We start from the raw sequence: 57,671 nt of genomic DNA on the forward strand, positions 1-57,671 counted from the left end.
ATTCACTGAAGGACAAACTATCCCAGGATGGACTTCCTTAATGATTTCTGTATGGTTCATCGGAGGAGCCGTACTGACTTCGGTAGGTATTATAGGAGAATACATCGGTAAAATCTATAAGGAAGTGAAACAACGTCCACGCTATCTGATAGAAGAATGTACTGCCGGAAAATAAATCCAACTACCAAATCAACTATCCATAACATACACAAATTACAACAAAACATAAAATATCACTCAAAAACTCAACTTAACATCAAACAACCAACAATTTACACTATCTTTGCAAACGCAATAAAAAACAGTTTATTACCTGCATGAAAGAATTCTTCCAAATGATGCGGCGCTTTGTTTCGCCATATAAGAAATATGTTGTCGGAGCAATAGGCCTCAACATCTTGTCGGCCATATTCAATGTTTTCTCCTTTTCTTTATTGATTCCTATCCTGAACATTCTATTCAAAACAGGTGACTCAGAAAAGGTATATCAATTTATAGAATGGGGGAATGGCGACTTTAAGGACGTAGCAATCAACAATTTCTATTACTATGTTTCACGCTTGATCGAAACATTCGGACCTGCTACTACTCTATTATGGCTAGGCTTGTTCCTCGCAGGAATGACTTTACTTAAAACCGCTTGTTATTTCGGCTCGACCGCCATCATGGTACCACTACGTACAGGCGTGGTACGTGACATCCGTATCATGGTCTATACCAAAGTAATGCATCTCCCGCTCAGCTTCCTTTCAGAAGAAAGAAAAGGAGATATCATTGCCCGTATGAGCGGTGATGTGGGTGAAATAGAAAACTCCATTACCAGTTCACTCGACATGCTTCTAAAAAACCCTATCCTGATAATATCTTATTTTGCTACGCTGATAATAACCAGTTGGCAGCTGACCTTGTTTACTATTATCGTACTTCCTGGTATGGGTTGGATTATGGGGCGGGTAGGACGTAAACTGAAACGCCAGTCACTCGAGGCCCAAAACAAATGGAGTGAAACCATGTCTCAGTTGGAAGAAACTTTGGGCGGAATGCGCATTATCAAAGCGTTCATAGCAGAAGAAAAAATGATAAACCGCTTTGTAAAATGCAGCAACGAATTCCGTGATGCCACAAATCGGGTAGCTATGCGGCAGAGTCTGGCACATCCGATGAGCGAATTTCTGGGTACATTGCTCATCGTGCTGGTTCTCTGGTTCGGCGGTTCACTCATTCTGAGCTCCCATTCTACCATCAATGCATCTACCTTCATATTCTATATGGTCATATTGTACAGTATCATCAATCCGTTGAAAGACTTTTCCAAAGCCAGTTACAATATTCCTAAAGGACTGGCTTCTATGGAACGTGTAGACAAGATACTGAAGGCTCCCAACAACATAGTTGAACTCCCTAATGCGGAACATATATCCGAACTGAAGGAAGGATTGGAATTCAGAAATGTATCTTTCAGTTACGGCACGCACGAAGTTTTACATGACGTCAGCCTGTATGTACATAAAGGAGAAACCATTGCCTTGGTAGGACAAAGCGGATCCGGGAAGTCAACATTGGTAGATCTGGTTCCCCGTTTCCATGATGTAGGCGGAGGGGAAATCCTGCTGGATGGCAAGAATATAAAGAATTTCCTTGTAAAAGATTTGCGTGGACTGATAGGAAATGTAAACCAGGAAGCTATCCTGTTCAACGACAGTTTCTTCAACAACATCGCTTTTGGGGTTGAAAACGCAACAATGGAACAGGTAGTGGAAGCAGCCAAAATAGCTAATGCACACGACTTCATAATGGAAACAGAAAAGGGTTATGACACCAATATAGGTGACCGGGGATGCCGACTTTCTGGAGGTCAGCGCCAACGTATATCTATTGCCCGTGCCATACTGAAAAATCCAGCTATTCTGATTCTGGATGAAGCTACATCAGCACTCGACACAGAAAGCGAACGCCTGGTACAGGAAGCATTGGAACGTCTGATGAAAACACGCACTACCATTGCCATCGCCCATCGTCTATCAACCATAAAGAACGCCGACCGTATCTACGTATTATACGAAGGGCGTATCGTGGAATGTGGCAAACATGAAGAACTTCTGCAGAAAAACGGGTACTACAAACGTTTGAATGATATGCAAGCCTTATAACAGACAACAAACATTCACTTTTATACATAAAATCAACTAAAATTACAGAGTAACCATACTTCCTTGTTTTACTGAAAAACACAAAAAAACATAATTGGAGAAAATTCTGGCCTTGTTGCATGCAGTAAATCAAAAATCAATGCATTTGATATACAAAATGATTTCTGGATATAAAAAATAACAAGATTACCCGACATAAAATAAACCATATAGGAGAATGATGAGCAGCAATAGTCTTATGGTCAGCATAATAGTACCTAACTATAATTATGCAAATTATTTAGACCAACGTATTAATAGTATCCTGAACCAGACATATCAGAGCTACGAAATTATTATTCTTGATGATGCTTCTACAGATGATAGCCTCAAGGTAATCGAACGTTACCGGAATCATCCCAAAGTCTCCCATGTAGTTATAAATGAAGAAAATACCGGAAAACCTTTCATGCAATGGATGAAAGGAATCACATTGGCACGCGGAGAATGGATATGGATTGCAGAAGCAGACGATCTGGCACTTCCACAATTTCTGGAAACATGCATGAAATACATTCAGATGGATCAGCATGCATCCGTCTGCTATGTAGACAATCTCTACATCGATCAAAATGACCGGCCTTTACCTTTCAAATACCAGCAATACTCCTCTAAGGCAACCATATACCATGGGCCACAATTTGCACAAAATTGTCTATATTGGGAAAATATCATCGCCAATGCCAGTGGAGTAGTTTTCCGTAAACAATTTGCATTGAACATTAAGAATCAGGTATTTTATAAAATGCGCTATTGCGGAGATTGGATGTTCTGGTTTGAAATGGCACTCCAAGGTAATGTCATTAGTATCCATGAAAAACTCAACCATTTCCGCCAACACCTCTCACAAACGACCAAAGGAAAAAATAACGGCCAAAATTTCGTGGAAAGTTTGAAAATTATCCAATATATTGAAACGATTTTTCCACAAATCAACAACTACAAACGAAAACAATGTTATGGAAGAATGAGCCGCTATATCCGCCATATCAAGAACCAACATGTAAAAGAAAACTTAAAAGAAGTATATAGACAGGAATTACATTCATCATTATTATTCAACTATTATTTCTTCAAACTACACAGGCATTTTCGTTTTATCCCCTGGATAATGACGGAAGAGAAAGATCATGAGAAAGCTGTAGTCACCCATATCATTTAGAAAAAAAGCCAACCGGTTAATAATAAATCGGTTGGCTTTTTCTCATTATAAATAATCACTTTTTCCGATCTCTTTTCATTGTAACCAGAAAAGGACAGAGATATTGTAAATACTGATTCCAATGCAAGACAGACAAGTCAGACTTATCTCCACCTAACTTTTCTTTCAAATAAAGAAACAGTTCATTCCGCTTCTGGATATTCCCAACTTTCTTTATCTTCCGATACAACATTCCCCGGGCTAACTTTCGTTTATATTTCCCAATAATGATATCACTCTGCTCTATTGATGATACGACATCAATATCCTCCCGAATCCGATTACCTGTAGATATCCCTTCAACACTGACCTTGGCTTCATGCTGACGGAAATGATTCAATGTTTTACGGACTTCTACAACACATCCCTGTTTTGCCATTTCAAACCAGAACATCCAGTCACCACTATAACGCATGGTCAGAAAAATTGAATTCTGCAGATTTAATGCCTGTTCCCGTTTAAATAATACACCACTGGCATTCATGATACAACAATGCCAATAAAGTTTATGTCTAATGTATTCACGGCCAGAAAAAGTAACCGTTTTCATATTATTTTTTCCCCAATAATCTACATTCTGCCTTATAACATTTCCATTCCCATCTATATAATCAGATCCCACCATGCATATGGAAACATCTTGATAACTATGTACCGCTCTCAGACAATCTTCCAGAAACGTCGGCTCAGAGACATCATCAGCCTCGGCTATCCAAACCCATTCTCCTTCAGCCAACAATATTCCTTTCATCCATTGTTGGAAAGGACTTCCTGTATTTCTTTCATTGACAACAACGTGAGAAACATGCTTATCATTTTTATATTTCTGCAGAATATCAATACTGTTATCCGTTGAAGCGTCATCTAAAAGAATCAATTCAAAATCCTGGTAAGATTGGTTCAAAACAGTCTGTATACGTTGGTCCAGATATCGACCGTAATTATAATTAGGGATTACAACACTTACAACTGGCTTCATAATACTTTTGATTTACAATACCATTTAAAGACCCAATATATGGATATCCAGATATTTCTCTTTTTTCAAATGCAACGTATAGGGCAACATATGCAGAAATCTATGTATACGTGCACCATAATGATTCAACACATGTTCATCCTTCCATGGAGTAAGTTTCTGATAATAGAGATATAAATTTCTCAGCGGATGCATACAATGATATTGCCACGGTTTTCGTGCCGAATAATGCAAAATGGCCGGATGCTTTAATGTTTCGATATAAGGAGGACACCAATGGGCGGTCATTCCCTTTGGTATACGATAAGCTCCTTCCTGGACATTCCACTTCATATCAACCAATACTTTCTGATCATAGAACAACCCGTTCAACAAGTCCTGATCATTATACAGAATCTTATCCGGATGAGCTTGATAAAAAGCCTTGCATCGTTCTTCCAGATGATATTGGCGCCAATAAGCAAGATTCAACAACAGCACTCCTCCATTAAAATAATTATAGGAAATATCATATTCCAAACGTCTGCAATGCCTAACATTTATCTGGTAACTATCCGGAATAGCAGCTAACACTTTATTTTCTATATCAGTATTCCACAATTCATCAAGAGGTTGCAAAACCAAAATATCACAATCCAAATATAAAACTTTAGATATTGAATCAGGTAAGATGGAGGCCAAAAGGCAACGGTAAAAAACGACCTCGGAAAGACGTTTTTTCTCCCAACGAATGGTATAACCGGCCATCTTTACTGCAGGAACCTGATAAAAGAAAATACATGAACCGTAATTTTGAACTAATCCTGATAATATTTTACGGTCTTCTTCCAATAAATCATTGGCTATAATATGAAAGGTAAGATCCGCCGGATTATCATTCTCCATGACCGAAACCATAGTCACAGCACAAAAACGGACAAATTTTCTATCAATAGTAAAAGCTATGTGCTTCATATCATTACACTTTTAAGGTTTGGAAAAAAACGGGTATAGTATTGTCTTCCCTGATATATCCGTCTTCCTGCAGACGATCAATGACATTCAACCCAATTACTCTATCATATTCCTCATTGAGTTTTCCTTCCTTGTACAGACGATAAAAATAACGCCAATGCCGACCTCCATGGCGCCCTTTATGTTGTTCCAGCTGCTTGCCTCCGTTTATCATCTTCTCAATAAACTGCTTTCTTCCCCGCACATTGTAATGATAGATCCGGACAGAGCTTTCTGCCACACGCTGAGGAAACATCTTTACCTTATGATTCCCCATGGAAATCTGGATATAGCCGTCAGCCCTATGAATAACCTTCCAATTCTGACGCTCAAACAAAGAATAAACAGACAAGTCATATTTTTCGGGATCAGGAACATACCTTACCACACGAGTCCATTCCCAAAACGGTTTTTCCTCTTCAGGATATACGCTGTTTATTCTGCAATTCAATACATTAGCGGAGGTTGCAGAAAGCTCATCCTTTAAATTACCAGAAGGTGCATACCATAATTCATCGGCATCTGCATTGATGATCCAATCTGCGTGATAAACCGTTTTAGCCTTCCATATCATCCGGTCTACCCATGATTTCTGTTCATAATTTTCGGCTGTTTCCCTAATGATTTCCAGAATCCATCCTTTCTGCCGATACTGTTCAAGAATGTCCATGGTACGGTCAGTAGAATTATTGTCGGTCACAATAAAGCCATCTACCCCCATTGCCTTATGAAACAAAAGATTTTCTTCCAGCATGGCTTCTTCATTTTTAACCAATAGAGTCATAACCAGACGAGGATCAGAGGTCTTCCGCAATGTATGGAAAACATCACGCAAGGCGTATCCTATCTTTTTCAACATATACAGCATCATAGGCATATTATTTTATAGGTACCATAATCCATTCTTTGGGTACAATTGTATTGCCTGGTTGGGTAGAGGTCCACTGCTCCGGAGCTATCACAATCTTATCCGGGTCCGGATTCAACCAAGCCCCCCACCAACTGAAAGTACTGTTGCAGATAATATGATGACGGCAACGACTCATCAGCATCATATCCTGCCAACTATCTTCCCCTTTATTCCAATCAACATATACAGCACGCCTTAACGGCAAATTCTGCTTCACCCATTCCAAATCTTCCGAAAAGACATAATAAACAGGATCTTTTACCCGTTCTTCCATAGCCGACAAAGCATTCTTATAATAAGGCAACTGACAAATACATCCGATAGCCTCCCAGTGTTTCGGCAACAGGTAATCACCGCGACGGATATGAATTGAAACAGGAACACCATCGGAAGCAAAGTCTCCCAGAATCTGCCTGGTCTTTTCATTCACCTTATCCAGATCAAACGTAAAAGCATTACGCACCTCATCCTTGATATCTTCAAAATACCGTTCATTCTGATAAAATCCTTTAAAGTATATAAACGGCCATCTATATTTCCGGGTGTAAGGTTTCATAGAACCATGTTGTTTCCGTTCCAGAATCGTTTTGAAGAACAGAAACTCCAATACCTTCTTCACTCTTTGGTTGATACAGAACTCAGTATAAGGTAAATTGAACACCTTATGCATTTCATAACCGTAATGCACTTTATAATGCATCATATCCGACAAATCGATACGTACATCCGTAAAACGTTTCCTCATCCGAAGATAAAACGCATAAATGAACATCTGATTTCCCAAACCTCCGGTAACTTTTATCAACCGCATAAAGTATAAATTTTAATAAACAACAATCAATCCATTTTCCCAAGACGTTCATTCACCCCGTCAAGATAGGCCCTCCAGAACTTAGGAATATCACTCCAATGGTATGCATCCGTAAACAGAGAGGCAATACATGCTACCAACATATAACCTATCACTCCATTAAATCCCCGAAGATATCTCACTCCCCAGTTCATCCCGTAATGGTGGTTCAGATAAGTGGAATTACGTACTTGATAAAACCGTTTCCATTTCTTTTTTCTGTTGCGCTCACTCCAAGTATCATCCGAGAAGAACTTCTGTTTGTCCATTAAAGCTTCTGGAATATACTTGATCTTATAACCCGCCCGGACAGTACGGATGCAATAATCTGTATCATCACAGAAAATGAACAAATCCTTGTTGGGTAATCCGATCTTATCTACTACTTCACGACGGATAAATGGTCCCTCAAAAGCAGTTCCAGCTATTTTTATTGGAGAAACCACTTCCATCTTTGAGAGTTTTCCGCAATAAAGTGAAGCAAAAAGGTTCTTCAGGTCCAAGGATTGAAAATCATTGGTGTAGATTTTATTTTCCATCAATCTGCGAGGAGCCAATATGCCGGTATTGGAATCAGCGGTATAAGGTAAAAGCCGCTCCAGACAGTCGGGATGCGGAAACACATCATCATCCATACACCAGATCCAGTCAGCCCCCATCTCACACGCTTTCTGTATGCCAGTATAAAAACCCCCAGATCCTCCTACATTGTCCTGATTGACTACAACCAACCCGGCCTGTCCTGCCAACCATTGTCCGGTTCCGTCGGTACTTCCATTATTGACCACAATAATTGTATCTATCGGCTTATTCAACCGAAGGCAGGAAATATTCCGTTTCAGAAGTTCCAGACGGTTATATGTTACAACTACTGCTATGATATTCATAAGATATCTGTAATTATCAGTAAAGATTATCTATCTTACCCGGCTGTACACTACGGTATGCCTCCATCAGCTCAAAACATTTCTGAGCATCAAATCCACGTGCTTCAGCGTATGCTTTAGCCATAATACGGTGCATTTCAGGAGTAGCCGGAAGTCGTTCAAAATTCTTACAGCCGGCCTTCATATCAATCGGACCGACAGCCATACGATTCAAATCCACAATCTCAATCTTTATGGATCCATCCGGCAATTGTTCAAACAAGATATTCGCACGCCCGTAATCCTTATGTGCATAACCATGTTCATGCAAAACAGCAGTGACACGTCCTATAGCCTGTAATACATCCTCGGCATACGGAAATTTATGGGTAAACAGATCCTCATAACGGTAGGGGCAGGTAGATGTCAAAGTTACATAATAGCTACGGTCAAACAAAAGTCCTTTACGGATATTCATATAGCCAACAGGAGTAGGTGTTCCCACCCCCAGCTTTCTATAAACGTTGGCATAATGATAGGAACGTTTTGCTTTCGACGGACGTAACACACCATACACAAAACGATTGATTATATTCGGACGATGGAAAGCCTTTATCACATATTCTGTCCCCTTATATTCAATACGTCTCAATTCATTGCGTCCTTTATGTATTACCGTTCCTTTATTGTTTTTGAACAAATCCGGAATACTCAACATAAATTCCTCCAGATCCTTAAACTCAGGTTCCAGAACTACAGTCCGATGATTCAGTATACTCATAATCGTTTTATGCGGATTAGATTTTATCCAAACCTTTTGTATATTTCAACCAGTAATATTTCAACGGATTCTTATATTTCAGCTGTTTCCAAGGACGACTTCCATGCGGACGGTGCCATACCGGTAAAGTCGTAAACAGATAATTCACAAAACCCAGTTTCAACGCTTCATGAGAAATGGTAACATCAAACCAATTCTTTGAAGTATCTAATTTACCGAAATCAAAAGCCTTCAAAAACTCAGGAGTAAGGAGAGAACAGCAGAAACTGCAATGTTTCTTCTCGGCATACACCCGATTTTCCTTCCCGCGGGCATGCAGATAAGGATAATTTATTTCACCTTTCTCATCAACGGTCACCGCTGCTGCAATAGCACATTTTTCATAAGCCAAAGCCCCGTCATACAGATCCTGCAACGTATTTTTCTTCACGACCACATCCGATTCTACAATCAGCAGACCGGCATCGTCGGCAATAGCTTCCTGCCGAGCTTTTTGCAGAACCAATAAATAATTGGGAGAAGGATGATCGGTAATATCTGCCAGATTCACCAATGTAAAGCCAAATTCTTTGGAAGCCTTTTCCAGGAGTCTGGTATTTTCTTCTGTACTGAAATCGTTATAGACAGTATATGTATAAGGCACCCGTATTTCCGAATCTCTAATGGCTTTGATGGTTTCAAGAGTAAAATCAATCGAATCCTTTACCGGAGTTATAACATGCAGGCATTTCATATTTTCATCATATTTATGTGCAAAGTTAAAAATTTTTCGGTCAAACTCCATATTTAGTCCAATATACGTCGGCTTAATTGTAAGGCAGCGGCCACCGTATCATCCATATCGGCATAAACATACTGTCCGAGACGTCCTCCGAAAAACACATCCGGCATTTGTGAAGCCATCTGAACATACAACTGATAAACCGCCATATTGCGACTGTCATTTATCGGATAATAAGGTTCTTTACCCCTTGTAAAATCATCGGGAAACTCGTAGGTAATCACAGTATCAACTTGTGTTCCAAACTCGAAATGCTTATGTTCAATAATACGGGTATATGGTACGTCACATCCCGTATAATTTACAACCGCATTTCCCTGGAAATCAGGGAAATCAAGATGTTTATGTTCGAAACGAAGACTACGATACTCCAGATGCCCACACCGGTAATCAAAAAATTCATCGATACAACCGGTAAACAATATCCTGTCGGCCAGTCTATCCAGTTCATACCTGCAACTCAAATAATCGGTTCCAAGCCTGACTTCAGTTTCCCCCAATAATCTTTCAATCAGTATATTATATCCTCCTACCGGAATACCCTGATAACGGTCGTTAAAATAATTATTGTCGAAAACGAAACGGAAAGGAATCCGTTTAATGATAAACGCAGGTAATTCTGTAGCCGGGCGCCCCCATTGTTTTTCAGTATATCCTTTAATCAGACGATAATAGATATCTTTTCCACACAATGTCAAAGCCTGCTCTTCCAAATTGGCCGGCTGTACAATATGAGCATATTCTTTACGCTGTTCTTCAATCATCGCTCTCGCTTCGACAGGTGTCTTCACTCCCCATAACTGGTAGAAGGTGTTCATATTGAAAGGAAGATTATACAGTTTACCCTGATAACAGGCCAACGGAGAATTTGTGAAACGGTTGAATTCCACCAGACCATTAACATAATCCCAAACCTCCTTATTGTCTGTATGGAAAATATGGGCTCCATATTTGTGTACATGGATATCTCCTACAGATTCGCAATAGATATTACCTCCGGTATGACTGCGCTTATCCACCACCAGGCATTTTTTCCCTCTTTTCCTTGCTTCATAAGCAAATACAGCTCCGAAGAGGCCGGCACCGACTATCAGATAATCATATTGTTTCATCCCTTCAATATTTCTTTAGTATCCATAATCAAGAGTTAGAAAACAAATTTAAAGAAAGATTTCACTTAAGCCAATTATTCTATGCAAAAATAGTACCTTTGCGCGCATTTAGCAGGGAATGTATGTTATGAAAGTAATTGTAGACAATAAAATCCCATATATCAAAGGAGTCATTGAAGCGCTGGCAGACGAAGTGGTCTTCCTACCGGGGAAAGAGTTCACTCCCGAAACCATAAAAGATGCGGATGCACTCATTATACGTACACGCACCCAATGCGACAAACAGCTTCTTGCCGGCAGTAAAGTAAAATTCATAGGTACTGCCACAATCGGATTTGACCATATTGACACTGTTTATTGTAAAGAAGCCGGTATCACCTGGACCAACTGTCCGGGCTGTAATGCGGGAGCAGTAGAGCAATACATACATTCAGTCCTAGCTCTGTTACAGACAGAAAAAGGTCTTGATCTAAAAAACACATGCATAGGCATCATAGGAGTCGGACATGTTGGAGAACGGATCCGACACCTGGCCGGACAGCTCGGCATGGACATCTTATTAAATGACCCTCCGCGGAATGATAAGGGAGAAGAAGGATTCTCCGACCTTCACACGTTGGAACAGAAATGTGATATCATCACTTTCCACACTCCGTTGGAACGGAAAGGGAAATACAGCACTTTCCATCTGGCCGACGAAAAATTTTTCCGCTCATTGGAAAGACATCCTTATATCATCAACACTTCACGGGGAGAAGTAATCGATACCAAAGCTCTACTACAAGCTTTAAATACCAAACGAATATCCGGAGCCGTCATTGACGTATGGGAAAATGAACCGAATATCGACAAGGAACTGTTAGATAAAGTATTTATCGGTACACCACATATAGCCGGATATTCAGCCGACGGCAAACTGAATGCGACGCGTATGGTTCTGGAAGCATTCTGCAAATTTTTCGGGAAACCGATAAACTTCCATATAGAACTTCCAGAAAAACCACAGGCCGAATATAATCCGGATCCAACAATACGGCAGATTCAGACGTATAATCCCCACGATGACTGCAACATGCTGAAAACACATATAAAAGAGTTCGAACAGTTAAGGGGGAATTACAAACTCCGCAGAGAATAAAAACTCCCTTGCTCACTCCAGAGAGTTCACCAGCTTTTCTATGACAACCGGATAATAACGGTATTCCAGCTCATGCACTCTGGCAGCCAACGATTCCGGAACATCGTCCGGAAAAACCGGACAACCAGCTTGAAAAATAACTGTCCCCTCATCGTAGTGCCCATCAATATAATGAATGGTTATTCCACTCACGTGCTCACCGGCAGCCAAGACCGCCTCATGTACATGCAACCCATACATCCCTTTTCCTCCAAATTTAGGAAGTAAAGAAGGGTGGATATTGACAATCCTATGAGGATACAAAGTAATCATTTCATCCGGTACCTTTAACAGGAACCCAGCCAATACAATAAAATCAATCTCATAATCCTGAAGGATACAAGTAGCCTTTCCAGCCGCAAATTCGCTGGATGATATAACCCGACATGGCACATGCATCCGCTCTGCCCGCCCGATAACACCGGCAGTTGGACGGGATGCTACCACCAAAGCAATTTCCGCCGTTTTTCTAGCATTGAAATAACGGATAATATGCTCGGTATTTGTACCTTCACCTGATGCAAAAATAGCAATTCTCTTCATTTTTCTCTGTTTTCGTGCACAAAAATAAAAAAAATGTGCAAAGAATATGCATTTATTTGCCTGAATATTTGTTTAGAACAAGAAATATTTATTCCTTTGCAGCGAAAAATAAACAAATTTATTCTATTTATAAACTTAAAATTTGAAAATTATGTCTGAAATCGCATCAAAAGTACAGAAAATTATCGTTGATAAATTGGGCGTTGAAGAATCAGAAGTAACTCCAGCTGCTAGCTTCACTAACGACCTGGGTGCAGACTCTTTGGATACAGTTGAATTGATCATGGAATTCGAAAAGGAATTCGGTATCTCTATTCCAGATGATCAGGCAGAAAAGATCCAGACTGTAGGTGACGCTATCTCTTACATCGAAGCTAACGCAAAATAATTGATTCTGTCTCTTATGGAATTAAAAAGAGTTGTGGTAACAGGTCTTGGTGCCCTGACTCCTGTAGGCAATACGGTTCCGGAATTTTGGGAAAACCTGCTGAACGGAGTAAGCGGAGCAGGACCTATTACTCATTTTGACGCATCAAAATTCAAGACTCAGTTTGCATGCGAGGTCAAGAATTTCAATGCGACCGATTTTATCGATCGCAAAGAAGTCCGCAAAATGGATTTATATACCCAATATGCAATAGTTGCTGCAAAAGAAGCCGTTACTGATGCGGGTATTGATCTTGAAAAAGAAGACCTGGACAGAATTGGAGTCATTTTAGGTGTAGGTATCGGCGGTATCCACACTTTTGAGGAAGAAGTATCAGGATATGAACATACCAAGGATACAATCGGACCTAAGTTCAGCCCGTTCTTTATTCCGAAAATGATTGCAGACATTGCATCAGGACAGATTTCTATCATGTATGGCTTCCATGGGCCTAACTTCACTACAACTTCGGCATGTGCATCTTCATCAAATGCCATCGGTGACGCTTTCAACTATATCCGTTTGGGGAAAGCCAATATGATTGTTACCGGAGGTGCGGAAGCCACTATATTCCCTGCCGGTGTGGGTGGTTTCAATGCCATGCATGCATTGTCTACCCGGAACGATGATCCGACACGGGCATCACGTCCGTTCAGTGCAAGCCGTGACGGTTTCGTAATGGGTGAAGGTGCTGGATGCCTGATTCTGGAAGAACTTGAACATGCAAAAGCACGTGGCGCGAAGATTTATGCTGAACTGGCCGGAACAGGTGCATCAGCCGACGCTTATCATTTAACAGCCTCTCATCCTGAAGGACTGGGTGCGAAACTGGTAATGAAGAACGCTCTGGAAGATGCAGGTATGCAACCGGAAGATATCGACTATATCAACGTACACGGAACTTCTACTCCGGTAGGTGATGTTTCAGAAGTAAAAGCTATCACAGAATTATTCGGTGAACATGCTTATAAACTGAACATCAGCTCTACCAAATCAATGACCGGACACTTGTTAGGTGCAACCGGAGCCGTAGAAGCCATTGCTAGTGTATTGTCAGTCAAAAACGATATTGTACCTCCGACAATCAACCATGAAGAAGGTGATAACGATGAAAACATCGATTACAACTTGAACTTCACATTCAATAAAGCACAGAAACGTACAGTCCGTGCCGCATTGAGCAACACTTTTGGTTTTGGCGGACACAATGCATGTGTAATCGTTAAAAAATACACCGAATAAAACCGTGTTTAGCAATATAACAGATAAGATAAGACTTCTCTTCCGAAAGGATAAGGAGCCTTATCTTTGTTTTTACAAGATGTTGGGATTCTATCCGAGAAATATAGAAATCTATCAACAGGCTCTTCTACACAAATCATCTTCCATCAAATCAGACAAAGGACGGTTACTCAACAATGAACGTCTGGAATTCCTGGGTGATGCCATCCTGGATGCGGTTGTAGCCGACATTGTCTACAAGAAATTTGAAGGCAGAAGAGAAGGATTCCTCACCAATACACGCTCCAAAATTGTACAAAGGGAGACATTGAACCGTGTAGCTGTAGAAATCGGACTCGACAAACTGATCAAATATACCACACGGCAGTCTTCACATAACAGCTATATGTGTGGAAATGCCTTTGAAGCTCTTGTTGGCGCCATCTATCTGGACAAGGGATATGAAACCTGTAAAAAATTTATGGAAGAACGCATCATCAACCGATACCTGAACCTTGAAAAGATTTCACGTAAAGAAGTCAATTTCAAATCGAAACTGATCGAATGGAGCCAGAAGAACAAGTTCGAGATTATGTTCAATCTGCTGGACCAGTCTTTCGACGATCAGCAGAACCCGACTTTCGAGACTCAGGTAATGGTTGAAAATATCCCCGCAGGAGCAGGTAAAGGATATTCAAAGAAAGAATCACAGCAAGAAGCGGCTCATGAAACCCTGACAAAAATCAAAAATGATCCGCAATTCATTGATGCCATCTTCGCAGCCAAGGCCGAGCGTGAAAAGGAAACGTCAGCGGCCGATAAACCCGAAGATACAGCAGCAATGCCGGAAGAAACCGTAATAATGGAGCAGGAAAACACCTTCATTTCCAAAGAAGGAGACGGATACTTCCAAGATACGGAACGCATCATTGCAGAGGCGGAAGAAATTGCATTCCGGCAAGAGAATAACGGATGATATACTAACAGACAAGGGGATGGAACACCGTCGGATTCCACCCCCTCTTTTTATGCGTCGAGCACAATTTTTCCTTCAGAATCAGCCGAAACAAATACCCATCCGGCGTCCTTGAGTAATAAGGTCATCGTCTTCCGTTACCAGTTTCAACTTTCCCGCCACCTCTGAAATCGGTACAGATGTTATGTCAGTCCCCCGCAGAGAAACCATTTGTCCGAAACGACCTTGTGCAATCAGTTCTGTAGCATGTCCACCCATACGGGTAGCCAGAATCCGGTCGAATGCGGTCGGACTCCCTCCACGCTGTATATATCCCAAAACGGTTTCGCGGGTTTCAAATCCTGTTTCATATTCAATTTCTTCCGCAATGTATTGGGCGGCTTTCTTTCCTCCCAAAGTAGGTATCCCTTCAGCCACGACCACAATAGAATATGGCTTCCCCTTTTTCAAGCGGTTGATAATGGCATCCCCGATATGATGGATATTGAAAGGAAGTTCAGGAAGCAGAATGATATCTCCTCCACCTGCCATTCCCGAATACAGCGCAATCCAACCGGCCTTATGCCCCATCACTTCAATAACCATGACACGTTGATGCGAACTTGCCGTTGAATGTAGACGGTCTATCGCATCCGTCGCAATTGAGACAGCCGAATCAAAGCCAAAAGATACATCAGTACCCCACACATCATTATCGATTGTCTTCGGAATGCTCACAACATTTACTCCAGAAGCGACCAGTTCTGCAGCTGTTTTCTGTGTTCCGTTACCACCAATACAGACTATACAGTCAAAACCGAATTTTCTGATTGTATTCAAAATGATATCCGGCTTGTTTGAACCAGCCGATATTCCTTTTTTCCTGAAAGGCTTTTCACGTGAGGTTCCCAATACAGTTCCTCCCAGATTCAGCAAACCGGTCAATGATTTTTCGTTTAACTGGGTAATGTCTTCGTCCATCAGTCCGCGAAAACCATTGTGTATGCCATACACTTCCATCCCATAATGACTGATTGCCGTTTTACAGACCCCTCTGATTGTCGCATTAATACCAGGGCAATCACCTCCGGATGTCAAGATTCCTATTTTCATGGTTTTCAAACATTTTATAACATCGTAGTAAAGTTATAAGAAAAAAGTGTAGAATTATGAGATTAGGGCAAAAAATCATTCTCCTATTAACAACGGAATTAAGAAATAACCTACCTTTGTAAATTGAGAAAATAGTAAAAAACTGAGCCAATGATTCCAACAAAGTTAATCGGAAAATTATTTGTTTCCCGCCAGAAGGAAATAGATCTGTTCAATACAAAGGCAGAAGCCATTCAGGAACAGGTATTCCGAAAACTCATCAACAATGCGGCAGCTACCGAATGGGGCAAGACATATAACTACAGGAATATCAAATCTTACCATGATTTCAACCAAGTTCCGATACAAAGCTATGAAAATGTCAAAGGATATATTGACCGTATGCGTCACGGTGAAAAAGACCTGCTCTGGCCAGGACAGGTAGTCTGGTATGCCAAATCATCGGGAACAACCAATGACAAAAGTAAATTTATTCCGGTAAGTAAGGATGGTCTGAAAAACATACACTATAAAGGGGGAAAAGATGCGGTAGCCCTCTATCTGCGTCAGAATCCCAGCAGCAGATTCTTTTCTGGGAAAGGCCTGATTCTGGGTGGAAGCCATAGCCCTAACTATAACCTGAAAAACAGTCTGGTAGGTGACTTATCGGCCATATTGATTCAAAATATAAACCCGTTGGTCAACCTGATCCGGGTTCCAAGCAAAAAAATCGCCTTACTGAGTGAATTCGAAGAAAAAGTAGAACAGATAGCCGATACCACCATTCATCAAAATGTCACGAACTTGTCGGGAGTCCCGTCATGGATGCTGGCAGTCATCAAACGCATCCTGGAAAAATCAGGCGCATCAAACCTGAGCGAAGTATGGCCAAACCTGGAAGTATTCTTTCATGGGGGCGTAAGTTTTACTCCCTATCGTGAACAGTACAAGAAACTGATTCCAAGCTCAAATATGCATTATATGGAAACTTATAATGCAAGTGAAGGTTTCTTCGGACTGCAGAGCGACTTGTCCGACCCGGCAATGCTACTCATGATAGACTACGATATTTTCTACGAATTTATTCCGTTGGAAGAATTTGAAAATCCCAACCCGAACATTGTGCCTCTTACAGGTATCGAAGTCGGAAAAAATTACGCAATGGTCATCAGCACTTCCTGCGGTCTATGGAGATATATCCTGGGCGACACCGTCAAATTTACCCAGAAAGATCCGTATAAATTCATTATAACCGGACGTACAAAAAGTTTCATCAATGCATTCGGAGAAGAACTGATGGTGGATAATGCCGAAAAAGGCCTGGCCCGCGCTTGCGCTGAAACCGGAGCTCAGATTCTGGATTATTCGGCTGCACCGGTTTTCATGGACAGCAATGCCAAATGCCGTCACCAGTGGCTGATAGAATTCAGTGTCATGCCCGATTCACTGGAAAAGTTCAGACATATCCTGGACAAGACCCTTCAGGAAATCAATTCCGACTATGAAGCGAAACGTCACAAAGACATTACCCTACAGGAACTGGAGATCATAGTGGCACGCCCCAATCTGTTCCACGACTGGCTGAAACAGAAAGGGAAACTGGGAGGGCAGCACAAGGTACCCCGTCTCTGCAATAACCGTGACATTCTGGAAGAGATGTTGCAATTAAACCAAAATAAAGCTTAAACAGAACAAATGGAGAAACAAGGTTAGAATAATTGTTGCTATATTGACCGCGGTTCTTCTTTACATAACATAAAACTGACTTTAAATGAAACCGATACCCAAATATATCGCTTTGTTACTGGTTATAATCGGATTCTATGCCTGTGCAAGTACCGGAACCCCCGACGGAGGCCCTTATGATGAAGAGCCACCTAAATTTGTGCGTGCAACCCCTGTGCCCAATTCTACCAACAACACAAGCAAGAAGGTCACCATCGAATTCGATGAATTCATCAAACTTGAGAATGCATCCGAAAAAGTAATCATCTCCCCTCCACAAAACGAATCGCCTGAAGTAGCGACCAGCGGAAAAAAAGTTGTCGTATCGTTCATGGACACCCTCAAAAGCAATACTACCTATACAATCGACTTCGGCGATGCTATTGTGGATAATAACGAAGGGAACCCTATGGGGCAGTTTACCTATGCATTCTCAACAGGTAACGTTATCGATACCATGGAAGTTTCGGGAACAGTACTGAATGCCGAGAATCTGGAACCGATCAAAGGCATACAGGTAGGACTGCATAAAAACCTGAACGATACAGCTTTCACCACCATGCCTTTCGACCGTATCTCGAGAACAGACAGTAGAGGAAAATTTACAATCAGAGGAGTTGCCCCGGGTAAATACCGGATATACGCTTTGATGGACGGTAACCAGAACTATCTGTTCGACTCCAAAACGGAATCTGTAGCGTGGACCGATTCCCTCATAGTACCCAGCATGGAAGGGGCAGTACGTCATGATACCATATGGAACAAGATTGATACAACCCGCATTGATACGATTATGGAAATCCATTTTACACGTTTCATGCCCGATGATATCATGCTACGTGCATTTAAAGAAGAAAATTTCCAACAATATCTACTCAAGAGCGAACGTCCGCAGACCTATCAGTTCTGCCTGTATTTCAATGCAAAAGCCGATACCCTGCCTACATTGACCGGAATCGATTTCGATGAGAAAAAACTGCTTGTAGAACATAACCAACGGAATGACAGTATCATCTACTGGATTAACGACACCGCCTTGTGCGAACGTGATACGCTTACTTTCCAACTCGATTACCTCATTACCGATTCTATAGGTAAACTGGTTCCTCAACGGGATACGTTATCCATGTTGAATAAGGTACCCAAAGAACGCCGTATGGCAATGAAAGAAGAAGAGGCGAAAAAGAAAGAAAAGGAACGCAAGAAAAATGAAAAGAAGACCGATCAGGAAGCTGTAACTGAAGAAGTGCAATTCCTTACGATTAACATAGATGCTCCAGCCGAGCTTGACCTTGACCGGAACATTGTCCTTTCTTTCGAAGAACCGCTTGAGAAAATAGATACAGCAGCCATACACATGAGCCACAAGGTCGACTCCACCTGGCAGGATATACCGTTTATTTTCCGGGGAGATACCGTGGTACCCCGAAGATATGAAATTCTGGCCGACTGGAAACCAGGTGAAGAATATAAACTGAATATAGACTCACTCGGTTTCAAGGGCATCTATGGATTATCTACCGATAAAGCCGAAAAGACATTGAAAGTAAAGACACTTGATGCTTACGGAACGTTGTACCTGAATATTGTAGGAGCCGGAGAACATGCAATCGTCCAATTGCTGAACGGCAATGACGGAGTAGTAAGACAACAGCCTGTAACCGACAAACAGACATGCGATTTCTATTTCCTGCAACCCAGTACCAAATATTACATCCGCTTGTTTAACGATGCGAACAATAACGGTAAATGGGATACCGGCGACTACACTAAGAAAATCCAGCCGGAGGAAGTGTTCTACTTCCCGAAAGTATGGGAAATGAAAGCTAATTTCGAGTTTGAGGAGACATGGAATATCCACGCCGTTCCTTTGGACAGACAGAAACTTGACGACATCAAGAAACAGAAACCCGATGAGACCAAGAAGATAAAGGACAGAAACAAGGAAAGAGCTAAAAAACTAGGAAGAGAACAATGATAAGACGAATTCTAATTTGCTTATGTATCCTGACAGGAAGCATGGCAGCCAAAGCTCAATGTGGAGCCGACAATGAGGCTATCAAGCCAGGGGAAACCCTGAGCTACGAGCTGAAATTCAACTGGAAATTTATCTGGTTCAATGTGGGTTGGGCGCAAATGAGTGTCAATGAATCTACATATAAAGGCCAAAATTGCCTCAAGACAGATCTGCTGACCTATACCAACAAGCGGGCCGACCATTGGTTCAAGATGAGGGATACCCTGACATGTATTACAACCCGAGACCTGGTTCCGATACACTTCCGTAAAGCTGCAGAAGAAGGAAAAAGATATACCATCGATGAAGTGAACTTCAGTTATCGGAACGGTAAATGCATCGTCGACCAACAGCGTACCCTGAGAGGAAATACCGAAAAAAGACACGATGAAATGCCTGTATGCGTATACGACATGCTAAGCATCATGCTACAGGCACGTTCATACGATGCAAGCGACTACAAGCCAGGAATCAAGATTCGGTTCTCCATGGCTACCGGCCGCGCCATAGAAAAACAGACTCTCATTTACCGCGGCAAGAAAAATTATGAAGCGGAAAACGGAACAACTTACCGGTGTCTGGTATTCTCACTGGTGGAATATGACAAGGAAAACAAAGAAAAGGAAGTCATCACATTCTATATAACCGACGACCGCAACCACCTGCCTGTCCGTCTGGACATGTATCTGAATTTCGGTTCGGCCAAAGCCTTCCTGACACACATCAAAGGCAACAAATATCCGTTGACCTCTATTGTAAAGAAAAATAAATAGGGGCATAAAATCTGCCTGATACAATAAAAAGAAAGTCGTTATAGTTATTCTTAAACAAGAAAACTATAACGACTTTCTTTTTGTCTTTCCGGAATTATCTCTGCAAAAGACTTAGACTCTTATTGCTGCTTATCCAGCACTTGCTTCTCTATAAAATCAAAACATTCCGAATAGAACTTGTAATTGTTCTGGGTTCCCTTGATTCCATGTCCCAGTCCCGGGAATTTCACGAACTTATATGGTTTACCCAATTCTTCCAACTTATCAGCCATGAACTGTGAGCCACCTATATCCACACGGTTATCATGATCTCCGTGAATCAGCAGCAACGGACCTGTTATCTTATCGGCATAGGTAATCGGAGAACGGTCTACCAGTTTCAATGAATCCGTTGCCGGGTCACCAGCTTCAAGAGCAGTCCAGTCTGGAATATTTGAATGATGATGCTGCCAGATTATGTCACAGAATCCGGCTGTCTCTATACCGAAACCGAACGGGAAGCTGGCCTTATGACCGTTGACCTCACCCGGGAATGTCATCAGACGCATTGTCTCATAACCGCCGTGACTCATACCGAATACTCCTACACGACTGGCCGGAATTCCCAGTTTATCAGCTACATAACGGGATACATAAATCATGTCAATAGTTTCATTACCTCCCAAGTCATGGTCGTTCATTGCGGCAAAATCACGTCCGAAACCGGCACTGCCACGTGGAGACGCACTCAATACATATATACCGGCCTGGTTCAGGATCTGATATTCGGAAGAATATCTGTTTTCACCACCATAAAATGACTCTACCATCAGCAGGCTCTTGTCGGCAGGCAGCGGATTGACAGGCTTGAACAGATAGGCATGAAGGATACGTTGCTTCCCTGTAACCGAATCAATGTCGAATGTAGGTATTTCCAGACGCTCTACAGTTGAATGTACCAGTTTGTCCTGCAAATCCTTCGGAGTATCCATAATCACTTCCAGTTTGGCATTCTGTAAAGTCACACTTGCACGGATTACCTGGAATAAAGTAGTGGTTCCACCTGCAACCATGGTAACTTCATTTCCCTTCACACCGCCTAAAGTCAGACTTAGATCCGACGGCTGTTCAAACAAGACCTCTTTCGTTTCAGGATCGATGAGAATCATATTGGTACGGATCGGGTTACTCTGCAAGGCAAATACATATTTCTTTCCGTCAATGTTGACAAAACATGCATTGTCCAGATTCATCTTATACTGGGTAACCTGTTCTACTTTCCCGGTAGAAAGAGTAAAACTGTACAGGTTATTATATCCGTCCTGGTCTGAAATGAACCATGCCTGATCCGGATTTACCCATTCATCCAGCACAATGCAACCCGACAGACTGCCTTCTTTAGAGGGATCGGTCAAAACCGTTGTATTCTTTGTCGCAAGATCAATATAGAGTACATTGGTATAAGTACGGTCCATATCCTTCAATCCTAACAGCATAAGTCCCTTACCTTCCGGCTGCCAGCAGATACTTCCCCACGTGTAACGGAAATCGGGTGTATCTTCACATATCAGAGAATCCGACATCGCCTTCAGGTCAATGACATGCAACTCATCAAGACGGTTCTCATTCTGCCCCATACGGGAAACATACGCAATCTTTGTTCCTTCCGGATTAAAGTTCCAGGCATAGATATAGGGAACATCCGTAAGTTTTTCTACATTATTCGAACCCGGACGTGTCCGATAAATATTGATGATTTCCTCGTTCTGCTCATCTCCGATCCAGTAAACCATACTGTCGGTCTCGTTATACATCGGACTCCAACAGTTACGTTTGGCAAAATCATAATTCACTACATCAGCAGCATTACGCAGATCAGCTCCTTTGTTGATATCAGTCCACTGCAAAGTCTGATGATCGCCGGTCTTGAAAAACATCAGTTTGCTTCCATCCTTGCTGACCGAAAACAAAGAATAAGGAAAATCCTTGAAATAAGGGGCAATATCAATTGAACGTCCCTCAAAATTCAAGGTCAAATCTGAATCAGCCTGCTTTTGTGCACAGCCTGCCAATACAAGCGCCGCACACACAATCGTAAAAAACTTCTTCATACTTACTTAATACATAACATTATATACAACTGAAAGAGCACAGACCGTTACCTGCTCAATTCCCTAAGGAACCGCATGTACCGTCTGTGCTCAATATCATTAAACTTAAGAATTATCTCCAGTACTCATTCTGGTCGGCTTCCGATGCATTCTTGTTGTAATCCAACTCGTCTGCCGGAATCGGGAACATCATTCTCGGACTATTGGCCGGCAAAGACTTGACTTCAGTCCAATGTTCTTCACCCACACGTTCCAGCGGTTTCTGCAAACGTTTGATATCAGGCAAAGCGAAACCTTCTCCATACAGTTCACGGCGGCGTTCTTTCCATATTTCATCCGATGTAAGCTGGGTAGAAAGTGTACCTCCACGTTTTTCCTGTAATGCATTCAAGATCTGCAGACCTCTTGCCGGATCAGCATTAGAACCTTTCAACAGACATTCGGCTTCAATCAGATATGCTTCTGCGATACGGCACAACGGATAATCGGCAATACCCAATGATCCCTTTGAAGAGAATTTGGCAATGGCGTATCCGTCACGCTCGTCAATATAGAACGGGAAAAGCTTACGGCAGTCGTCCGTACCGAACAGATCTACAAAAGACTGTGTGGCACGTACTGTACCATAACCTACCAGATAATTTACAGCGTTATTTACCAGATAATCATAGCTGGCCTGAGTTCCGTAACCGCTTGTTCCGAAAGTAGACTCTGCGTCTTTCGCTTCTGCTATATAATAGAAGGAAGGAATAGAAGCATATATGTTGGAAGTTTCCGATGTGAAATTGAATCCCCACAACCATTCATTGTTTACCGTATTGAAACCAGACTGATATTCTTCCTGCGACATCAGATCGGAACCGTCGAACGAACTTCCCACAGCTTCAGCATACTTACGGGCATTGTCATAGTCACCCATATCCAGATACGTACGGGCCAGCAGCAAAGCAGCAGCTTTGGGGTTAATAAAATAGTTCGAGGTATTCGTTCCATGTTCATAAGCGTATTCCAGATCCGAAATGATCTGTTTGAGCGATGTACCCAAATCAGAACGTGGAACATCATTTCCACTGGCATCTCCCGGATTCAAGCGTAAGAACAATCCCTGTCCGGAGTCTCCGGCATATGTATATGAAGCGCAATACAAATGATATAGATTCAGGAAATTCCATGCACGCAATCCATGTGCCTGTGCCAGATAATCTTCACAACCTTCAGGCAAACGGTCCGCATTGGAAATGATAATATTACACTGGTCTATCGCATTATAGGCTTTAACCCACATATACGGTGAATAAGCGCTCCACCAACCATCGACTTCACGCGGATACTGGCGGTAATCATACGCATACATCAGCCAGTTATAAGTAGAATAACGATAGTTACCGTTTGTCATTTTCAGGTCATCTCCCATCACGTCCAGTGAAATCTGGCCGATAGTCAGATAATGGAAGTGTCCGGTCCATGAATAAGCACCCATCAGGGCCGCCTTTACCGTTTCAGCATTCGAAACTACATTCTCATCCGTAGTCGACGTAGCCGGATCCTGATACAACAAATCATCCGAACAAGAAGAGAATGCAAGTAAAGATGATAACAACAATATATATTTTGTCTTCATTTTAAATACAAGTTAAGTTAATGGAATCAGAATGTCAGATTAGCACCGATAGAGAATGTCCGCGGAGTCGGGAAAGAGTAAGGATACATCTTATAACCCTGAACACCGAAGATATCCAGATCATCATAGCCCTTGTAACCTTTATCGGTAAACCAAGTACAGAGATTATCAGCCGAAACCCATACCTTAGCAGCTGAAATCACTTTAGAGAAACTTCCCAGATTTTTCGGCAATGTATATGATAAAGTGATATTCTTGATCTTAAAATTAGTGGCGTCATACAGATAACGGGTAGAAAGGCTCGAAGAGTTCGAAGCGTTATTGACCGAATATTTCGGGACATCTGTAATCTGCCCTGGAGTAGTCCAGGCCTTCAAGGCATCTGCATGCATGTTCTGTGCAGGCGTTGTTCCGTCGTGCATCATATTGGCATACAGGTTATCATATACTTTACCTCCAATCGAATAGTTCAGCTGGATAACCAGATCAAAATTCTTATATGACAAGGTATTTGTAAAACCTCCATATACCGTAGGAGTAGAACGTCCCTGACGTTCATAAGTAGCTTCAGTATAATCTGATGTAGTGGTACGTGTACCGTCTTCATTTACTTTATACCACAAAGGAGATCCTGTCTGAGGATCAACACCTGCCCATGTCGGCATATAGAATTCGTACTGGCTGCCACCTACCGACCAGATTTTCTGGTTGTCTGTCATGCGGACATCATTCTCTCCGTGCAAATCTTTGATCACATCTTTAATATAAGATGCATTCAAATCCATATTCCACAATACCGGGCCTCTGAGAATGTTGGCACCTAATACAACTTCAATACCGCTATTGGAAGTCTTGGCTGCATTCATAGTAATAGACTTCAAACCGTTCTGGATAGCCAACGGTACATCAAACAGCAATCCGTCGGAAGTCTTGTTGAAGTAATCGACTGATCCGTAGAAACGGTTCCAGAAACTGAAATCAACACCAACATTGAACATACCCTGTTTTTCCCAACCTAACAACGCATTGGCCAGCTGAGTATGACCGATACCGGCATTGTTTCCATACAGGTAGTCAGCCGAACTGGTCCACAATCCTAAAGATGCATATCGAGCCAGGCCGCTCTTGTTTCCGGAAGTACCGTAACTCAAACGTAATTTCAGGTTGTCAACCCAAGACACATCCTTCAGGAAATCTTCCTGATTAATACGCCAGGAAGCTCCTACGCTCCAGAATGTACCCCATTTGGTATCCGCACCGAAGATAGAAGAACCATCAGTACGCAAACTTACAGATGCATTGTATTTGTCCTTATAGGCATACTCGGCACGGCCGAAATAAGAAATCAACACTTCCTTCGTTGTATCAGAAGACGGTGAGAACGAACCGGAAGCACCGGCCAGTTCCTGCATATCGCCCAATAATCCGCGACCACCGGCATAAAGTGTTTCATAAGTACTCTGCCAGTATTCCATACCGGCCATTACATTGATGCTATGGTCATTGAACACATTGTTATAATTGAACGTATTGGTAGAAGTATACATCAAATCTACATTATGATACTTATCCAGACGTCCGTCGTAAGCCGGACCGTTACCATGTTCCTTATTCCAGTAACGATGTTCATCTGTCGATACATAATCCGGAGAGAAGACTGTCTTGAAGGTAAGTCCCTTGAAGAATGTTATTTCAGCAAAACCGGAAGCCAGCAAACGATAGAATTTACTACGGTTCACATCCATATTAGGAATAGCCAACGGATTGAAGTCACGTGAAATCGGGTTCACGAAGTTATATTGCATGTTACCGTTCTCATCCAATACAGGATTTCCGTCTGTATCGACAACGTAAATCGGAACGGCATTAGGGAATGACAAAGCATTATACAACGGGCTTGCACCAGCCGAACCGGCAACGGTTGTATTCTGGATAGAATGTGAGAATGTAACATTCAAACCAGCCTTCAGCCAACTGTTGACATCTGTAGAAATATTCGCTTTTCCTGAATAACGCTTATAGTCGCTGGCAGGTACAATACCTTCCTGGTTGGTATAACCTACAGAAAAGAAATAACTCGTATTGCCATTCTTTCCGCTCACATTCAAGTTATAGTCCTGTGTAGGAGCTGTACGGAACACAGCATCCTGCCAATCAGTATTCACTACCAGTTTCGCCCCATTAACCAGATTCCCGTTTTCATCCAGCGGGTTGGTTACATTATAGGGGTTATGTGTAAGAGTACCCTGGGCACTCTGGTTAGCCTGCTCCACCGTTTCACCTTTTTCACGATAGCTATTATAAAGCATACCGTACATATCAGCAGAACTCATCATATCGTATGCCTTGTTCAGCTTAGCCCATGAGAACTGGACATTCAGGTTCACTTTAGCTTTACCTTCTTTACCGCTTTTGGTAGTAATTACAACTACACCGTTCGCAGCACGTGATCCATACAATGCTGCAGCTGCCGCATCTTTCAGGATGGTAATTGATTCTATATCGTTCGGGTTAATGGAAGCCAGAATATTGGTACTGGCATCATTGTCCGCTGCCACTTCACTGTATTCATTTGAAGTAGTAGCCACACCATCGATTACGTACAACGGTTCATTGGAAGCAGTCAAAGAGCCCGAACCACGGATACGGAAAGAAGTAGATGATCCCGGCTGACCAGAGCTTGATATAACCTGTACACCAGACACCTGTCCGGCCAGTGACTTATCGAAAGAAGCAGCCGGAGATTTCAGTTTCTCATTATCTACAACTGCTGCAGAACCTGTAAAGGCTGATTTCTTTACTGTACCGTAAGCCACAACCATAACTTCATCCAAAGTCTTGGAATCCGATTTCAGTACTATTGCCATATCTCCTTTCTTAATGGGAATTTCCTGAGTCTGCATTCCCACAAAAGAAACTACAATTGTCTTTGCCGAACTACTTACATTCGGAATAGTAAACCGGCCGTCCACATCGGTAATGGTACCTGTAGTAGTACCCTTTACCAGAACGGAAGCTCCGACTACGGGGAGACCGTCGTCTGCAGAAGTTACGATACCTTTTACTGTAACTCCCTGCGCCAATGCCAATCCAATCCATACAAAAAGAAAGGATAACATCAAAAACACTTTCTTTTTCATAAATCTCTCTTTTAGTTAAACAATATATTTTATTCATTTATTAAGCCGGCGCAAAAGTACAAATTTTATCTATAATACAAACAAAAATCTATAAATAATCATATAAATAAATATTTTTATATTAAATTATCCATACAAAAGATCAATATGTATATTAAAGGTACTTTTTTATTGGAATAAATATACGCATAAAAACCTACATACATAAATTAAATATCATAAATATACAAATAAAAAATATCATAATGTAAATATAAATCCAAATCTGATTACATATTATATAAAACAAAAAAGCTCCGGCAGCCATCATAGCTACCGGAGCTTTTCGCATAAATAATATATCCGTTATTTATTTAATCTCCATGTAAACCCGTCTTTGGTATCTTTTACTTCAAAGCCCAAAGCAGCTAAACTGTCACGTATTTTATCACTGGTAGCCCAATCCTTGTTGGCCTTGGCCTTCATACGCTGCTCCAGCAACATATCTACTACCTTTCCATAAGCTTCTTCACGGGCAGCATTGTTCTCAGCTTCCGATTTCAGCCCTAAAATATCAAAAACGAACAGATGGAATACATTTTTCAACTCATCCAAATCCTCAACGCTGATTGTTGCTTTCTTGTCTATTACCGTATTGATCATACGGGTGGCATCAAACAGATGGGAAATCACAATCGGTGTATTCAGGTCGTCATTCATAGCCTCATAACATTTCTCACGCAAACCTGCAGGTTCAATGCCGGAAGTTGTCTTCGACGGAGTGATACGCTCCAGATTCTTGACACCTTCCATCAGACGCTCCAATCCTTTCTCGGCAGCCTGCAACGCCTCATTACTGAAATCGACGGTACTGCGGTAATGTGCCTGCAGAATAAAGAAACGGATGGTCATCGGTGTATAAGCCTGAGTCAGCAACTTGTTGGAACCTGTAAAGAATTCATCCAGCGTAATGAAGTTACCCAAAGACTTACCCATTTTCTGACCGTTGATGGTAATCATATTATTATGCATCCAATAACGGACCATATCATGGCCTTGGGAAGCTACGCTCTGGGCTATCTCACATTCATGATGCGGGAAAATCAGGTCCATTCCTCCACCATGGATATCAAAAGTCTCTCCCAAATACTTACGTCCCATAGCCGTACATTCGCAATGCCACCCCGGGAAACCGTTGCTCCATGGAGAAGGCCAACGCATGATATGCTCCGGCTGTGCACACTTCCACAAAGCGAAATCGGCCGGATTATGCTTTTCCTGCTGGCCGTCCAGTTCGCGTGTCGTATTGATCACATCATCCAGATTTCTTCCGGACAGCTTGCCGTAATGATGGTCCTTGTTGTATTTCACTACGTCAAAATATACGGAGCCATGGCTTTCATAGGCATACCCGTTCTTCAATATTTCCTCAACCAGCTGAATCTGTTCAATGATATGTCCGGAAGCGTGCGGCTCAATACTTGGAGGAAGTACATTCAACGCCTCCATAGCCTTATGGTAACGGTTCAGATAATACTGGACCACTTCCATCGGTTCCAACTGTTCCAGACGGGCCTTCTTTGCAATCTTATCTTCTCCGTCGTCCGCATCATGCTCCAGATGACCGACATCGGTAATATTACGCACGTAACGTACCTTATATCCCAGATGGGTCAGATAACGGAACAGAATATCGAATGTTATAGCAGGACGGGCATGCCCTAGATGGGCATCACCATAAACGGTCGGGCCGCACACATACATCCCTACATGAGGAGCATGCAAAGGCACAAACAGCTCTTTCCGGCGGCTCAATGTATTGTAGATAACTAGCTTATTCTCCATAATTCATACGTTTGTCAGATTGCAAAGTTATAAATAATAAAGATAAAAGCGTGATTTCCTTTATAAAAATCACGCTTTTACTTTCTATTATCTTACTATCTTACAATAACGATTCCTCCTTGCGGCTGGATGGTTACCTGTACTGCCTGCGGATTCTTTACGGTCAGCTCCTTCAATCCCGGCTGCATCTTCTTGTCGTCCGAGTAAAGTGAAACCTTGTCTCCCTTATTCAGCATTGGCAGATCCAGTTTCAGCTTCAGCGGTTCTTTCTGGGCATTGACACCGGCTATATACCAGGTATCGCCGTGACGGCGTGCCAATACACAATACTTGCCCGGATAACCGTCAACAAAACGGACCTCATCCCACGTTGTCGGAACCTTCTTCATGAAATCAATGGCTATGGCAGGGGCATCGGTCAGGTTATTCGGAGCCAAAGCAAAATTCTGGATCGGATTCTGGAACAGGATACTCGTAGCCAACTGGAACACGTCGGTAGTGCGACGGATCTGCCCGCCGTCATTGGTACGGTTCAACCGCTTGTTCAGCAATACGCCACCGAATTCCATACACCCGATTGTATTGCGGATAAACGGATGCAGACAAGCATTGAAGGCCTCCATATCATTGGAATGTTGGCTGAAGATCAGATTCTCGGATGCCAGCACAGCTTCACTGCCGACATAGTTCGGATACATACGTTCCCAACCTCTAGGAATGGTACAGCCATGGAAAATCACCATCAGTCCATAATCGTTGGCATCACTCAGAATAGCTTCATACAGACGCATGGTTTCCTGTTTGTCTCCACCGAAGAAGTCCACCTTGATACCTTTGACGCCTATCTTCTGCATCCACTTCATTTCCTGTTTACGTGCGATAGGACCATCCATCTTATTGACCGGACTCTGTTCAATGTCATTCCAGTAACCGCTGGAGCTGTACCATAAAAATACATCCACATGCTTGCTATGGGCATATTTCACCAGTTCCTCCATCTTTTCGCGACCGATTGTCTTATCCCACCAACTGTCAACCAATACATACTCGTACCCCATTTCAGACGCCAGATCAATGTATTTTACCTGGTCCTCATAATTGATACTCGGATCTTGCCACATAATCCAGCTCCACGTTCCACGTCCATACTTGTATGTATGTTCCGCTTCATACAAAGGCTTCACCACATTCCAGGGACCCGTCGTTTCAACGATAGGTTTCAGGTTGTCTCCAACGGTCAGCGTCCTCCACGGAGTCACACCAGGAAGTGACAAACCCGGAGCAACGGTTCCGTTACCGTTATTCTCTTCGGGCATCGGGAAAGTGACTGTAAACACACCCCCTTCGGCAGCATCACTCAAGCGGGATGCACAATAACGGCTGTCCACACCGGTTTCGCTTACCAGTACCCATCCGTTGTCACCTACATGGAACAATCCAGGAAAAGTAAATCCTTTACCGAATCTTGAGGGAGCCATCAAAGGAGCATCCGGAGTATATTCTTCTTCATAACTGGGTTTCGTACGTCTCCATCCTACCATCGAAACACTCTGCGGACACAGGAATGTCGTGGTATAATCCGGAAAATCGAACCCGGTCACTTCCCGGTTTATCACGATACAACCCGTATCGCCGTAACGCGGCATCTCATAACGGAAAGCCACATCGTTGTCGCTCACCTGAAAAACGACAGTCAGAGGTTTCTTGTCTGCATTCTCCAGCGTAACAGCCAGGCGGTTGGCTTCATAATCCACTTTAGAGAACTTTGAACGGTCCAGTGTATAACTGTCTTTTACGTTATCGGTCTTCTGATCTACCCATTTCATCCCTTTGGTAAAATCACCTACGTCAGACAGAAAGCCCAAAGGAGAGTCTTCAAGCATCACTTTATCCTTATAGGTCACCCCATAAACAGGTTTACCGTCCTTCAATGTTACCGTTACTTTCAAATTCGAATCCGGTCCGGAAACGACAGCCTGTTGTGCTCCTGCCATCAAACAGCTGAGCGAAAACAAGCCTACACATAAGAAATGTTTTTTCATAAGCATTAAATACATTTATTCCCTAACAAATAATTTTCATACAATAATCGTAAAAATACACTTATCTGCAACAAATTAAGCTAAAATCAAAAAAAATGTATCAAAAAAAGTATCTTTACCCCATGAAATTACATTTCATTACACAGAAAGATACTTCATCAACCTCAAAAATCATAGATCATGAACAGACACTGTACTCTTTTAAGCGCTATTGCACTGGCTGCCGGGCTGACCATCCATGCACAGGATATCAACCAGCTGGTCATACAGACCAACCGACCGGGAGCCCAGATCCAGCCGACCATGTACGGCCATTTCTTTGAAGACATCAATTTCGGAGCCGACGGCGGCCTGTATGCCGAACTGGTCAAGAACCGTTCCTTCGAATTTCCCGACCGTTTTGCCGGATGGGACGTATCGGGAAAAGTAACCTTGATGGACGACGGCCCGTTCAAACGTAATCCGCACTACGTACGTTTGGGCAATCCCGGACATGCACATAAACGTACTGCCCTTGTCAACGAAGGATTTTTCGGAATGGGAATCAAGGAAAACGGCAAATACCGGTTTACCGTATGGGCCAGAGGAAACGGACAGAAAATCAAGATCGAACTGATCGATGAAGCCAGCATGGGTGAAAGTCAGGTCATTACGTCCGCCTCCCTGGGAATCGATTCCCAGGACTGGAAAAAATATGAAGTCATACTTACTTCACCGAAAACATTCGCGAAAGCCCACCTCCGCATTTTCCTTGACTCAAAAGGGGATGTCGACCTGGAACATATATCCCTTTTCCCGACCGACACCTGGAACGGACGTGAAAACGGCCTGAGAAAAGACCTTGTACAGGCTCTGGCCGATACAAAACCGGGAGTGTTCCGTTTCCCGGGAGGATGTATCGTGGAAGGCACAGACCTGGACACCCGCTACAACTGGAAGAACTCCGTCGGCCCGGTAGAGAACCGTCCGCTGAACGAAAACCGCTGGCACTACACCTTTACCCACCGCTTCTTCCCCGACTATTACCAGACCTACGGCATGGGATTCTATGAACTCTTCCAACTGGCCGAAGACATAGGTGCCGAACCGTTACCTGTTCTGAGCTGCGGACTGGCCTGCCAGTTCCAGAACAATTCGCCGGAAGCCCACGTAAAGGTATGCGACCTGGGCAGCTATATCCAGGACGCACTCGACCTGGTTGAGTTTGCCAACGGTGATACAACCACAACCTGGGGAAAACTCCGTGCACAGATGGGGCACCCGGCTCCGTTCAATATGAAATTCATCGCCATAGGTAACGAACAATGGGGACCGGAATATCCGGAACACTTGAAACCGTTCGTCGAGGCTATCCGCAAGAAATATCCCGACATCCGGATCATCGGTTCATCCGGCCCTAACTCTGAAGGAGAACAGTTCGACTATCTGTGGCCGGAAATGAAGAAACTGAAAGTCGACCTGGTTGATGAACACTTCTACCGTCCGGAAGACTGGTTCCTGAAATCGGGTAACCGCTACGACAAATACGACCGTAAAGGTCCTAAAGTCTTTGCCGGAGAATATGCCTGCCACGGAAAGGGCAAAAAATGGAACCATTTCCACGCTTCGTTGCTGGAAGCGGCATTCCTGACCGGAGTTGAACGCAACGCCGATATCGTACATATGGCTACTTACGCTCCGCTGCTGGCCCACGTGGAAGGGTGGCAGTGGCGACCGGACTTGATCTGGTTCGACAATCTGCGTTCTGTACGCTCCTGCAGCTGGTATGTACAGTCTCTATACGGACACAACAAGGGAACACGTGTCATCCCTCTTACCATGGACAAACAGGCAGTCAGCGGACAGGAAGGCCAGAACGGACTCTTTGCAAGTGCCGTATGGGACGAACCTACCCAAAGCTATATTGTCAAGGTAGTCAACACGTCCGACAAGGCGCAACCGTTACAACTGCAGTTCAAAGGGCTGAAAAAAACGGTCAAGCTGACAGACGGAACCTGCACAACCCTGCATACAGATAACCCGATTGCTGAAAACACACTCGAACAACCAGATTTGGTTACCCCGAAAACAAAACCGATCCAAATAACGGGTAATGAACTGAATACGGAAATCGGTCCGATGACATTTGCCATCTATAAATTCACCGCATCCAGATAACCTGTCAAGTTCCGAGATAAAAGACAACCCTGTCCCAATGCCATAAAAGCTATTGGAACAGGGTTGTCTTTTATAACCGGTTCACAGAGTTTCTTCCATACAATATCTATTTACCGGTCTCATACACGAAAAGCTGGTCAAGAACCACACCCTCGTCCAGCGCCTTTATTTCCAGACGGTGTTTCCCGTCTGCCGACAGCGGTAATTTCATGCTGCGTTCCGCCCTGTTGGTCAGGACATTCAATTTCCACTCCTCACTGCGCCCGTAGGTACGGTAAGATATCGGAGCGGTACCTTTCCCGTCCAAAACAACCTGAACACGCAAGTCCTTATTGTCAACCGGATGGTTAGGCAACAGATGCAATACGATTTCAACCGAATCGGAAGGGCAGCTTCCGAATTCAAAAACAACCGACTGCCCTTTTTCTATCCCCGCAGCCTTTCCTTCGTATCCTAGTCCTTCACAGACAACCGGATCCCCCGCTATCGCCTCAAAAGCATTCCATTTATAAAGATAAGGACGTTCCGCTATCAATGAATCGGCAGACTGTACATGCGGTATAGGCAGATAGACAGCCAGATTACGGGGCTTGTAATCCATAAATCCTTTCCACTTCCCCTGGTTATACCTATCCGTCAACGCCACAATGCTGTCGAACGCCGCATCACTCCTTTTCCAGTCGGCCCGGCCATGGCGGGCCAGTTGTGCATACAGGCATTTCCTGTTCATCTCGGCGGCACCCTGCAACGGATACTGTACCAACTGGTAATAAGTATTCCGCCTGCCGGCAGGCATACGCCGCCCCCACATAACAGCCTCATCCTCCAGTTTTCCGTAAGCCGCCAAACGCTCGCGGATATATTCCTCACTCCAGGGAAGATCGGAAACTACCTTATACTTCGGGTCCTTTTCTTCCGTACGTGTATTACCCATAAACTCCGGCTTGCGGATATACGACAGCCGGTAATGCTCCTGCATCATCGGCACAAGATAGGAAGCCGTCTGCGCACCGAATTCGCGTGACAGGAAACGTTCCAAATGGCCCGTCACCCCCATTTCCTCCACACGGCCTATATTCCATGCCATATCCATAAAAAGCTCGATCTGGTATTCGGCCGGTTTGATATCACCCACATTCAGTATCCACATCTTCCGGATACCTTTATCGTATGCCTGTTTCATCTGCTGATAAACCAGATAAGGGCTTGGAGTAGCCAGCCACAGATAATCGTGCGGACGCCCCCAATAGGACACATGATAGTAAATGCCGTTACCTCCTTTACGGTTACGTTCTTCTTCGGTAGGAAAATGGGTAACATAACCGTAATTATCGTCGCACCACATCAAGGTAACATCTTCCGGCACTTCCAGTCCGGCCTGATACACATCCAGAACCTCCTTATAAGGGATCAGCACCTGAGGCACTTGCGTAACATCCTTATTCACATACTTGGAAAGCATCTTACGCTGGTCGGCAATGATACGGTCAAGCGCATCCTTCTGCTCCTCAACCGTCCCGGCTCCCTGCATCCTGCCATCGTGCACGCCACGCATTCCCAAAGTATAGATGTTGTCCGAATGACGTTGCTGCCTTACACGTTCCTCCCAGAAATCCAGTACGTTCTTCCGGTTGTTCACATAGTCATACTCTCCTTTCCCGGCAATCTTCCACTCGCCATTGGTATTCCGCATCATCGGTTCGCAATGGGAGGTACCCAGATAGATACCATACCTGTCGGCCACTTCCTTATTCCCTTCGGTAAAGAAGAAAGGCACGGAACATTCATGCATGGCCGGCCAGAACGTATTGGCACGCAAACGCAACAGAAGCTCAAAGATACGCTCATGCGTACGCGGGCCCATCTGCCCTTTCACATCTGTCGGTTCATATTGTTTCCAGCTCCAGGGATTGATTCCCCAGTCTTCATCGTTAATGAAAATGCCCCGATAAGGTACATCCGGATAATCAAGCAGACGATAACCGGCCTTGATGCAGAACACATCCCGCTTTTGCGGAACAGCATCGGCCCACCATTCCCAAGGGGAAACCCCAAGCATCCGGGACACCTGCAGAATACCGTATGCCGTGCCGCGTTTGTCGCTCCCGGCAACCACCAGACGGCCGTCGTCCAAAACGGTCAATAGGAACGCCTCCTTACGGGTACCCAGCCCAGTAGTATCAAGTTCATGATTCCGGAGCAACCCTTCAATCAGCCGGCTCCGGCCTACCGTCCCGACATAAAAATCACCATTTTCCGCACTGATAACCGGCTCTTGCGAGAGTACTGAAAGGCAGTCACGCCTGAACAGATCCAAGGCCACCTGCACAACCGGCTCTTCGGAAGCGTCGCAAGCCACCCTCATATTTTTTCCTGCCTGCCACTGGAAATCCTTCATGCCGAAACCCGGCAACATACAGACCAGCAACGCGCCCAAGCAGAACCATTTTCTTTTGTTTTTCATAATCTATTTATCATCTAAGTTATAACTGCCACTAAATTACACCCAAAATCCCATATCCACAAGATAATACCGGACCCTGCCCAAAAAAGAACTTGAAATTTTCAAAAAAGACCTTGATCTGTTACCCGAAAGATGCAGTTCCCTTTAACAAAATATCAAGACGTCCGATTCCAAACAACTTGAAACATATCGTCAAAGACCAGGAAATATAAAAAAAGATCTGTCACCGATGAAAAACATCCATGACAGATCTTATCTTTATACTTCCATTAACCTATAAACGGGCGTTATTCCTGGAACGCACCGTTATAATCGGTTTCTTTTCTCGGATATACCCATGTCCATCCATTGGTTTCCGATGTTTCCTTTGTGATGGCAAACTGCGTATGGAAATTACCTTCCGGATAAGAATGACGTACAATAGGCTCATTCCAACGTTTATGGTCAAACCAGTCAAAACCTTCTCCCCACAAATCAAAGCGGCGATACAGTTTCACTTCTTCCAGCAGGTCTGCTCCTGTCTTGGTACAGGTATATTCAGGATTACGTCCGGAATCACGGTTCAAGGCAATCAACAGGTTCTGGACTTCCGTATCTCTTCCACCTATGTGGCATAAAGCCTCAGCTTCGGTCAGATACATCTCGGCAGAACGGAAATTGTTTACATGACCCACTCCCGGCTGCTCTGAACACTGGAACTTAAACTGCATATAGGCAAAGATATAGCTCGTGCTGTACAATTTGTCGGCATAATCCCGTTTAGCACGGTCATATAACGCTCCTTTCGATGCCCGGCCCGTACTATGAGTATAGGTATCTACTTCATCTGCTTTAGGAGCCAGATACATTGTACGGCGGACATCCGTTTCCGGAATCTGGTCATACAGCTCCTTGCTAATGGCACACGGATAGTTACGGCAAACACTTGCACTGGAATTGCTGCCCTGATAAGCATGGAAAGAATAATAATACAATGTCTGGTCACTTGCACCGTAACAGCTCCATATCCATTCCTGGTTAGGAGCATTGAAACCGCCGTTTACATATTCGTCATTCGACATCAACGGATATCCTTCACGGGCCAATGCAGCGTATTTGGCGGCATTTTCCCAATCCTCACGGGTCAACGCAGCGCGTGCATAGACTGCATAAGCCACATTCAGGTTCGGGCTATAGTTATCATCACTCTCTCTGTCTATCCCAGCCTCCTTTGCCTCCTTGAACATAGAAATGGCGTCATCCAAGTCCTGATATACCTGGGCATACACTTCGGCCAAAGTAGATGCAGGCAGATCGTCTGTACCCTGATCTATACGCAAGGGAAGTCCCCGTGTACTTCCGTTATTACTGTCCACCCAGCGGGCACAATAAAGCTGGCTCATCATAAAATAACTGTAGGCACGGAATGTCAGTCCCTGGGCCTTGATGAATTTCTTTTCATTTTCAGAGCCCGAAGCCGCATCAATATTACAGATAACGGCATTTGCATTACCTATCAGTTTATAATAATAATACCAAGGATAATAATCGTAGGTAGAAGTATTGGACGCCATATAGGTGGCTGTACCGTTAATGACGTTCGACCATCCCGTCAGGTTACACTTCTGGAAATCATTGCCCGGATAATTACCGTACCATGTCTTTATAGTACCTTCACCGTTAAATCCTTGAGAACTCAAATATTGACGGGCCATCATATAGCAGATACCATTAATCGCCAGTTTGGCATTTTCCGTATTTTCCAGAATAATTCCCGTATCGGCAGAAGACTGGGGCTCTGTATCCAGATAATCGCTTGCACAAGCGGAAAGAAACAGGGATACGCCTAAGAAATATGCTATTTTCTTCATCATAATTTTCTTTTTAGATCGTTAAATATTAAAGCTTTATGTTGATACCGAATGAGAATACACGCGGAGTTACCAGGTAATTGGACTGGGAACCGCTGAAAGACTGCTGAGGGTTCATACCCTGACGGGCAGTAAACGTAAACATATTCTCACAGCTGGCACTTAACGCAATGCCTTCCACTCCGATAGGTCTCAATAAAGACTTGGGCAGATTATAGCTTAAAGTAAGATTCTTCAATACCAGATAGTCGGCACTGGTCAACCAACGTGAAGACGCTGCATTGTTCGTACTGCTCATCGTGTTATTGATCTGCGGAACACCGTTCGGATCCAGACGGTCTACAGAATTCTCTGTCATACCTTCCGGTACGCTTGTCCAAGCCTTCATGATATCCGAATGTAAATTACTGGGTGAAGAACTGGTTCTCATCAATGAAGCATAAACTCCGTCATATACTTTGCCCCCCAATGAGTAAGTGAACAAAGCCGACAATGTAAGAGACTTATAAGAGAATGTACCGGTAAAGCTTCCGTAAACGGTAGGCAGGGCCGATCCCTGGAATTCTCTCAATGCATATGACGTATTATTCACATAATATTTACCGTTTATTTCAGTCACATAATCGGTGATATCTTCCGACAGGCTGGTCTTGTGGTTACCTCCAACTGTAGAACCATCAGGCAAGGTAACCCAATAAGTATCAAGGTCTGCAACATACATGGAATTACCGGTCATCTGGTCTACACCCGCAAAAGTAGGAAGATAGAATTCATAACGGCTTTTCCCTTCTACAATCTTATAGTTACCGGATACGATACCGTCCTTATTCTGGTCAGGCAACTTGATGATTTCATTTTTAAGGAATGTCGCGTTAGCCGCGAAGTTGATTCTCCAGTCTTTGGAGCGATAGACATCCACATCCGTATTGATTTCAAAACCACGGTTAGAAATGGTTCCAAGATTTTTGGTAATGGTAGCTTCGGCCGATCCAGAAGTATTGGCTCCGGCCGACAGAGGCAGATAGACATCGAACAGCAAGTCTTTATTTCTCTTGTCGAAATACTCGAGACTGATATTCCAACGGTCGAACAGACGACCTTCAAGTGCCACGCCCCATGCTTCACTGGTTTCCCACTTCAAATCGGGATTCGGGTATTGTGACAGGTAATAGGCACCCTTGTTCGCATTCTGATCTGCAGTATAAAGAGCCATATAGCCATAATAGCTGGCTCCGGCATCGTTACCGACCTGTCCCCAGTTGGCACGGAGTTTCAGGCTGTTGACCCAATCCAATGATCTCATGAAATTTTCACGTGAGATCATCCAGTTGGCCCCGACACTACCAAAGTTTCCCCAACGGTTATCTTTATAGAATCTGGAAGAACCATCACGACGGAAAGAAGCTTCCAGGTTATACTTGTCATCGAAATTATAACGGACACGTCCCAAATAACTTTCTGTACGGTAAGTTGTATCATAACCGTCCAAAGAAGTGATATTGGTGAAGTTTGACAGATAAGTCTTGTTGCTGAACACTTCAGTAGTCTTGTAACCGTACTCATAACTATAGTTATAGTCATAGTTTTCATGTGCCAGCAACACATCGACAAAATGCTTGCCAAACAGGTGGTTCCAGCTTAACTGTTCCTGTACAGTATAGTTTTTGTAACGGTATCTTACACGCTTTGCACGTCCGGAATTACCTTTTCCGTCACCGATTGTAGCGTTGTTATATGTCTGGTTCTCCGAATTACGTACATTCAGGTCACCTTTCAGGCTGAAAGTGAAGTCCTTCAGAAATTTGATGTCCACAAAGGCAATACCTTCCAATGTATTACGGTATGTCTTATCCATATCCAGCTCATTCTCCCATACTACATGGCGGTCAACATACTGGTTACGGGTATCTACCGTTACGCCATCATCATTTACGTAATATCCCGGGTCATATTGTAATGCACCGAACTCATCATAACGATAAGAACCGTCTGCATTATGCAGATGGACAGGATAGATAGGAGCTATCTGGCGGGCATACATAAATATATTGGTATAACTGTCAGCGCTATCACCATTTGTAGCATTTGTAATCTGGTGTGTACCCGACAGATTCAATCCGGCCTTTAACCATGGCTTCGGAGTAAAAGTCAACGATGTACGGGCAGACAGACGGTTGAAGTCCGAATTACGGGCATAACCGTTCTCATCCAAATATCCTAAAGAAAAGTAAGCACTGGTCTTGTCGGTTGCCATATTACCGCTTACGGTATATTCCTGACGATATCCGTGACGGATAGCGGCATCATACCAGTCAAGGTCATCTGCATAGCCCGGCAGGATTTTGCATCGGAAACCATATGTCCTGTAGCATCGAACAATTCGGTATCCGGCTTGTTGAAAATGTTCAGATACAAAGATTCAGAAATCAGGTTATTCGTAGCATAAGCGGCAGCAGTAGCGGCATCATCTCCGGCCGACATTCTCACATTCTTCATATTCTGCCAGCTAGCTTCCATGAACTGATACGGATTGGTACGACTGTATTCCTTGATACCACGCGTATAGGAACCCTGATTGATTTTCAGTTCAAAGCTCATCTTATCCGAAGTACCACGTTTGGTTGTAATCAAGATGACACCATTGGAAGCCCTGTTTCCGTACAATGCACATGAAGCGGCATCCTTCAACACTGATATACTTTCAATATCATTAGGGTTCAAGTCGGAAATGTTTCCTCCGAACGGCATACCGTCAATAACATACAACGGATCACTGGAACCATTGACGGTACCGATACCACGGATCCGGATGCTAGGCCCCTCTCCAGGCTGTCCATAAGTACTGTTTATCTGCACACCGGAAGTGGTTCCTTCCAAAGCAGAAGTAACACTCGAAACCGGACGCATTTCAATCTGTTCCTTATTGACAGAAGATATGGCACCGGTCAAAGAAGATTTCTTGGCTGTACCATAAGCAACGGTTACCACAACCTCATCCAACATCTGGGTATCCCCCTTCATAAAGATTTTCATATCCGGACGGATTTCCAATTCCTGCGTTTCCATTCCGACATAAGATACGACAATGGTCTTAGAATTTGCAGGAATGTTTGTAAGAACAAACTTACCATCCAGATCGGTCAATGCTCCCACCGTGGTACCTTTTACCAAAATAGAAGCTCCCACAATCGGCAAATCGTCTTCTTCACTGATTACCACACCGGTAACCTTAGAAATCTGTGCAATAGTCACTCCCAAGCTCAAACAAAAGAGCAACAAAAATGCGAGAACCTTTTTACCCATAAGCTTTCATTTTATTAATAATTAAAGTTATTCCTAAATATATTACGTTCTAATCTGATGCCAACACCTTAATAATTGTAATCAAGTCTTAACCTATCTTTAACCATGCCGCAAAATTAATCAATTAATAACAAATAGCAAAAAGAAAGTATTTTTTTTAATATCATCACAATAGGGAATATCCACAAACCGCAAAAATAATTGCATAATCTACTATAAATAAATACATTACAACAGATAAAGTAAAAATATTCACTAAATATACAACACACAAACATGATAAAACCATACAAAAACATGTCAATATGACAATAAGGCTCCGAACAATCAAAAAGATTTCACATATAAAGAAAATCAAGGATATTATAATAAACTGATAGTCAACATTATCTATTATATATCGAGACCTCCAATATTCGGAGTAGAAAGACAACAAAGATTTTATATACAGTAATTTTAGAGAAAATTTCTACACATTTTTTATTAACAAACACTCAATAAAACCTTAACATGCTTAATTTATGTTATAAAACACAATTTTAACGTTGAAATATTTGCATAATATCTGATATTCCGTACCTTTGCATCGTGTTTTTCATAGTATTAGATTTAAGGTTAACAAAGGTTGGAGTACAGCGGTACTCCTTTTTTTATGCCCATACGTGAAGCAATAGTTTAAAAAAAAAGATTAAGTATGACTCCCAATCAGAAAGTACTCCTTGGAATGAGTGGAGGAACCGACAGTTCGGTTGCCGCACTGCTCCTGCAGGATGCCGGATACGAAGTGACCGGTATCACCTTCCGTTTTTATGAAAAAGACGGAAACACCGAGTACCTGGACGATGCCCGGGAACTTTGCAGACGTCTAGGCATCCGCCATATCACTTACGACGTAAGACAAGAATTCCAGCAACGGATTATCCGGTATTTCATCGACGAATACATGAAGGGAAGAACCCCGGTGCCCTGCACCCTATGCAACAACTACCTGAAATGGCCTCTATTGCGACAGATAGCCGATACCGAGGGCATCTATCACTTTGCAACCGGACACTATGTACAGAAAAAACGGATAGACGGTTTCTGGCATATCCTGTGTGGAGCCGACCCCGATAAGGACCAGTCGTTCTTCCTATGGGGCCTGCCACAAGATATCATGGAACGGATGTTACTTCCGATGGGGAAACTGACAAAAACCCATGTACGCGAAATCGCTTCCGAAAGAGGATTTACAAAAGCAGCCCGCAAACGGGATAGTCTTGGTGTATGCTTCTGCCCTATGGATTACCGTACTTTCCTGCGCAACCATGTCCCGGCCGGACAACTGACGTCAGGCCATTTCTATGATGAGCAAGACAATGTTATCGGTACACATGAAGGATATCCGTTCTATACCATCGGACAGAGGAGGGGATTGGGTATCTACCAGAACAAGGCCTTGTTTGTCAAAGAGATTCTCCCGAAGGAAAACAAAGTTATTATCAGCGACCGGCTGCAGAACCTGGAAAAGAATGAAATATGGCTCACCGACTGGAACATCATCAATCCTGCAGCCCTTTTGGGAAAAGACGATGTCATCCTGAAAATCCGCTATCGGAAACAGGCCAACCGCTGCACAGTTACAGAACAGCCCGACGGACGCCTGCACATCCGGCTTCATGAACCGCTGGCGGCTGTAGCTCCCGGCCAGGCAGCAGCCTTTTACTGGGGGAATGTAGTGCTTGGGGGAGGTATTATCCAATCGGCCCAATAATACGCATTTCTCTGACATTCCCGCTAGTTCTGCAAGTACACACCCCCATTCTTTCAGGGAAAAATGATTATCCACACATACAATTAACAGGGTGCTAACTATCAGAAGTGTCATAAATTCCTAAATTTATGCTTTTTATACTACATAGAAAATACTTTCCATATTTTTTCAACAGATATATCCACAAGTTTTCAACAACTCATCCACCCCAATCCACACCTCGTAATAATTGTTATTTTACCCTACGGTTCAACTGGTTATTCGCCTTTTCCGGGCGTGACTTGCCCACACGCTTTCCACTGGCCTTTTTCTTACCGCCCTGTTTCGCCTTATAAGCAAAAGGATTTTTCTTGTTTACTACCATATCATTTCCATTTTATTGCAAAAATACGATTATAATCAACTCTTTATAAATAAAAACAGAAAGAAAAAGATAATATAGTCTGTAAAATTACTATTTTTGTCCACTTACAAAATGAAAACCTTATGAATACATTCAATTACACACATATACTGACAAAGGCGGTAAGCGAGCTTTCCGACAGCAAATCATATGAAGGTCTTTTCCACCAGTACAAGGAGGGAGAACCGCTTCCGTCGGGAAAATCACTCAGTCGTATAGTCGAACTGGCCAGAGAAATCCTTTTCCCCGGTTATTTCGGCAATTCCACCATCAACAGCCGTACCATCAACTACCATATAGGGGTCAATGTAGAAGAACTTTTTGAACTGCTGGTAGAACAGATACAGGCCGGACTATGTTTCGGAGAAGAAAACAATCCTCATAAGGAAGAAGAATCCCCTTGCAGAACTTCCGCAGCAAACATTGCGGCCCAGTTCATCAGTCGCCTGCCTGAACTCCGCAAAATATTGGCAACAGATGTAGAAGCCGCATATTACGGTGATCCGTAAGCATTCGAAGAAATGCACCTTTTACATTTTGAGGTTTGGTTGTAGCTTTGCGGCAGTGAATACAATCAAACCTCAATTATTATGAACAGACAAGAATTTGAAGAATTAGAATTGCAGGTGCAACAAAGCGAGCTGCCGTTGAAGTCGTACCTTCAACAGATAGGTGTAAGTTATTCAACCTATCACTACTGGCGTAGAAAATGTTCCGTTGACAGGAGCAGTATCAAACACGAGTTGGCTCCTATCAGTTTTAAACAGGCATTTACGGAGTCTTCCCAAGAAGAACAATTGCCGCATGGTGTTGCGCTGCTGTTTCCCAATGGACTTCGTGCCCACTTCGGGAGCGGTTCTGAAGATTTGCTGAAGGAAATATTTACCCAAAGTCTTCGAAACGGTCATGTTTAACCTGAACGACACGATGCGCTACTTCCTGTGTCCTGGCAGGACAGATATGCGCAAGGGTATCAGTTCGCTATGCGGAGTGGTACATGAGAAAATGAACAGTGAAGTGAGGAACGGTGATGTCTTCATCTTCATCGGTTCCAGCCGCAGGCTAATGAAACTCCTTCATGCCGAAGACGGAGGTATGGTAATGTATGTAAAACGTCTGGAGGCCGGTCGCTTCAAGTTGCCGGAGTATGATCCCAAATCAAACAGCTATCCCATGGAGTGGCGCGATCTGGTGATGATGGTTGAAGGAATACAGGAAAACCCGGAACAGAGGCTCCGGCGGTTAAGAGCCGAACGTAAGGAATACCATGTATAACATGTTTTTATGTGAGTAAACTTTGGATATTGTTGCATAATTCACTGTTAATTAGTATATTTACATCATTAAAAGAAGTATAGACAATGGAAGAAAAAGAAATTTTACTCAAGACGATAGAAGGGCTGAATGCCTCTATAGCCTCATTGTCTACTACTAATAAGAATCAATCCGAACAGATAAAAAATCTGCAGGAACGTATCAAGGAGTTGACGGCTCAGGTCGCATGGCTGAACCGTCAGCTCTTTGGTCGTAAATCGGAGAAACTTCGCGTATATGATCCTAATATGCCAGATCTCTTTGCCGACGAGTTTTCCGGACTCCGGCAGCAGGCGGAAGAAAAGCGGGACGAGGCTGTGGAAAAGATTGAGAAGGAATCGGTGGAAGACGTAAAACGAAATCGTCAGAACCGCAAAATGATAGAGGACTTGCCCGTATTGGAAACCGATACAATAGAACCGAAAGGCGTAGACTTGTCTTTATACCGTAGAATAGGCGAAGAGATAACAAAAGTCGTCAAACACAAGCCGGGAATGCTTTACGTCAAGGTGATCATCCGTCCCAAATATGCTCTCAAGGATAGTACCCTGCTTCCTCCGGCCGGACAGAAAGGCGTAGAGATAGCTCCCATGCCGCTGATGCCGGTCGACAAGTGCATTGCTGACACCAGCCTGCTTGCCGAGATACTGCTTCAGAAGTATGAATATCATGTCCCGTTCTACCGTCAGATACAGCAATACCGCCATCTTGGAATGAAAGGCCTTACCGAAAGTACACTGGACGGCTGGTTCAAGAAAACCGTGGAACTGCTTAAGCCTCTGTATGAAGAACTCAAATGGGAAGTCTTCTCCTGTGACTATGTACAGGCGGATGAAACTACAGTTCCGGTCATTAACAGAGAAAAACACAGAGCCGACAAGGAATATCTCTGGATGGTAAGATCAGTCATGGAGAAACTGGTCATCTTCCATTACGACGGGGGATCACGGGCCGGAGCGGTCATCGAATCCCTGGCAAATCACTATCACTTCAAGGGATATCTTCAATGTGACGGTTTTGCAGGTTATGAAACAGCCTTCAAGACCAACCCCGACGTGCGGCTACTCAACTGCCTGGTGCATATACGCCGTCATTTTGAGCAGGCTTTGGATGAAAACAGGGAGATGGCGCAACATGCACTGACTCAGATACAGCATATCTATAAAATAGAACGCCAGTGTGACGAAGCCGGCCTGTCATATGATGAGCGCAGACAGACGCGTCAGGAACTGTCCAGGCCAATCATGGAGGCAATGAAGGTATGGATGGAGACAGAAGGAATTAAATACAGTCCAAGTTCTTTGACAGGCAAGGCCATAACATATGCCTATACCAAATGGGATAATATTATGAGATGTCTGGACGATGGCCGCCTGTACTGGGACAACAATCTGGCGGAAAATGTCCAACGGCCCATCACTCTGAGCAGAAAAAATTTTCTCTTCTGTGGTAATCACGAAGCTGCGGTTAATATGTCTGTCATATGTTCTCTGCTGGCCACATGTAAGGCGCACGGGGTAAATCCCAGGGTATACCTGAACGATGTTATCGCACAAATGCCTTATCACAAAAAGGCAACCCAAGAAGAACTTTTGAATCTACTTCCACATAAATGGAAGTTGAAACATCCGGAATGTGTACTGACAAGGCAAAAGGAGGAATCTTGTAACTGATATAAATTGTAACATATGGGTTCAACAAAACAATAGCGGCTGATACTATTAGGTTCATAGTGACAGTCGCTATTGTTGTATATAAAGGTTTAATACCTGTAGTTGGCCGAATACTTACGGTGATCCGGCAGCTACATGCTTCGGCGAAATTATCTGCTGTTACCCGATTATCCGTGCCGTCACAAACTACCGTATCGCACATGAACTGTATATCCTGAATGTACCGCTTATCCCCCGTATCATCACCGAAATGGCTCATTCCGAAACCGGAATTGACATTCATCCCGGAGCCAGAATCGGCCATCATTTCACCATCGACCATGGTACCGGCGTAGTTATCGGCGCAACCTGTATCATCGGCAACAATGTCAAATTATATCAAGGTGTAACATTAGGGGCAAAAAGTTTCCCGTTGGACGAAAACGGCAATCCGATCAAAGGTATTCCCCGACATCCGATTCTGGAAGACGACGTCATCGTCTACTCCAACGCAACCATACTGGGACGCATCACAATCGGTAAAGGCGCAACAATCGGCGGCAATATCTGGGTTACGGAAAGCGTTCCCGCCGGAGCACGTATTGTACAGCGGCGGGAATAGGTTACCTTTTATGGGTTTCTTACACATTCCTAATATTATCGATATACTGCTTTCAATAAATTCAATAATAATTGCTGTCCCACAATATTGGCTTTATTCTCTCTGGTGGTATTGAATGTATTCATTGATTCATTCATACCATCCGGATCGACAGCTTCTGAATAAGGCTTGACATCCTTGATACAAGCAGGAATATCCAACGTCGTAATTATCACCTTTCCTCTTCCCGCTGGAATTTGAACCAATGCCGAATAGATTTCCTTACGATGGTCGGATACACACCCCACAAATATATCACCGTTGGCACAGCGCAAGCCGATACGACGACGGTTATAAGTAGCAAAACACTGATACTCCCAATTGAACACACAATCGGAAGGCAATCCTTCGAAGAACAGACTTTCGCGGTTAAAGAAATTACCTCCATACCAAGACTTGCCCAAGACTTTGGACCCTCTATAATCGAGTACTTCCTTATCGCATAAGAATTCAGCCCAACGTTCCGGATTATCAACAATAATCAAGGTATGCCCTTTATATACCCATTCCATGATTTCACTGATACCACTCCCCCATTGCTGCGGTTCAAAGGCACCTACCAACAAATAATCCCCTTTCGGAGTACCACTATGGTAGGCAGGAAGATCAAGACCTACATTCTTCATGAAGTTGGACAAAGTACCTGTTGTATCGGCAATCATACCATTAGCCGTAACTCCTTTAGTATTCAAAGCGACAATAAATAACCGATCAGTTCCTTTGACTACAACCTTATTTCCCTTCAAAAGTTCAGCCTCAACACTTGCATATCCAGCCTGTTTAGGAACAATCTTCCAACCAGTAAACAAACACTGACCATAATCAGAGCCGCCTTTCACTGAGATCATCTTGGTATAAGTTTTGAGAATATTTCCGGCATCATCTTTCAATGTCAAACGTAACTTGTACCTACCTTTCAGATTCTTTTCATTAACAATATAGACATCTACAGTCGTCGTATCACGTACAGACAATACCTTCCGGTTCATTTTGACAGCCAGATACAGAGGCTGGTTATAATAAGCCATCACCTTCGGGTCTCCCTTCGGATAACGATAATTGTCGACAACCCCTGAATGATTTTCCAATTTCATACTCTCCCAACCATTAATGGCATAAGCATCGACTGTATTTGAGATGCGGATATTTTCAATAGAACGTCCCTGATAATAGAATGATACATTACCCATAGAACGAGTCAGACTGTCTACTGTCGGGAAAGCTTTAGAAAAGCCACGTTCTTTCAAGAATTGATCATAAGCTTCATACCACTTCAAATAATCATCGGCTTCCCAGCCAGACAATTTGTTATCTGCCAGAATCTCTTTCCGGATTAATTCCAGGCGAGGAGGTGTACCGATAGCACCATCCTCTCCCCAATACACAATTTCATCCTTATGATTGGAAAAACGATGATAATTATCTTTGCCTAAATAAAGATTATCATGATAACAACCCGGTCCTCCTGCATGATGGCGGTCGTACCATCCATAGTCATAGAAAGTGGTATCATTCGGCATCAAATGAAGCTTGAAATGGGCATTCGGCTCATTCTCCGGATTATTTCCGTTGCATGAGTTGTATGTCATAATACGAGTCGGATCCAGTTTGTGTCCCATTCTCATCTGGTCGTAATCCTGTTTCTGCGGATCTGCCCCACGTTCGTTATGCAGATTATAGATAACCAGCGACGGATGACTCCGGTCACGCTTGATCATACGGGCCAGTTTCTCATTGCGGTATTTCATGTAAAAATCGGTCTGTATCGTTCCATCATCAAAGCGGTTAGCAGGATATTGGTTCCCTCCCGGCTCCTCAAAATAAAGCAATCCCAACTTATCGGCATAATCCAAAACTTGCGTACAACCAATGGTACGATGGAAATTCAACATATTCAATCCTAATTTCTTGGCAGTCTGAACCTGACGTTTGGCCAATTTATCGGAAGGGGCAATACCATTGTTCGGCCAGAAGCCCCAAGAAATGGCAGTGCGCAAAACCATACGCTTGCCATTCAGATAGAATTGCTTGTCACCTTTCACATCCCGGACTTCGAACCAACGGAAGCCAAAACGTTGACAATAGACATCATCACCTAAAGACACATACAAATCATATAAGTTAGGGTCATCCACACTCCATAATTTAGCGTGGGGCAAAGATATCTGATAAGTTTTTGTATTGTCCCCGTTCCCAAGCCTGACTGTTCCCATGTCTTTCCGGTAAACCGACTTGCCCGTTTTATGTTCCTTAATTTCAAGAACCAACGGACGGGTTGTCTGTTCTCCTGCGACATTGCAAGCTGTTACATCAACTTCAATCTTGTGAGGGTCAGGCTGATTCTTGACAAACACATCATCAACATAAACCTTATCGGTAGCAACAAGTTCGACATTCCCTGTTATACCACCAAAGCCATGCGACGGGTTGGTAAAATAATCTCCCCAACTATAAATCTGTGAATCCTTCCAGTTGAAATTACCGTTCGGGTCGGTTATACGGAATGCAATTTCATTTTCTTGTCCCGGCACCAGACTATCCGACAGATCTACATCAAACGGGGTACTGTTGACCAAGTCATAGGCCACCAATTTCCGGTTGACAAAAATCTCGGCTCTGAAGCGGACAGAACCGACCTTCATGACAATATGTTTTCCTTTCCAACTGGCAGGAACATTCACCTTAGTATCAAACCAAGAAACACCTACATAGTTACCGGTAACTCCGAAAGTCTGACCATTGTATCCCCATAGATATTCCTCTACTGTAGCTGGAAGATTAACTCCAGATTTATCCGGATGTTCCAACAATTGCCAGCCACCGGTCGGGATATTAACAGGCAATGATGAGATATCAACAGGGGGAAGATACAATTTATCCGTTCTCCACTCGGCAGCCTTATCCAGCGTAATGTTCCATGAACAAGTCGAAAGATTCAAGTTCTGCCGTTCCGTGGCTTGAAGTGCCGGCATACCTCCCAAGGCTGCCAGCATAATCCAACAAGCATATTTTTTCCAATTACTATTTATCATGATTCTTTATTTGACTACCAGTTCCACATCTTTACTATTATCGCCCACCAATCTTACAAACAAACGTTTCTTTTCCTGGCTGTAATACCAGCCTGGTTGATTGTCAACATCAGTCTGTGAAGCCAAAGCCTTCAAGGATTTTCCATTTTCCGTTACCTGCGACGGAACAAAATCCAGATAAGCCTGTACCTTATAACCGTGCTGCTCAGGCTTATACTTTCCTTCCGGCTTTGCGGCACGGAATACCCACTTATCATTACCTAACGAACTGGTAAAACGAGTAAAAGCATACACTCCCTTTTCATAATCATGTGACAAACCGTCATCTTCATACATTTCGAAAGAAGATTCACCCTCTGGATAAACATCCAAAGTCAACACATCAACAGGTTTCTCACCTACCCACTGCATGACTGGTTGCATCGGAATGATTGCACCTGCCTTAATATAAATAGGGAGTACATCCAAAGGAGTCAAGAATGACTTGTATTGGCGACCCTCATAACGCTCGCCCGTTTCATAATCAAACCATCTTCCACCAGGAAAATAAACCCACTGGCTCAGAGCATTTTTGGTTGTTACCGGACAAATCATCATCCAAGGACCAAACATATATTGACGGCTCAAATTATAAGTATTTTCATCCTGCGGATAATCCATCACCAGCGGAGTCATCATCGGACGAGCGCTTTCATGCAAACGATAAGCATTGGTATAGATATACGGAATCAGTGAATAACGCAGGTTATCATACTTAATGAAGTTTTTCATAGCTTCCTCCCCATAAGTCCATGGCTCATGATAACGAGGATGATCCATACCGAACAACATAGCTATCGGAGAAAACATTCCGAACTGCACCCAACGAGTATACAATTCAGTATCATAAGCAGAATACTGCTCGAAACCACCCATACAATGAGTCCAGTTTCCGACACCACTCATACCCATGTTCAGTCCGGCACGAATAACCGGCTCAAACCACTGCCATTCGGTACCCCAATCGCCTGCCCAGATATAAGGATAACGCTGTATCCCCGCATAACCTTCACGGGTATGAGTTAATCCTCTCATTTTGTTCAGCTCCTGGAATTTGAGAAACGGCGCCTCAGCATAAGCCAAAGGGAAGATATTATGCAAAGCGGCACTTTCCATACCATCTGTACCTACCATACCTTCCTTCAAGGACATAGTTCCTCCCACATCAGTCTTGACAAACTTACAACCCAGATCAGCCACTTTCATCACACCATTCTTCCACCACCAGTCCACAGCATCAGGACTAAAAAAATTAACCAGTCCTTCGGTACGTGCACCTGGATAAAGTACATTACCGGCTTCCCGAGCCTGATCCAATAACTTATATTCCGGACCATTATCCAAAATAGAACGGATATGCAGACCTACCATCTGTACATTTTGTGCATAACAACTATCGAACATTGCTTTCGGATCTTTAAATGTTTCACGCCATTCGAATGTACAACCACCATTTCCATAAGTCTGGTTAAAGATTCTCCAAGTAGAGTCCAGCCAGAGCAAATCAAACGGTATACCCTCCTCACGCATCCGTTTACATAATGCAGGAGGATATTTGTCAGAAGTCATCTGTTCATTCTTCCAGGTACCTCCAGAATAAGTACCCAAATGAAGTCCCATGGCAAAACGAGGCAACATCGGAGCCTTACCGGTAAGGTCTGTATATCGGTCTATCATGGTATAAAAGTCAGGACCATAAATAAAATAATAATCCAGATCACCACCGAACGCCTTGAAAGAATATTGTTTGGTATTATCCCAGCCCATATTCCACTCAGTAGGATAAGCTGTATGGAAGAAAATTCCATACCCTTTGTTGCTCATCATGAAAGGCACCGGGCAATAATTGGCACGTAAGATATCCTTTCCGCCCACAGCTGGACGAGGTCCACGTCCCAGTTCAACATTCAAATAAACCTTATGCCCACGTTGATCCATAAAATCCATACGCTCTCCAAAGCCGAAAAAATGCTCATCCCCTTGCATAACCACCGTGGTTCGAACTGAATCCTCAAAGAACCGAGAAGCTTCTGTTTCGGTATAAAACACATTTCCATCCTTGTCCGAAACTACCAGACGGAACGGATTTTTCAATGCCTGAATTTGAAGGACATCAGTAGTAATCACCCACTTATCCGCTTCTTCAGAAACCTGATAAAAGACAGGAGCAAAATCGTACTTTCTCACAATCCATCGCTCATCCGTCCCCATTTTACCATTGTGAACCAACCGCACACGAAACATATCACTAGTACAGAAATCCAAACGGACATCTCCTCCATCAGATTTTAGAAGCAAGGCATTACCAGATTGTTTGTATGTACCGTCCGCCGCAAAAACCAGCAGGGCACAAAACATCAAGCTTAAAAATATCGATAACTTTCTCATACTCTTTTTTACTTTCCAAACCATTCAATCATTATAACCAATCTTTCCTTTACACAATTTGATCAAATCCGGCAAGTCATAATATTTCACCACTCCATACAATACATTAGAGTACATGTCACGCTGCATCGGATTTTCCAAATAACTCTTCCAAGTCTTCAATGAACGGGAAAGAGTTGCACTACCGATACGGTCATCCAAAAATGCTGCATGTACCGTAACCGGACCATATATGCCATCTCCAAACACCTGAATCTTACGGTTTTTCAAATTTTCATCTTGCAAACAGAAATCAAGCAGAGATATAAAATCCACCACCCGTTGTCCCATAATCGGACGTCCGGCGTGCATACTGGTCATCGCATTCCGATATTCCCGGTTCCAATATTTGGCATCTGTATAGAAAGCTGGGTCTGTCGTTTCACCCAAACCTCTGAAATCGGCCGCCACAATGATGTTTCCATTGGTCAAGTTGGCTGTATAATTGGTGTATTCGCTCAAGAAAACAGTCTTTCCAGCTTCCTGCAAATGAATTTCAACTGAAGAATTGGCTGTTACCGTTTCAGGTACCAACACCACACAAGGCACAGGCATTTCACCATCTCGAATAATCTGATACTTATATTGTTCATATCCGCGCAATGATTCATGGCCGGTCTGTACCACACGAATCGGGCTTTGCGGCATTTCCTTCAGTCCCAACAGCTCAAGAACCTTTTTCTGAATGACATTACGATCCTGTTTAAGAAAAGCATCCCGTTGCGGCTGCCAATCCACAAACAGCTTCGTATTCTCATCCATCAGACTGACAGCACCCGGAACAGAAATATTAACTTGCCCTTTTTCCGTACAGTTAGTCTGTTCAAACGTAAATCTGTCATCAGGAGCTTCCACCAGCTTTCCATCAGTCACACCCTGCAGCCATCGCTTAAACCAGCGGACCAACTTCAATTGTTTCTCATGTCCCAATCCATGACCTGTTTCCACAACCAGCATATCCACTTTTTCGGGACATCCCAACGTTGTATAACACTGTTTCAGTTCATTGAACCCTTGCTTTGCCCCCCATAAATCGACAAAATCATATTTTCCGCTCAAAATCAATAATGGACGAGGAGCAATCATCATAGCAAAATCGGGAACTTCCAATCGTTCACGCCCTTCATACGGAATATGCTGGCAACCATCAGAAGGTCCTTGAATCTCAATGGTACGTTCACGGGTTGAAAAGAAGCTGCAGATAGCCGCAACTTTTACACGATTATCCAAACCCAAAAAATAAGCAGTCTGAGTACCTCCACCTGATGATCCATAAACCCCGATATTATCACTGTCAATATCCTTACGAGTCATCAAGTAATCCAAGGCACGAGAGTTATCCCAAAATTCTTGGGCGGCCAGACTTGTACCAACCAAATTCAATCCAGCATTCAGTAATGTATGTTCGGTTGTAGCTCCTCTTGTAGCAGGATTCCCATTCTCGTCAATCAATTGTAAACGTTCCCCTTGCCCTATAGGATCGACTACCATTACAGCAATCCCATTGACAGCCATTAATTCGGCTGAAACAGAATAAGCCCCTTTTCCTCGTAAGCCATGCCCACAAAATTCCAAAGAAGCAGGATGCTTTTTCTGGCCGTTATCAGGCAAATATAAATTTGCTGTCACATAACGTCCCGGTACACTCTCGAACATGATTTTTTCGATTGTGTATCCGGTTCCTTTGACGCTACCCAGAACTTTTGCATTCAAATCTCCTCTCTGCGGAAAATCCCCGGCAATCTGTTTATACCGAGCAATGCATCCATCGATATATTTCTGCATTTCTGCTTTCGAGGTATATGCTTTTGATAATTCAATCTGACGATCCAAGAATTGCTGATGAACATCACGCATTAAATAAGAATTATAAGCTGTATTCTGACTCCAGCTTAAAGCATTAAAGTTAGTCTGGGCCGATAATGGCAGACCACTTAGAGAGAAAGCTAACAAACTCCCAAGAATGTGTTTCATAAGTATTAATATATGATTTATGTACATTAATTAATTATTTAGTATACCCTGGATTCTGTTGAAACTCATCTTTATTTGTCACTGCATCCAGTTGACTCTGAGGTATAGGACGTAACATATGATACTCTTGAATATTATTTGTTGCATCCATATTATATTTATGAACATAATCTATTAATTTACCAGTCCTTTTCAAATCAAACCAACGAATTTGCTCTCCACATAACTCTCTAGCACGTTCATCCAGTATAAAATCAATAGTTAAATCCTTTTCGGTTATTCTCATATCATTTTCCTTTCGTAAGCATTCGGTAAACCACGTATTTTTATCTCCAACTTCCATCATTAACTTTACGTCCAAAAAGCAAAGTTATGATGACACGAGAAGAAGTAGTAGAGATAATGAACTACTGCAAAGAGCACAAAGTGACTTATAAGTCAAGATTAGAGGAGCTCAATATCCCTGTATGGCGGTTTTATGACAGCAAATCCCGTTATGCCGCCGAGCAATCATCGGGTAAATCGGCTCAAGGTGAGTTTATCGAGCTTCCCCACAGCGGATCTTTTGTTCCTGTTCCTTCATTTGCCGGAACAAGCGGGCGTAAACAGAAAAACGCACCGATCCCGCCAAGCGGATTGAAAGAGATAGAAATACGTACACCGGCCGGTACTGCCATACGCATTTGCGGTGAGCTAAATGAAAAGGAACTGTTTTCAATCATCCAGGCCTGCAGCCATGTTCAGCCTTAATGACAGTATGCGCTATCTGTTGTATAACCGCCCGACTGATATGCGCAAAAGCTTTCATACTCTCAGCGGTATCATTACCGACGCCATGGGTCAGGACCCCAGCAACGGCAACGTATATATCTTCATAAACCGTGCCCGTGACCGCATAAAGCTCCTGCATTGGGAGCCGGGCGGCATGGTGCTGTATTCCAAACTTCTGGAAGCCGGTACCTTAGGCAAGCCTGATTCTGCCAACGACAATGAGGTCTGTACAAATATAGAATGGCGGGAACTTGTCATGATTGTGGAGGGTATCATGGAAGCCCGCGACTCCCGTCGCACGAGACTTGAAAACCTGCAGAAACTTCGAAAATAGTATCGGATTTTTACTCTATTCGCTTTTGTATGTCATTGGATTTTAGTATATTTACATTGTAGAACAATGAGATACAGATGCTTACAGAAGAACAGGAAAAAGCCTTATTGGAAGAAATTGAGAAGCTCCGTCAGGATAAAGCGGCGCTTATCAGCAGGGTTTCCTCGCTGGAACAATCCCTTTACTGGCTCCGGAAAAAAGTCTTTGGGCGGATGAGCGAGAAGAGTCTTCCGCTTGATCCCAACCAGCTGTTTCTGTTCTCAAAGGAGGAAATGTCCTCCATGGAAATATCCCGGATGGAGAAGGAAGTCCGCAAGAGTGAAGAAGAAATCACCAGAACTATAAAAGTCAAGGAAAAACCGGTCCGCAAGTCTCTGGACACTTCCTCACTGCCTGTAGAGGTTGTTGATCTTTACCCTGAAGGGACAACAGACGAGGAAGGCAGGCTTAAGGATGAATTCATTGAAATCGGAAAGGAAGAGAGTTCACGCCTGGAACGTGTTCCGGCAAAAGTATATATCCTGAAGACCGTCCGTCACAAAGTGATAAGTAAATCCGATATGGAGAAATACCCCGAGGAAAGGCAGATCCTGATTCACCCGCTACCTCTTGTTCCGGTCAGCAAATGTATGGCAGGCGCCTCGGTCCTGACGGACATTATCATCGGCAAGTTCATGTATCATCTCCCGTTCTACCGTCTGATACAGCAGTATCGCGAATCAGGAATCAGCATAAGCGAATCTACCATGTGCGGATGGTATGAAATGGCGGTGGAGAAACTCAAGCTGCTGTACAACCTGCTCAAACAGAAGATACTCTCCAGTGAGTATATACAAGTGGACGAGAGTGTCATTCCTGTGATGGACAATGAGAAACATAAGGCGAAAAAAGGGTATGAGTGGTGCGTGCGCGACGGCATCACGGGGGACGTCATGTTCCATTATGACCGTGGCAGCCGTTCGGGGATGGTAGCCCGTGAACTGCTGGGATGCTACCGTGGCATTGTGCAATGTGACGGCTATGCAGCTTACGAACAGTTCGAGCAGATGAAAGGAATCACCCTGGTCGGCTGTTGGGCACATGCCAGAAGGAAGTACGTGGATGCCCTGGAAGAGAACAGGACCCTGGCCACACAGGCAATACACTACATCGGCAAGCTGTACAAGATAGAATCTGAAGCCAATGATGCCGGACTCGCAGCCGAAGAGCGTAAGGAAAAACGTATCAGTGAGGCCTATCCGCTGATACTTGAATTTGAAAAGTGGCTGCAGGATGCTTATCTCAGAGTGCTTCCTAAAAGCCGCATGGGTAAAGCCATCGAATATACGTACACGCTTCTTCCCAGGCTTTCCAGATACGTAAACGACGGAAGAATCGAAATTGATGACAACCGCATAGAAAATGCCATAAGACCTTTGGCCTTGGGCAGAAAGAATTATCTGTTCTGCGGCAACGACGCATCCGCATACAGGGCTGCCATCGTGTACTCACTGATTGCCACCTGCAAGTCTGCAGAAGTAGACCCCAGAATCTGGATGGAAGATGTCCTGAGTAAAATCCCATATTATGAAAGGGATGAGAAGAATATGGAAGAACTTCTACCACGTGATTGGGCTAAATCCCATCAAACTTGTTCCGAATAGATACTATTAGTTCCGAATCGACTACAAATAACACCGATTCGGAACTAATTCACAAAATTTGCAACGTGGTTTACCGAATGCTTACTTCCTTTCCAGGGATAGCTCTTATTGCCAAAAATTCATTCATTAAATCTACAGCAGCCTTTTTATCACTTTGCATCAACGATTCAACAGCAATAAAATACAATTCTGGAAGACGTATAACATATGCATCCCTTTGACACCACGATTGATTAAAAGCAACTGTCGGATCTGTAAATTTATGCATCTCTATAAATTGTGAACGTAAAATAACCTTACCAACTTCAGTATACACATCATTAATATCAAGTAAACGATATCTTTTAGAAGCCCAATCCTTTTGTGCATTTGTCGCAGGATCTTTCATAATATAAATCGCTGTATCTCCTACACTCATTTGAGGATATGCTTCTAAATCAAGACTACTCAAAGCACTTTTATTTCCTCAAATCCGCAACCGCCCTCATAAGATGACACAGAGGTCAAAAAGGTAGCGACACTGTGGCAAAAGAGGGTGCAACGCAGCAAAAATCGCCACAAAGACGCATTAAATCCCCTTACCCC

Annotated in this window: 42 protein-coding genes and 3 pseudogenes (1 of these 45 cut by a window edge); 20 read left to right on the top strand and 25 right to left on the bottom strand. The window is 43.3% G+C overall.

What is annotated here, in order from left to right:
* The 3 genes from BQ7489_RS12230 to BQ7489_RS12240 all read left to right on the top strand — a co-directional run.
* On the top strand, window positions 1–175 hold the final stretch of the coding sequence (locus BQ7489_RS12230; protein ID WP_072531237.1) for a glycosyltransferase family 2 protein. It extends 779 nt beyond the left edge of the window; only the last 175 of its 954 coding nucleotides appear in the window; its start codon lies beyond the left edge, outside the window; its stop codon occupies window positions 173–175.
* A 142-nt stretch (window positions 176–317) separates the two neighbouring features.
* Complete coding sequence (locus tag BQ7489_RS12235; RefSeq protein ID WP_072531238.1) at window positions 318–2,150, top strand: ABC transporter ATP-binding protein; 1,833 nt, start codon at window positions 318–320, stop codon at window positions 2,148–2,150.
* A 217-nt stretch (window positions 2,151–2,367) separates the two neighbouring features.
* Window positions 2,368–3,351: a glycosyltransferase family 2 protein gene (locus BQ7489_RS12240; RefSeq protein ID WP_083580592.1), complete on the top strand. Its 984-nt coding sequence runs from the start codon at window positions 2,368–2,370 to the stop codon at window positions 3,349–3,351.
* A 55-nt stretch (window positions 3,352–3,406) separates the two neighbouring features.
* Here BQ7489_RS12240 and BQ7489_RS12245 read toward each other — a convergent pair whose 3' ends face one another.
* From BQ7489_RS12245 to glf, 8 genes are read right to left on the bottom strand one after another with little or no spacing between them, the layout of a single operon-like run.
* Window positions 3,407–4,369, bottom strand: coding sequence for a glycosyltransferase family 2 protein (locus tag BQ7489_RS12245; protein WP_072531240.1), 963 nt, complete (start codon window positions 4,367–4,369; stop codon window positions 3,407–3,409).
* 24 nt (window positions 4,370–4,393) lie between these two features.
* A complete protein-coding gene (locus tag BQ7489_RS12250) occupies window positions 4,394–5,323 on the bottom strand; it encodes a glycosyltransferase family 8 protein (protein ID WP_072531241.1) in 930 nt (309 codons plus the stop codon).
* Window positions 5,324–5,327: 4 nt separating this feature from the next.
* Window positions 5,328–6,233, bottom strand: coding sequence for a glycosyltransferase family 2 protein (locus tag BQ7489_RS12255; protein WP_204352754.1), 906 nt, complete (start codon window positions 6,231–6,233; stop codon window positions 5,328–5,330).
* Window positions 6,234–6,240: 7 nt separating this feature from the next.
* Window positions 6,241–7,083 carry an alpha-1,2-fucosyltransferase gene (locus BQ7489_RS12260; protein WP_072531242.1) on the bottom strand — a complete coding sequence of 281 codons (843 nt, stop codon included), beginning with the start codon at window positions 7,081–7,083 and terminating at the stop codon, window positions 6,241–6,243.
* A 26-nt stretch (window positions 7,084–7,109) separates the two neighbouring features.
* The gene (locus BQ7489_RS12265; RefSeq protein WP_072531243.1) at window positions 7,110–8,009 is read right to left on the bottom strand and encodes a glycosyltransferase family 2 protein; all 900 of its coding nucleotides are present in this window, start codon (window positions 8,007–8,009) and stop codon (window positions 7,110–7,112) included.
* Between the two features lie 16 nt (window positions 8,010–8,025).
* Window positions 8,026–8,769 carry a lipopolysaccharide kinase InaA family protein gene (locus BQ7489_RS12270; protein ID WP_072531244.1) on the bottom strand — a complete coding sequence of 248 codons (744 nt, stop codon included), beginning with the start codon at window positions 8,767–8,769 and terminating at the stop codon, window positions 8,026–8,028.
* A 16-nt stretch (window positions 8,770–8,785) separates the two neighbouring features.
* On the bottom strand, window positions 8,786–9,502 hold the full coding sequence (locus BQ7489_RS12275; RefSeq protein WP_072531245.1) for a family 2 glycosyl transferase: 717 nt from the start codon (window positions 9,500–9,502) through the stop codon (window positions 8,786–8,788).
* 53 nt (window positions 9,503–9,555) lie between these two features.
* Window positions 9,556–10,662: a UDP-galactopyranose mutase gene (gene glf, locus BQ7489_RS12280; protein WP_072531246.1), complete on the bottom strand. Its 1,107-nt coding sequence runs from the start codon at window positions 10,660–10,662 to the stop codon at window positions 9,556–9,558.
* A 127-nt stretch (window positions 10,663–10,789) separates the two neighbouring features.
* On the opposite strand from glf, the gene pdxB reads away from it, so the two are divergent.
* Window positions 10,790–11,800: a 4-phosphoerythronate dehydrogenase PdxB gene (gene pdxB / locus BQ7489_RS12285; protein ID WP_072532173.1), complete on the top strand. Its 1,011-nt coding sequence runs from the start codon at window positions 10,790–10,792 to the stop codon at window positions 11,798–11,800.
* A 12-nt stretch (window positions 11,801–11,812) separates the two neighbouring features.
* Here the strand turns inward: pdxB and purN are convergent, their stop codons facing one another.
* Window positions 11,813–12,382, bottom strand: a complete 570-nt coding sequence (purN, locus tag BQ7489_RS12290) for a phosphoribosylglycinamide formyltransferase (RefSeq protein ID WP_072531247.1) — start codon at window positions 12,380–12,382, stop codon at window positions 11,813–11,815.
* 151 nt (window positions 12,383–12,533) lie between these two features.
* Between purN and BQ7489_RS12295 the strand changes: the two genes are divergently transcribed.
* Genes BQ7489_RS12295 through rnc form a run of 3 tightly spaced genes read left to right on the top strand, consistent with a single transcriptional unit; the run spans window position 12,534 to window position 15,006 of the window.
* A complete protein-coding gene (locus BQ7489_RS12295; protein ID WP_007567505.1) occupies window positions 12,534–12,770 on the top strand; it encodes an acyl carrier protein in 237 nt (78 codons plus the stop codon).
* Window positions 12,771–12,785: 15 nt separating this feature from the next.
* On the top strand, window positions 12,786–14,051 hold the full coding sequence (fabF, locus tag BQ7489_RS12300; protein ID WP_072531248.1) for a beta-ketoacyl-ACP synthase II: 1,266 nt from the start codon (window positions 12,786–12,788) through the stop codon (window positions 14,049–14,051).
* 4 nt (window positions 14,052–14,055) lie between these two features.
* A complete protein-coding gene (gene rnc, locus BQ7489_RS12305; RefSeq protein ID WP_072531249.1) occupies window positions 14,056–15,006 on the top strand; it encodes a ribonuclease III in 951 nt (316 codons plus the stop codon).
* 81 nt (window positions 15,007–15,087) lie between these two features.
* On the opposite strand, the gene BQ7489_RS12310 is transcribed toward rnc, so the two are convergent.
* The gene (locus BQ7489_RS12310; RefSeq protein WP_072531250.1) at window positions 15,088–16,098 is read right to left on the bottom strand and encodes an ATP-dependent 6-phosphofructokinase; all 1,011 of its coding nucleotides are present in this window, start codon (window positions 16,096–16,098) and stop codon (window positions 15,088–15,090) included.
* A gap of 150 nt (window positions 16,099–16,248) precedes the next feature.
* Here BQ7489_RS12310 and BQ7489_RS12315 point away from each other — a divergent pair, with 150 nt between their 5' ends.
* The 3 genes from BQ7489_RS12315 to BQ7489_RS12325 all read left to right on the top strand — a co-directional run bounded on the left by BQ7489_RS12315 (window position 16,249) and on the right by BQ7489_RS12325 (window position 20,592).
* On the top strand, window positions 16,249–17,763 hold the full coding sequence (locus BQ7489_RS12315) for a GH3 auxin-responsive promoter family protein (protein ID WP_072531251.1): 1,515 nt from the start codon (window positions 16,249–16,251) through the stop codon (window positions 17,761–17,763).
* Between the two features lie 85 nt (window positions 17,764–17,848).
* Entirely contained in the window at window positions 17,849–19,780 is a 1,932-nt protein-coding gene (locus tag BQ7489_RS12320; protein WP_072531252.1) for an Ig-like domain-containing protein, read from the top strand.
* Window positions 19,777–20,592 (top strand): DUF3108 domain-containing protein, encoded by an 816-nt coding sequence (locus tag BQ7489_RS12325; protein ID WP_072531253.1) that lies wholly within the window; start codon window positions 19,777–19,779, stop codon window positions 20,590–20,592. The genes BQ7489_RS12320 and BQ7489_RS12325 overlap by 4 nt, the downstream gene beginning before the upstream one ends.
* A 119-nt stretch (window positions 20,593–20,711) precedes the next feature.
* Here the strand turns inward: BQ7489_RS12325 and BQ7489_RS12330 are convergent, their stop codons facing one another.
* The 5 genes from BQ7489_RS12330 to BQ7489_RS12350 form a co-directional block, all read right to left on the bottom strand.
* Window positions 20,712–22,682 (bottom strand): alpha/beta hydrolase family protein, encoded by a 1,971-nt coding sequence (locus tag BQ7489_RS12330; RefSeq protein WP_072531254.1) that lies wholly within the window; start codon window positions 22,680–22,682, stop codon window positions 20,712–20,714.
* A 112-nt stretch (window positions 22,683–22,794) separates the two neighbouring features.
* Window positions 22,795–24,303 carry a RagB/SusD family nutrient uptake outer membrane protein gene (locus tag BQ7489_RS12335; protein WP_083580594.1) on the bottom strand — a complete coding sequence of 503 codons (1,509 nt, stop codon included), beginning with the start codon at window positions 24,301–24,303 and terminating at the stop codon, window positions 22,795–22,797.
* Window positions 24,304–24,329: 26 nt separating this feature from the next.
* Complete coding sequence (locus BQ7489_RS12340) at window positions 24,330–27,443, bottom strand: SusC/RagA family TonB-linked outer membrane protein (RefSeq protein WP_239496950.1); 3,114 nt, start codon at window positions 27,441–27,443, stop codon at window positions 24,330–24,332.
* 345 nt (window positions 27,444–27,788) lie between these two features.
* Window positions 27,789–29,267, bottom strand: coding sequence for a cysteine--tRNA ligase (cysS, locus tag BQ7489_RS12345; RefSeq protein WP_072531257.1), 1,479 nt, complete (start codon window positions 29,265–29,267; stop codon window positions 27,789–27,791).
* Between the two features lie 95 nt (window positions 29,268–29,362).
* On the bottom strand, window positions 29,363–31,309 hold the full coding sequence (locus tag BQ7489_RS12350) for a glycoside hydrolase family 97 protein (protein WP_072532174.1): 1,947 nt from the start codon (window positions 31,307–31,309) through the stop codon (window positions 29,363–29,365).
* A 180-nt stretch (window positions 31,310–31,489) separates the two neighbouring features.
* Between BQ7489_RS12350 and BQ7489_RS12355 the strand changes: the two genes are divergently transcribed.
* A complete protein-coding gene (locus tag BQ7489_RS12355) occupies window positions 31,490–33,466 on the top strand; it encodes an alpha-L-arabinofuranosidase C-terminal domain-containing protein (protein WP_072531258.1) in 1,977 nt (658 codons plus the stop codon).
* Between the two features lie 106 nt (window positions 33,467–33,572).
* Here BQ7489_RS12355 and BQ7489_RS12360 read toward each other — a convergent pair whose 3' ends face one another.
* The 4 genes from BQ7489_RS12360 to BQ7489_RS17920 all read right to left on the bottom strand — a co-directional run bounded on the left by BQ7489_RS12360 (window position 33,573) and on the right by BQ7489_RS17920 (window position 41,083).
* Complete coding sequence (locus BQ7489_RS12360; protein WP_072531259.1) at window positions 33,573–35,930, bottom strand: glycosyl hydrolase 115 family protein; 2,358 nt, start codon at window positions 35,928–35,930, stop codon at window positions 33,573–33,575.
* A gap of 287 nt (window positions 35,931–36,217) precedes the next feature.
* A complete protein-coding gene (locus tag BQ7489_RS12365) occupies window positions 36,218–37,783 on the bottom strand; it encodes a RagB/SusD family nutrient uptake outer membrane protein (RefSeq protein WP_239496951.1) in 1,566 nt (521 codons plus the stop codon).
* 25 nt (window positions 37,784–37,808) lie between these two features.
* Window positions 37,809–40,160, bottom strand: coding sequence for a SusC/RagA family TonB-linked outer membrane protein (locus BQ7489_RS12370; protein ID WP_317042553.1), 2,352 nt, complete (start codon window positions 40,158–40,160; stop codon window positions 37,809–37,811).
* Window positions 40,043–41,083, bottom strand: a complete 1,041-nt coding sequence (locus BQ7489_RS17920; protein ID WP_317042546.1) for a TonB-dependent receptor plug domain-containing protein — start codon at window positions 41,081–41,083, stop codon at window positions 40,043–40,045. The genes BQ7489_RS12370 and BQ7489_RS17920 overlap by 118 nt, the downstream gene beginning before the upstream one ends.
* 694 nt (window positions 41,084–41,777) lie before the next feature.
* On the opposite strand from BQ7489_RS17920, the gene mnmA reads away from it, so the two are divergent.
* On the top strand, window positions 41,778–42,836 hold the full coding sequence (mnmA, locus tag BQ7489_RS12375) for a tRNA 2-thiouridine(34) synthase MnmA (RefSeq protein ID WP_072531260.1): 1,059 nt from the start codon (window positions 41,778–41,780) through the stop codon (window positions 42,834–42,836).
* Window positions 42,837–43,068: 232 nt separating this feature from the next.
* Here mnmA and BQ7489_RS17865 read toward each other — a convergent pair whose 3' ends face one another.
* Entirely contained in the window at window positions 43,069–43,200 is a 132-nt protein-coding gene (locus BQ7489_RS17865; protein ID WP_262483193.1) for a hypothetical protein, read from the bottom strand.
* 122 nt (window positions 43,201–43,322) lie between these two features.
* Between BQ7489_RS17865 and BQ7489_RS12380 the strand changes: the two are divergent.
* From BQ7489_RS12380 to BQ7489_RS12400, 5 genes and pseudogenes are all read left to right on the top strand, one after another.
* Window positions 43,323–43,745: pseudogene (locus BQ7489_RS12380) on the top strand (serine acetyltransferase); the annotation flags it as partial.
* A gap of 84 nt (window positions 43,746–43,829) precedes the next feature.
* Window positions 43,830–44,153: an IS66 family insertion sequence element accessory protein TnpA gene (gene tnpA / locus BQ7489_RS12385; protein WP_022233666.1), complete on the top strand. Its 324-nt coding sequence runs from the start codon at window positions 43,830–43,832 to the stop codon at window positions 44,151–44,153.
* The gene (tnpB, locus tag BQ7489_RS12390; RefSeq protein WP_071149928.1) at window positions 44,146–44,514 is read left to right on the top strand and encodes an IS66 family insertion sequence element accessory protein TnpB; all 369 of its coding nucleotides are present in this window, start codon (window positions 44,146–44,148) and stop codon (window positions 44,512–44,514) included. The genes tnpA and tnpB (BQ7489_RS12390) overlap by 8 nt, the downstream gene beginning before the upstream one ends.
* 86 nt (window positions 44,515–44,600) lie before the next feature.
* Window positions 44,601–46,226 (top strand): IS66 family transposase, encoded by a 1,626-nt coding sequence (gene tnpC, locus BQ7489_RS12395; protein WP_072529846.1) that lies wholly within the window; start codon window positions 44,601–44,603, stop codon window positions 46,224–46,226.
* Between the two features lie 115 nt (window positions 46,227–46,341).
* Window positions 46,342–46,827: pseudogene (locus BQ7489_RS12400) on the top strand (serine O-acetyltransferase); the annotation flags it as partial.
* 35 nt (window positions 46,828–46,862) lie between these two features.
* Here BQ7489_RS12400 and BQ7489_RS12405 read toward each other — a convergent pair.
* The 4 genes and pseudogenes from BQ7489_RS12405 to BQ7489_RS12420 all read right to left on the bottom strand — a co-directional run.
* On the bottom strand, window positions 46,863–49,898 hold the full coding sequence (locus BQ7489_RS12405) for a glycoside hydrolase family 2 protein (RefSeq protein ID WP_239496952.1): 3,036 nt from the start codon (window positions 49,896–49,898) through the stop codon (window positions 46,863–46,865).
* Between the two features lie 6 nt (window positions 49,899–49,904).
* Complete coding sequence (locus BQ7489_RS12410) at window positions 49,905–52,325, bottom strand: glycoside hydrolase family 31 protein (protein WP_072532176.1); 2,421 nt, start codon at window positions 52,323–52,325, stop codon at window positions 49,905–49,907.
* Between the two features lie 24 nt (window positions 52,326–52,349).
* Window positions 52,350–54,338, bottom strand: a complete 1,989-nt coding sequence (locus BQ7489_RS12415; RefSeq protein ID WP_072531262.1) for an alpha/beta hydrolase family protein — start codon at window positions 54,336–54,338, stop codon at window positions 52,350–52,352.
* Window positions 54,339–54,372: 34 nt separating this feature from the next.
* Window positions 54,373–54,636 (bottom strand): annotated as a pseudogene (locus BQ7489_RS12420) (RagB/SusD family nutrient uptake outer membrane protein); the annotation flags it as partial.
* Window positions 54,637–54,710: 74 nt separating this feature from the next.
* Here BQ7489_RS12420 and BQ7489_RS12425 point away from each other — a divergent pair.
* From BQ7489_RS12425 to tnpC (BQ7489_RS12435), 3 genes are all read left to right on the top strand, one after another.
* On the top strand, window positions 54,711–55,088 hold the full coding sequence (locus BQ7489_RS12425; RefSeq protein WP_227195382.1) for a hypothetical protein: 378 nt from the start codon (window positions 54,711–54,713) through the stop codon (window positions 55,086–55,088).
* Window positions 55,075–55,443 (top strand): IS66 family insertion sequence element accessory protein TnpB, encoded by a 369-nt coding sequence (gene tnpB / locus BQ7489_RS12430; RefSeq protein WP_072531207.1) that lies wholly within the window; start codon window positions 55,075–55,077, stop codon window positions 55,441–55,443. The genes BQ7489_RS12425 and tnpB (BQ7489_RS12430) overlap by 14 nt, the downstream gene beginning before the upstream one ends.
* Window positions 55,444–55,520: 77 nt before the next feature.
* Window positions 55,521–57,086 carry an IS66 family transposase gene (tnpC, locus tag BQ7489_RS12435; protein WP_072531206.1) on the top strand — a complete coding sequence of 522 codons (1,566 nt, stop codon included), beginning with the start codon at window positions 55,521–55,523 and terminating at the stop codon, window positions 57,084–57,086.
* 70 nt (window positions 57,087–57,156) lie between these two features.
* Here the strand turns inward: tnpC (BQ7489_RS12435) and BQ7489_RS12440 are convergent, their stop codons facing one another.
* Window positions 57,157–57,504, bottom strand: coding sequence for a RagB/SusD family nutrient uptake outer membrane protein (locus BQ7489_RS12440; protein WP_072531264.1), 348 nt, complete (start codon window positions 57,502–57,504; stop codon window positions 57,157–57,159).
* Between the last annotated feature and the right edge of the window lie 167 nt (window positions 57,505–57,671).

This window comes from Bacteroides ilei, from assembly GCF_900128495.1.
GTDB classification, from domain to species: Bacteria; Bacteroidota; Bacteroidia; order Bacteroidales; family Bacteroidaceae; genus Phocaeicola; species Phocaeicola ilei.

What these genes read in the sequence shown, in the direction of transcription:
- BQ7489_RS12415 (WP_072531262.1), bottom strand. Translation starts at nt 54,338, where the DNA reads ATGAAACACATTCTTGGGAGTTTGTTAGCTTTCTCTCTAAGTGGTCTG.
- BQ7489_RS12255 (WP_204352754.1), bottom strand. Translation starts at nt 6,233, where the DNA reads ATGATGCTGTATATGTTGAAAAAGATAGGATACGCCTTGCGTGATGTT.
- BQ7489_RS12425 (WP_227195382.1), top strand. Translation starts at nt 54,711, where the DNA reads ATGATGACACGAGAAGAAGTAGTAGAGATAATGAACTACTGCAAAGAG.
- tnpC (WP_072531206.1), top strand. Translation starts at nt 55,521, where the DNA reads ATGCTTACAGAAGAACAGGAAAAAGCCTTATTGGAAGAAATTGAGAAG.
- BQ7489_RS12440 (WP_072531264.1), bottom strand. Translation starts at nt 57,504, where the DNA reads ATGAGTGTAGGAGATACAGCGATTTATATTATGAAAGATCCTGCGACA.
- BQ7489_RS12360 (WP_072531259.1), bottom strand. Translation starts at nt 35,930, where the DNA reads ATGAAAAACAAAAGAAAATGGTTCTGCTTGGGCGCGTTGCTGGTCTGT.
- BQ7489_RS12340 (WP_239496950.1), bottom strand. Translation starts at nt 27,443, where the DNA reads ATGAAAAAGAAAGTGTTTTTGATGTTATCCTTTCTTTTTGTATGGATT.
- BQ7489_RS12275 (WP_072531245.1), bottom strand. Translation starts at nt 9,502, where the DNA reads ATGAAATGCCTGCATGTTATAACTCCGGTAAAGGATTCGATTGATTTT.
- BQ7489_RS12310 (WP_072531250.1), bottom strand. Translation starts at nt 16,098, where the DNA reads ATGAAAATAGGAATCTTGACATCCGGAGGTGATTGCCCTGGTATTAAT.
- pdxB (WP_072532173.1), top strand. Translation starts at nt 10,790, where the DNA reads ATGAAAGTAATTGTAGACAATAAAATCCCATATATCAAAGGAGTCATT.
- cysS (WP_072531257.1), bottom strand. Translation starts at nt 29,267, where the DNA reads ATGGAGAATAAGCTAGTTATCTACAATACATTGAGCCGCCGGAAAGAG.
- glf (WP_072531246.1), bottom strand. Translation starts at nt 10,662, where the DNA reads ATGAAACAATATGATTATCTGATAGTCGGTGCCGGCCTCTTCGGAGCT.
- BQ7489_RS12240 (WP_083580592.1), top strand. Translation starts at nt 2,368, where the DNA reads ATGATGAGCAGCAATAGTCTTATGGTCAGCATAATAGTACCTAACTAT.
- BQ7489_RS12320 (WP_072531252.1), top strand. Translation starts at nt 17,849, where the DNA reads ATGAAACCGATACCCAAATATATCGCTTTGTTACTGGTTATAATCGGA.
- mnmA (WP_072531260.1), top strand. Translation starts at nt 41,778, where the DNA reads ATGACTCCCAATCAGAAAGTACTCCTTGGAATGAGTGGAGGAACCGAC.
- BQ7489_RS12250 (WP_072531241.1), bottom strand. Translation starts at nt 5,323, where the DNA reads ATGAAGCACATAGCTTTTACTATTGATAGAAAATTTGTCCGTTTTTGT.
- BQ7489_RS17920 (WP_317042546.1), bottom strand. Translation starts at nt 41,083, where the DNA reads ATGGGTAAAAAGGTTCTCGCATTTTTGTTGCTCTTTTGTTTGAGCTTG.
- BQ7489_RS17865 (WP_262483193.1), bottom strand. Translation starts at nt 43,200, where the DNA reads ATGGTAGTAAACAAGAAAAATCCTTTTGCTTATAAGGCGAAACAGGGC.
- tnpA (WP_022233666.1), top strand. Translation starts at nt 43,830, where the DNA reads ATGAACAGACAAGAATTTGAAGAATTAGAATTGCAGGTGCAACAAAGC.
- BQ7489_RS12315 (WP_072531251.1), top strand. Translation starts at nt 16,249, where the DNA reads ATGATTCCAACAAAGTTAATCGGAAAATTATTTGTTTCCCGCCAGAAG.
- BQ7489_RS12295 (WP_007567505.1), top strand. Translation starts at nt 12,534, where the DNA reads ATGTCTGAAATCGCATCAAAAGTACAGAAAATTATCGTTGATAAATTG.
- BQ7489_RS12335 (WP_083580594.1), bottom strand. Translation starts at nt 24,303, where the DNA reads ATGAAGACAAAATATATATTGTTGTTATCATCTTTACTTGCATTCTCT.
- tnpC (WP_072529846.1), top strand. Translation starts at nt 44,601, where the DNA reads ATGGAAGAAAAAGAAATTTTACTCAAGACGATAGAAGGGCTGAATGCC.
- fabF (WP_072531248.1), top strand. Translation starts at nt 12,786, where the DNA reads ATGGAATTAAAAAGAGTTGTGGTAACAGGTCTTGGTGCCCTGACTCCT.
- BQ7489_RS12265 (WP_072531243.1), bottom strand. Translation starts at nt 8,009, where the DNA reads ATGAATATCATAGCAGTAGTTGTAACATATAACCGTCTGGAACTTCTG.
- BQ7489_RS12270 (WP_072531244.1), bottom strand. Translation starts at nt 8,769, where the DNA reads ATGAGTATACTGAATCATCGGACTGTAGTTCTGGAACCTGAGTTTAAG.
- BQ7489_RS12365 (WP_239496951.1), bottom strand. Translation starts at nt 37,783, where the DNA reads ATGATGAAGAAAATAGCATATTTCTTAGGCGTATCCCTGTTTCTTTCC.
- BQ7489_RS12245 (WP_072531240.1), bottom strand. Translation starts at nt 4,369, where the DNA reads ATGAAGCCAGTTGTAAGTGTTGTAATCCCTAATTATAATTACGGTCGA.
- BQ7489_RS12260 (WP_072531242.1), bottom strand. Translation starts at nt 7,083, where the DNA reads ATGCGGTTGATAAAAGTTACCGGAGGTTTGGGAAATCAGATGTTCATT.
- BQ7489_RS12235 (WP_072531238.1), top strand. Translation starts at nt 318, where the DNA reads ATGAAAGAATTCTTCCAAATGATGCGGCGCTTTGTTTCGCCATATAAG.
- BQ7489_RS12350 (WP_072532174.1), bottom strand. Translation starts at nt 31,309, where the DNA reads ATGAAAAAACATTTCTTATGTGTAGGCTTGTTTTCGCTCAGCTGTTTG.
- tnpB (WP_072531207.1), top strand. Translation starts at nt 55,075, where the DNA reads ATGTTCAGCCTTAATGACAGTATGCGCTATCTGTTGTATAACCGCCCG.
- tnpB (WP_071149928.1), top strand. Translation starts at nt 44,146, where the DNA reads ATGTTTAACCTGAACGACACGATGCGCTACTTCCTGTGTCCTGGCAGG.
- purN (WP_072531247.1), bottom strand. Translation starts at nt 12,382, where the DNA reads ATGAAGAGAATTGCTATTTTTGCATCAGGTGAAGGTACAAATACCGAG.
- BQ7489_RS12405 (WP_239496952.1), bottom strand. Translation starts at nt 49,898, where the DNA reads ATGATAAATAGTAATTGGAAAAAATATGCTTGTTGGATTATGCTGGCA.
- BQ7489_RS12325 (WP_072531253.1), top strand. Translation starts at nt 19,777, where the DNA reads ATGATAAGACGAATTCTAATTTGCTTATGTATCCTGACAGGAAGCATG.
- BQ7489_RS12355 (WP_072531258.1), top strand. Translation starts at nt 31,490, where the DNA reads ATGAACAGACACTGTACTCTTTTAAGCGCTATTGCACTGGCTGCCGGG.
- BQ7489_RS12330 (WP_072531254.1), bottom strand. Translation starts at nt 22,682, where the DNA reads ATGAAGAAGTTTTTTACGATTGTGTGTGCGGCGCTTGTATTGGCAGGC.
- BQ7489_RS12410 (WP_072532176.1), bottom strand. Translation starts at nt 52,325, where the DNA reads ATGAGAAAGTTATCGATATTTTTAAGCTTGATGTTTTGTGCCCTGCTG.